50 protein-coding genes (2 of these 50 cut by a window edge) are annotated in these 57,671 nt (G+C 68.9%); 23 read left to right on the top strand and 27 right to left on the bottom strand.

What is annotated here, in order from left to right:
• The 3 genes in view from nirB to E0H92_RS22875 are tightly spaced (each overlapping or abutting the next) and all read right to left on the bottom strand, a layout consistent with a single transcriptional unit that may run on beyond the window.
• On the bottom strand, window positions 1-2,159 hold the 5' portion of the coding sequence (gene nirB, locus E0H92_RS22885) for a nitrite reductase large subunit NirB (protein ID WP_131497664.1). 1,747 nt of this gene lie to the left of the window's left edge; 2,159 of the gene's 3,906 nt are visible here — the first part of the coding sequence; its start codon is at window positions 2,157-2,159; its stop codon lies off the left edge, out of view.
• Entirely contained in the window at window positions 2,156-4,276 is a 2,121-nt protein-coding gene (locus E0H92_RS22880; RefSeq protein WP_131460249.1) for a molybdopterin oxidoreductase family protein, read from the bottom strand. Before E0H92_RS22880 ends, nirB begins: the two co-directional genes overlap by 4 nt.
• The gene (locus E0H92_RS22875; RefSeq protein WP_131497663.1) at window positions 4,273-5,640 is read right to left on the bottom strand and encodes an MFS transporter; all 1,368 of its coding nucleotides are present in this window, start codon (window positions 5,638-5,640) and stop codon (window positions 4,273-4,275) included. The genes E0H92_RS22880 and E0H92_RS22875 overlap by 4 nt, the downstream gene beginning before the upstream one ends.
• A 135-nt stretch (window positions 5,641-5,775) precedes the next feature.
• Between E0H92_RS22875 and E0H92_RS22870 the strand changes: the two genes are divergently transcribed.
• Together E0H92_RS22870 and E0H92_RS22865 are read left to right on the top strand one after the other, a co-directional pair.
• A complete protein-coding gene (locus E0H92_RS22870; protein ID WP_238152519.1) occupies window positions 5,776-8,121 on the top strand; it encodes an MMPL family transporter in 2,346 nt (781 codons plus the stop codon).
• Between the two features lie 10 nt (window positions 8,122-8,131).
• Window positions 8,132-8,572 carry a YdeI/OmpD-associated family protein gene (locus tag E0H92_RS22865; protein WP_131460251.1) on the top strand — a complete coding sequence of 147 codons (441 nt, stop codon included), beginning with the start codon at window positions 8,132-8,134 and terminating at the stop codon, window positions 8,570-8,572.
• Here the strand turns inward: E0H92_RS22865 and E0H92_RS45535 are convergent.
• Window positions 8,559-11,603 carry a helix-turn-helix transcriptional regulator gene (locus tag E0H92_RS45535; protein WP_131497662.1) on the bottom strand — a complete coding sequence of 1,015 codons (3,045 nt, stop codon included), beginning with the start codon at window positions 11,601-11,603 and terminating at the stop codon, window positions 8,559-8,561. The genes E0H92_RS22865 and E0H92_RS45535 overlap by 14 nt on opposite strands.
• Before the next feature lie 94 nt (window positions 11,604-11,697).
• Here E0H92_RS45535 and E0H92_RS22855 point away from each other — a divergent pair, with 94 nt between their 5' ends.
• Complete coding sequence (locus E0H92_RS22855; protein WP_131497661.1) at window positions 11,698-13,134, top strand: Nramp family divalent metal transporter; 1,437 nt, start codon at window positions 11,698-11,700, stop codon at window positions 13,132-13,134.
• A gap of 8 nt (window positions 13,135-13,142) precedes the next feature.
• Here the strand turns inward: E0H92_RS22855 and E0H92_RS22850 are convergent, their stop codons facing one another.
• The 4 genes from E0H92_RS22850 to E0H92_RS22835 form a co-directional block, all read right to left on the bottom strand.
• A complete protein-coding gene (locus E0H92_RS22850; protein WP_131497660.1) occupies window positions 13,143-13,913 on the bottom strand; it encodes a nucleotidyltransferase domain-containing protein in 771 nt (256 codons plus the stop codon).
• Window positions 13,914-13,982: 69 nt separating this feature from the next.
• Complete coding sequence (locus tag E0H92_RS22845; protein ID WP_131497659.1) at window positions 13,983-16,361, bottom strand: ATP-binding protein; 2,379 nt, start codon at window positions 16,359-16,361, stop codon at window positions 13,983-13,985.
• Window positions 16,354-17,283, bottom strand: a complete 930-nt coding sequence (locus E0H92_RS22840; RefSeq protein WP_131497658.1) for an SMP-30/gluconolactonase/LRE family protein — start codon at window positions 17,281-17,283, stop codon at window positions 16,354-16,356. Before E0H92_RS22840 ends, E0H92_RS22845 begins: the two co-directional genes overlap by 8 nt.
• 54 nt (window positions 17,284-17,337) lie before the next feature.
• Complete coding sequence (locus tag E0H92_RS22835) at window positions 17,338-18,240, bottom strand: SMP-30/gluconolactonase/LRE family protein (protein WP_131460257.1); 903 nt, start codon at window positions 18,238-18,240, stop codon at window positions 17,338-17,340.
• A gap of 61 nt (window positions 18,241-18,301) precedes the next feature.
• On the opposite strand from E0H92_RS22835, the gene E0H92_RS22830 reads away from it, so the two are divergent.
• The 4 genes from E0H92_RS22830 to E0H92_RS22815 all read left to right on the top strand — a co-directional run bounded on the left by E0H92_RS22830 (window position 18,302) and on the right by E0H92_RS22815 (window position 22,109).
• The gene (locus tag E0H92_RS22830) at window positions 18,302-18,751 is read left to right on the top strand and encodes an Lrp/AsnC family transcriptional regulator (RefSeq protein WP_131460258.1); all 450 of its coding nucleotides are present in this window, start codon (window positions 18,302-18,304) and stop codon (window positions 18,749-18,751) included.
• Between the two features lie 74 nt (window positions 18,752-18,825).
• Complete coding sequence (locus E0H92_RS22825) at window positions 18,826-20,601, top strand: acetyl/propionyl/methylcrotonyl-CoA carboxylase subunit alpha (protein ID WP_131497657.1); 1,776 nt, start codon at window positions 18,826-18,828, stop codon at window positions 20,599-20,601.
• Window positions 20,601-21,044 carry a VOC family protein gene (locus E0H92_RS44240; protein ID WP_165549918.1) on the top strand — a complete coding sequence of 148 codons (444 nt, stop codon included), beginning with the start codon at window positions 20,601-20,603 and terminating at the stop codon, window positions 21,042-21,044. Before E0H92_RS22825 ends, E0H92_RS44240 begins: the two co-directional genes overlap by 1 nt.
• A 216-nt stretch (window positions 21,045-21,260) precedes the next feature.
• The gene (locus tag E0H92_RS22815) at window positions 21,261-22,109 is read left to right on the top strand and encodes a peptidylprolyl isomerase (RefSeq protein WP_131497656.1); all 849 of its coding nucleotides are present in this window, start codon (window positions 21,261-21,263) and stop codon (window positions 22,107-22,109) included.
• Between the two features lie 61 nt (window positions 22,110-22,170).
• Here E0H92_RS22815 and E0H92_RS22810 read toward each other — a convergent pair whose 3' ends face one another.
• The 3 genes from E0H92_RS22810 to E0H92_RS22800 all read right to left on the bottom strand — a co-directional run bounded on the left by E0H92_RS22810 (window position 22,171) and on the right by E0H92_RS22800 (window position 26,078).
• Window positions 22,171-23,340: a glycoside hydrolase family 76 protein gene (locus E0H92_RS22810; RefSeq protein WP_131460261.1), complete on the bottom strand. Its 1,170-nt coding sequence runs from the start codon at window positions 23,338-23,340 to the stop codon at window positions 22,171-22,173.
• A 154-nt stretch (window positions 23,341-23,494) separates the two neighbouring features.
• Complete coding sequence (locus E0H92_RS22805; protein ID WP_131497655.1) at window positions 23,495-24,679, bottom strand: SpoIID/LytB domain-containing protein; 1,185 nt, start codon at window positions 24,677-24,679, stop codon at window positions 23,495-23,497.
• A 28-nt stretch (window positions 24,680-24,707) separates the two neighbouring features.
• Window positions 24,708-26,078: a peptidoglycan recognition protein family protein gene (locus tag E0H92_RS22800; protein ID WP_131497654.1), complete on the bottom strand. Its 1,371-nt coding sequence runs from the start codon at window positions 26,076-26,078 to the stop codon at window positions 24,708-24,710.
• A 161-nt stretch (window positions 26,079-26,239) separates the two neighbouring features.
• On the opposite strand from E0H92_RS22800, the gene E0H92_RS22795 reads away from it, so the two are divergent.
• Window positions 26,240-27,079 (top strand): hypothetical protein, encoded by an 840-nt coding sequence (locus E0H92_RS22795; RefSeq protein WP_131497653.1) that lies wholly within the window; start codon window positions 26,240-26,242, stop codon window positions 27,077-27,079.
• Window positions 27,080-27,144: 65 nt separating this feature from the next.
• Here E0H92_RS22795 and E0H92_RS22790 read toward each other — a convergent pair whose 3' ends face one another.
• The 4 genes from E0H92_RS22790 to E0H92_RS22775 are packed head-to-tail and all read right to left on the bottom strand — an operon-like array spanning window position 27,145 to window position 34,028.
• Window positions 27,145-28,035 carry a hypothetical protein gene (locus E0H92_RS22790; RefSeq protein WP_238152520.1) on the bottom strand — a complete coding sequence of 297 codons (891 nt, stop codon included), beginning with the start codon at window positions 28,033-28,035 and terminating at the stop codon, window positions 27,145-27,147.
• 30 nt (window positions 28,036-28,065) lie between these two features.
• Complete coding sequence (locus E0H92_RS22785) at window positions 28,066-28,959, bottom strand: hypothetical protein (protein WP_238173550.1); 894 nt, start codon at window positions 28,957-28,959, stop codon at window positions 28,066-28,068.
• Window positions 28,960-28,979: 20 nt separating this feature from the next.
• Window positions 28,980-29,885 carry a hypothetical protein gene (locus tag E0H92_RS22780; protein WP_238152522.1) on the bottom strand — a complete coding sequence of 302 codons (906 nt, stop codon included), beginning with the start codon at window positions 29,883-29,885 and terminating at the stop codon, window positions 28,980-28,982.
• A 36-nt stretch (window positions 29,886-29,921) separates the two neighbouring features.
• The gene (locus tag E0H92_RS22775; protein ID WP_131497652.1) at window positions 29,922-34,028 is read right to left on the bottom strand and encodes a S8 family serine peptidase; all 4,107 of its coding nucleotides are present in this window, start codon (window positions 34,026-34,028) and stop codon (window positions 29,922-29,924) included.
• Window positions 34,029-34,286: 258 nt separating this feature from the next.
• Between E0H92_RS22775 and E0H92_RS22770 the strand changes: the two genes are divergently transcribed.
• Together E0H92_RS22770 and hypB are read left to right on the top strand one after the other, a co-directional pair.
• Entirely contained in the window at window positions 34,287-34,616 is a 330-nt protein-coding gene (locus tag E0H92_RS22770) for a hydrogenase maturation nickel metallochaperone HypA/HybF (RefSeq protein ID WP_131460266.1), read from the top strand.
• Window position 34,617: 1 nt separating this feature from the next.
• Window positions 34,618-35,373, top strand: a complete 756-nt coding sequence (hypB, locus tag E0H92_RS22765; RefSeq protein WP_131497651.1) for a hydrogenase nickel incorporation protein HypB — start codon at window positions 34,618-34,620, stop codon at window positions 35,371-35,373.
• On the opposite strand, the gene hypE is transcribed toward hypB, so the two are convergent.
• From hypE to E0H92_RS22740, 5 genes are all read right to left on the bottom strand, one after another.
• Window positions 35,370-36,461 carry a hydrogenase expression/formation protein HypE gene (hypE, locus tag E0H92_RS22760; protein ID WP_238173549.1) on the bottom strand — a complete coding sequence of 364 codons (1,092 nt, stop codon included), beginning with the start codon at window positions 36,459-36,461 and terminating at the stop codon, window positions 35,370-35,372. The genes hypB and hypE overlap by 4 nt on opposite strands.
• Window positions 36,454-37,572 (bottom strand): hydrogenase formation protein HypD, encoded by a 1,119-nt coding sequence (hypD, locus tag E0H92_RS22755; RefSeq protein ID WP_131460268.1) that lies wholly within the window; start codon window positions 37,570-37,572, stop codon window positions 36,454-36,456. Before hypD ends, hypE begins: the two co-directional genes overlap by 8 nt.
• Window positions 37,569-37,886 carry a HypC/HybG/HupF family hydrogenase formation chaperone gene (locus tag E0H92_RS22750; protein WP_131460269.1) on the bottom strand — a complete coding sequence of 106 codons (318 nt, stop codon included), beginning with the start codon at window positions 37,884-37,886 and terminating at the stop codon, window positions 37,569-37,571. Before E0H92_RS22750 ends, hypD begins: the two co-directional genes overlap by 4 nt.
• Entirely contained in the window at window positions 37,877-40,174 is a 2,298-nt protein-coding gene (hypF, locus tag E0H92_RS22745; RefSeq protein ID WP_202873778.1) for a carbamoyltransferase HypF, read from the bottom strand. Before hypF ends, E0H92_RS22750 begins: the two co-directional genes overlap by 10 nt.
• 80 nt (window positions 40,175-40,254) lie before the next feature.
• On the bottom strand, window positions 40,255-40,719 hold the full coding sequence (locus E0H92_RS22740; RefSeq protein WP_165549916.1) for a helix-turn-helix domain-containing protein: 465 nt from the start codon (window positions 40,717-40,719) through the stop codon (window positions 40,255-40,257).
• Window positions 40,720-40,896: 177 nt separating this feature from the next.
• Here E0H92_RS22740 and E0H92_RS22735 point away from each other — a divergent pair, with 177 nt between their 5' ends.
• Genes E0H92_RS22735 through E0H92_RS22695 form a run of 9 tightly spaced genes read left to right on the top strand, consistent with a single transcriptional unit; the run spans window position 40,897 to window position 48,556 of the window.
• Window positions 40,897-41,970 (top strand): NADH-quinone oxidoreductase subunit B family protein, encoded by a 1,074-nt coding sequence (locus tag E0H92_RS22735; protein WP_202873777.1) that lies wholly within the window; start codon window positions 40,897-40,899, stop codon window positions 41,968-41,970.
• A 3-nt stretch (window positions 41,971-41,973) separates the two neighbouring features.
• Window positions 41,974-43,773 (top strand): nickel-dependent hydrogenase large subunit, encoded by a 1,800-nt coding sequence (locus E0H92_RS22730; protein ID WP_131460271.1) that lies wholly within the window; start codon window positions 41,974-41,976, stop codon window positions 43,771-43,773.
• A 12-nt stretch (window positions 43,774-43,785) separates the two neighbouring features.
• Window positions 43,786-44,616 carry a NifU family protein gene (locus E0H92_RS22725; RefSeq protein ID WP_131460272.1) on the top strand — a complete coding sequence of 277 codons (831 nt, stop codon included), beginning with the start codon at window positions 43,786-43,788 and terminating at the stop codon, window positions 44,614-44,616.
• Complete coding sequence (locus tag E0H92_RS22720) at window positions 44,613-45,281, top strand: DUF5947 family protein (protein WP_202873776.1); 669 nt, start codon at window positions 44,613-44,615, stop codon at window positions 45,279-45,281. The genes E0H92_RS22725 and E0H92_RS22720 overlap by 4 nt, the downstream gene beginning before the upstream one ends.
• Window positions 45,274-45,906: a DUF6084 family protein gene (locus E0H92_RS22715; protein ID WP_131497650.1), complete on the top strand. Its 633-nt coding sequence runs from the start codon at window positions 45,274-45,276 to the stop codon at window positions 45,904-45,906. The genes E0H92_RS22720 and E0H92_RS22715 overlap by 8 nt, the downstream gene beginning before the upstream one ends.
• Window positions 45,903-47,180 (top strand): hypothetical protein, encoded by a 1,278-nt coding sequence (locus tag E0H92_RS22710; RefSeq protein WP_131497649.1) that lies wholly within the window; start codon window positions 45,903-45,905, stop codon window positions 47,178-47,180. The genes E0H92_RS22715 and E0H92_RS22710 overlap by 4 nt, the downstream gene beginning before the upstream one ends.
• Window positions 47,177-47,680: a hydrogenase maturation protease gene (locus tag E0H92_RS22705; protein WP_131460275.1), complete on the top strand. Its 504-nt coding sequence runs from the start codon at window positions 47,177-47,179 to the stop codon at window positions 47,678-47,680. The genes E0H92_RS22710 and E0H92_RS22705 overlap by 4 nt, the downstream gene beginning before the upstream one ends.
• Complete coding sequence (locus tag E0H92_RS22700; protein WP_202873775.1) at window positions 47,673-47,867, top strand: HypC/HybG/HupF family hydrogenase formation chaperone; 195 nt, start codon at window positions 47,673-47,675, stop codon at window positions 47,865-47,867. The genes E0H92_RS22705 and E0H92_RS22700 overlap by 8 nt, the downstream gene beginning before the upstream one ends.
• Window positions 47,864-48,556 (top strand): DUF6390 family protein, encoded by a 693-nt coding sequence (locus E0H92_RS22695; RefSeq protein WP_131460277.1) that lies wholly within the window; start codon window positions 47,864-47,866, stop codon window positions 48,554-48,556. Before E0H92_RS22700 ends, E0H92_RS22695 begins: the two co-directional genes overlap by 4 nt.
• On the opposite strand, the gene E0H92_RS22690 is transcribed toward E0H92_RS22695, so the two are convergent.
• Genes E0H92_RS22690 through E0H92_RS22680 form a run of 3 tightly spaced genes read right to left on the bottom strand, consistent with a single transcriptional unit; the run spans window position 48,508 to window position 50,607 of the window.
• Complete coding sequence (locus E0H92_RS22690) at window positions 48,508-48,909, bottom strand: helix-turn-helix domain-containing protein (RefSeq protein ID WP_131460278.1); 402 nt, start codon at window positions 48,907-48,909, stop codon at window positions 48,508-48,510. The two genes, E0H92_RS22695 and E0H92_RS22690, sit on opposite strands and share 49 nt — an antisense overlap.
• A 43-nt stretch (window positions 48,910-48,952) precedes the next feature.
• Window positions 48,953-49,231, bottom strand: coding sequence for a muconolactone Delta-isomerase family protein (locus tag E0H92_RS22685; RefSeq protein WP_131460279.1), 279 nt, complete (start codon window positions 49,229-49,231; stop codon window positions 48,953-48,955).
• The gene (locus tag E0H92_RS22680; RefSeq protein ID WP_131460280.1) at window positions 49,228-50,607 is read right to left on the bottom strand and encodes an NAD(P)H-quinone dehydrogenase; all 1,380 of its coding nucleotides are present in this window, start codon (window positions 50,605-50,607) and stop codon (window positions 49,228-49,230) included. The genes E0H92_RS22685 and E0H92_RS22680 overlap by 4 nt, the downstream gene beginning before the upstream one ends.
• A gap of 31 nt (window positions 50,608-50,638) precedes the next feature.
• On the opposite strand from E0H92_RS22680, the gene E0H92_RS22675 reads away from it, so the two are divergent.
• Both E0H92_RS22675 and E0H92_RS22670 read left to right on the top strand, forming a co-directional pair.
• Window positions 50,639-51,100 (top strand): gamma-glutamylcyclotransferase, encoded by a 462-nt coding sequence (locus E0H92_RS22675; protein WP_130382731.1) that lies wholly within the window; start codon window positions 50,639-50,641, stop codon window positions 51,098-51,100.
• A gap of 9 nt (window positions 51,101-51,109) precedes the next feature.
• Entirely contained in the window at window positions 51,110-52,744 is a 1,635-nt protein-coding gene (locus E0H92_RS22670) for a phospho-sugar mutase (protein WP_131460281.1), read from the top strand.
• Between the two features lie 30 nt (window positions 52,745-52,774).
• Here E0H92_RS22670 and E0H92_RS22665 read toward each other — a convergent pair whose 3' ends face one another.
• From E0H92_RS22665 to E0H92_RS22650, 4 genes are all read right to left on the bottom strand, one after another.
• Window positions 52,775-53,224, bottom strand: coding sequence for a hypothetical protein (locus tag E0H92_RS22665; protein WP_130382735.1), 450 nt, complete (start codon window positions 53,222-53,224; stop codon window positions 52,775-52,777).
• A gap of 155 nt (window positions 53,225-53,379) precedes the next feature.
• Complete coding sequence (locus tag E0H92_RS22660) at window positions 53,380-54,339, bottom strand: neutral zinc metallopeptidase (protein ID WP_131460282.1); 960 nt, start codon at window positions 54,337-54,339, stop codon at window positions 53,380-53,382.
• Window positions 54,340-54,451: 112 nt separating this feature from the next.
• Complete coding sequence (locus E0H92_RS22655; protein ID WP_238173548.1) at window positions 54,452-55,318, bottom strand: alpha/beta hydrolase; 867 nt, start codon at window positions 55,316-55,318, stop codon at window positions 54,452-54,454.
• Between the two features lie 7 nt (window positions 55,319-55,325).
• Window positions 55,326-55,886 carry a PH domain-containing protein gene (locus E0H92_RS22650; protein WP_131497647.1) on the bottom strand — a complete coding sequence of 187 codons (561 nt, stop codon included), beginning with the start codon at window positions 55,884-55,886 and terminating at the stop codon, window positions 55,326-55,328.
• Between the two features lie 77 nt (window positions 55,887-55,963).
• Between E0H92_RS22650 and deoC the strand changes: the two genes are divergently transcribed.
• Together deoC and E0H92_RS22640 are read left to right on the top strand one after the other, a co-directional pair.
• A complete protein-coding gene (gene deoC, locus E0H92_RS22645; RefSeq protein ID WP_131285890.1) occupies window positions 55,964-56,920 on the top strand; it encodes a deoxyribose-phosphate aldolase in 957 nt (318 codons plus the stop codon).
• Window positions 56,921-56,925: 5 nt separating this feature from the next.
• Window positions 56,926-57,671, top strand: partial view of an aldehyde dehydrogenase family protein gene (locus E0H92_RS22640; protein ID WP_131497646.1) — the 5' portion only. The gene runs 691 nt beyond the window's last position; only the first 746 of its 1,437 coding nucleotides appear in the window; the start codon lies at window positions 56,926-56,928; its stop codon lies off the right edge, out of view.

Here is a 57,671-nt window from a genome sequence, read left to right as displayed (position 1 = left end):
TCGTCGACCACGACACCGCCGCGCTCGCCGATCTGCAGACCGGCCGCGCGGCCGAGCTCGTCACGCGGCCGGACGCCGGCCGCGAAGACCACCACGTCGGCCGGCAGATCGGGGCCGTCGGCAACGCCCATCGCACGCGCCGCACCTTGCGAGGTGAGCTTCACGCGCTGACACTGCGTGCCGGTCAGTACGTCGACGTCGAGGCCCTCGATCAACCGGGCCAGCGCGGAACCGCCGCCCTCGTCGACCTGCAGCGGCATCAGCCGCGGCGCGAACTCGACAACCTTCGTCGTAGCACCCAAAGCTGTTAGTGCGCCGGCAGCTTCGAGGCCGAGCAGACCGCCGCCGACGACGACACCGCTGACCTGCTTGCCTTCACCCTTGAGCCGCTCGACGTACACGCGCAGCGCGGCGACGTCGTCGATGGTCCGGTAGACGAAGCAGCCTTGCGCGTCGTTGTTCTTCACCGGCGGCACGAACGCCGCGGAGCCGGTCGCCAGAACGAGTTCGTCGTACCCGACCTGTTCGCCGCGGGCTGTCGTGACGGTCTTCGCCGCGGTGTCGACCGACGTGATCTGCACACCCTTGCGGAGGTTGACCGCTGGGTCGTCCCAGAGGTCCGGGTCGCCGAGCGACAGGTCCTGCGGGTCGCGGCCGGAGAAGTAGCTCGTCAGCGCGACCCGGTCGTACGGCAGCCGCGGCTCCTCGCCGAAGACCGTGATCCGGTAGCTGACCCCAGAATCCTTGCCATCGTCGCGCTGCCGCAGCGCCTCGACCAGGCGGTGCGCGACCATCCCTCCGCCGACCACCACCACGTGCTTGGCCTTGTTCAGCTCTGCCATCGTCGCCCTCCTGCTCGGGACTGGTTCGGTCTCGCCGCGCCGGAAGCGGTCGAGCAGTTCGCCGACGGCGCCGGTGCAGCTTCCGCACCCGGTCGTCGCCCGCGTCGTGGCGGCGATGCCGGCGACACTGTCGGCACCTCCACGCCAGGCCGCTTCGATCGCGACCCTGGTGACGCCGTTGCACCTGCACACGGTCGCCACCTTCTTGTTCTGCAGGGCGGGTACGTCGGGCTCGGTGAGCAACCCGTCCGCCACCACGGGTGTCCCGCGGTCCGCCAGCAACACCAGCTCGGCCGCGACCTCGGGCGCACCCACTGCGACCGCCGACCGCACCACGCCGTCCCGCAGGACGGCCCGCACATACCGCGTCTCGTCCTCGAGCCGGACCACTGCGCCGTCTTCGTCCTTGTCGCCAAGAACAAGCAGGTCGAGGCCGCCCGCGGTGAGCCGCACGACGTCGAAGTCGGGCACGGCGGGGCCGGGCTCGCCTTGCAACCTGTGCGCGAGCACCTCCGCGTGCGACCACGCCGACGACACGGTTCCAGTGACCCGGCCGTCGATCTCGGCGCAGTCGCCGATCGCGTGCACTCGTGGGTCGTCCGGGCTCGTCAGTGTGCTGTCCACGACAATTCCGCCGCGTACCGTCAGGCCGATCGCCAGGTCGGTTCGGGCCCGGACACCACACGCGACGACCAGCAGATCGCCGTACACCTGGTGACCGTTCCGCAGCCGGAGGGCGCGGAAACTGCCGTTCTTGATCTCCGTTCCGTGGATTTCCGTGTTGAGCAGGACCTCGACGCCGAGCCGCCGGACTGCGCGCGTGACGCGACGTCCGGCCGACGGGCGGATCGTCTTGTCCAGCAGGGTTTCACCGTCGTGCACCAAGGTCACCGCGACGCCGCGTTCACGCAGCGCACAAGCCGTCTCGACCCCGAGCACCCCGCCGCCGAGGACGACCGCACGCCGGGCCGCGCCGGTCGCCGCGACCACGGCCCGTGCGTCGTCCACGGACCGCAGCAGCTGCCCGCCCTCGACGCCCTCCGGAACCACGGGCACGGCGCCGGTCGCGAACACCAACCGGTCGTACTCGTACTCGCGACCGCGATCGTCGGTGACGACTCGCCGACCCCGATCCACCGCTACCACACGGGCCACCGACTCGTTGCCAACAGCAACCTCGGCCCGACCCGCGACGTACTCGGTCAGCCGACCCCTGTTGTACGACGGCTCGTCGCCCAGAACCGTGACGTCGTCGGACGGCAACAGCTCGGCCAGCCGTCGGCCGGCCATGCCGCCGCCGATGATCACCACTCTCATGCCGGTACTCCCGTCGCTGGCAGTGCAGCGGCGGTGACTTCGACGGCACACGCCTTGAACTCGGGCATCCTCGACACGGGGTCGAGCACGTCGTTGGTCAGCTCGTTGACGGCCTCGGCGCCACCGAAGTGGAACGGCACGAAAACGGTGTCCGGCCGGACATCGGCCGTCACCCGGGCCGGCAGCACCATCGAACCGCGCGCGGTCCGCAACCGCAGCGGACGCCCGTCGCCGATCCCCAGCTGCGCGGCGACCCGCGGATGAATCTCGGCGTACACCTCGGGCTCGGCCTCGGCCAGCTCCGGAACCCGCCGCGTCTGCGCGCCGCTCTGGTAGTGCTGCAGCAACCGCCCCGTCACCAGATAGAGCGGTGCGTCCGTGCTGAGATCGTCCGCGACCGGCCGATGGTCGACCGGTACGACGTGCGCGCGCCCGTCGGCCGTCGGGAACCCGTCGGCGAACAACCGCGGCGTCCCCGGATGCCCCTCGTGCGGCACCGGCCAGAACAGCGCCTCGTCCGCGTCCAGGCGCTCCCAGGTAATCCCGGAGTAGTCGGCCCGCCCACCCGAACTGGCGCGCCGCAACTCCTCGAACACCGCAGCCGGATCGGTCGAAAACCCTTCTACGCCGAGTCTTTCCGCGATCCCCGCGAAGACGGCGAGATCGCTCCGCACCTCACCCGGCGCGGCCACCGCGGCGCGCCGCCGCAGTACCCGGCCTTCGAGGGACGTCATCGTGCCGTCCTCCTCGGCCCACTGCGTGACCGGAAACACCACGTCCGCGAGCAGCGCCGTCTCGGACGGCACCACATCCGCGACCACCAGCAGGTCGAGGGCAGCGAGCCGTTCCCGGACCGAGGCCAGGTTCGGCGCCGACACCAGCAGGTTGCTCCCGTGCACGAACATCGCCTTCGGACCGTCCGCCGTACCGAGCGAGTCGATCAGCTCGACCGCGCTCTTCCCGGACCGCGGCAACACGTCCGGGTGCACGCCCCAGACCTGCGCGACGTACGAACGCGCGGCGGGATCTTCGATGCTCCGATAGCCGGGCAGCTGATCCGCCTTCTGCCCGTGCTCCCGACCGCCTTGCCCGTTCCCTTGCCCGGTGATGCAGCCGTACCCGCTGCCCAGCCGGCCCGGGAGGCCAAGCGCCAACGCGAGGTTGATGCAGGCCGTCACCGTGTCGGTGCCCTTGCTGTGCTGCTCAGCCCCGCGGCCCGTCAGGATGAACGCCCCGGCGCCACCGTGCACCGGAGCAGCAGCCGCCAGCACTCGAGCGGCTCGCCGGATCGTGGCTGCGGGCACCCCAGTGACCCGCTCGGCCCGCTCCGGCCACCAGGACGCCGTCGTCCGGACGAGCGCATCCGGATCATCGGTCCGCTCCTGCAAGTACGCCGTATCCGCCAGCCCCTCCTGCAGCACCACGTGGGTCAGCGAGAGCACCAGCGCGAGGTCGGTGCCAGGCGTCGCCTGCAGGTGAATTCCAGCGTTTTCCTCGGTCAGTCCGGCGGTCGCCGAGCGACGCGGGTCGACGACCAGAAGTCCACCCGTGTCGCGTGCGCCCTGCAGATGCGCCACGGCCGGCGGCATCGTTTCCGCGATGTTGCTGCCGACCAGCAGGACCGCTCCGGCGGTACCCAGATCGGCCAGCGGAAACGGCAGTCCGCGGTCGATTCCGAACGCCCGGTTCGTCGCCGCGGCCGCCGACGACATACAGAACCGGCCGTTGTAGTCCACATTCGCCGTCTTCAGCGCCACGCGGGCGAACTTGCCGAGCGCGTACGCCTTCTCGTTCGTCAGCCCGCCGCCGCCGAACACGGCGATCGAGTCCCGCCCGTGCGCGGCCTGCAACACCTTGATCCGATCGGCGACGAAGTCCAGCGCGCTGTCCCAACTCGTCTCCACCAGCTCGCCCGCGGCGTTGCGGACCAGCGGCATCGTGAGCCGGTCCGGCACCGTGAGGACCTCGGGAGCCGTCCAGCCCTTACGACAAAGCCCACCCCGGTTGGTAGGGAAGTCGCGTGGCCGCACCTCCACGGCACCCGGTCGCGCGACCGGGTGCAGCGTGGTGGCGCACTGCAGAGCGCAGTACGGGCAATGAGTCGAGACTGCGATCACACGCGCTCCTGGGTGAGCGGGCCACCCTTGCGCAGGTAGCAGAAGTACGTCACCGCGAGGCAGACCACGTAGAAGCCACAGAAGACGTACAGCGCCGGGATCAGCGAGCCGAAGTGGCTCGTCGACATCGCGAACCCGCGCGGGACCAGGAAACCGCCGTACGCGCCGACCGCGGACGCGATCCCGATACAGGCCGCCGCCTCCCGCCGGGCCAGGCCCAGGTCGCCCGGGGTCGTGAGCCGGAAAACTGCCGGAATCATCCGGTACGTCGATCCGTTGCCGGCACCGCTGGCGACGAACAGGACCAGGAAGCTGATCAGGAATGCAGGGAAGCTGCCCGCCTTCAGCGACACGATCGCCGACAGGATGCCGAGGCCCATCACCACGAACGCGCAGACCGTCACCCAGGCGCCGCCGAGCCGGTCGGCCAGCTTGCCGCCGAACGGCCGTGCGACCGACCCGACCAGCGCACCGAGGAAGGCGATGTGCGCGACCGTGATCTCCGGGAACGTGGACTTGATCAGCAACGGGAAGGCCGCGCCGAAGCCGATGAACGAGCCGAAGGTGCCGATGTACAGGAACGAGATGACCCAGGTGTGCGGTCGCTTCGCCGCCAGCACCGAAGCGCGGAACGAGGACGTCGCGGCGGACAGGTTGGCCATCGACTTCCAGGCCCAGAACGCGGCCAGGACGATCAGCGGCAGCCACATCAGTCCGGCCCGGTTCAGCGTGAGACCGGTGCCCATGACAATCACGATCGGAACCAGCAGCTGCACGACCGCGACCCCGAGGTTGCCGCCCGCGGCGTTGATGCCGAGCGCGGCGCCCTTCTCCTTCTCCGGGTAGAAGAACGAGATGTTCGTCATACTGCTGGCGAAGTTGCCACCGCCGACACCCGCGGTCGCCGCGATCAGCGCCATCGTCCAGAACGGCGTGTCCGGCCTGCTGATGAAGTAGGCGAGCCCGATGGTCGGGATCAGCAGCAGGGACGCGGAAACGATCGTCCAGTTCCGCCCGCCGAACCGCGGTACGGCGAACGTATACGGCAACCGCAGCGTCGCGCCGACCAGGCTCGGCAGCGCGACCAGCCAGAACAGCTGGTCGGTGCTGTAGGTGAAACCCGCCTTCGGCATCGACACCACGACGATGCTCCACAGCTGCCACACCGAGAAACCGAGGAACTCGGCGAAGATCGAGGGCCACAGGTTCCGCCGCGCGACCGCGCGGCCCTTCTCGGCCCAGAAACCGGCGTCCTCCGGATCCCAGACGTCGACCCAGCGCCCACGTCGCGGTGCCTCGACCGTTCCGACCGTACCGGTCCGGCCGTGGGGAGTGACGACCTCCGGTCCTGCCTCGAGCGTCATCGCGTGTCTCCGATCATCCGACCTGTTCGATTAGGCCAGGACGCTATGACCGGGGTGTTTCCACGTAGTCATCTTGTTGTTACGTCGCCGAAACGGCTCCCGCACACCTGCCAGCGGGTGGTGAGAGGTTCCGGCATGCCGCTGGGTACTGTTCGGGCTCAGGGCGGGACCAGACACCGAGGGGACGACGCCGTGCACGACGACGACCAGAACGCCGCCGACACCGCCGGAAAGCACCGCGCCGAGGGGACTCCGCACACCGGGGACGACGTGGTGCAGGGACGGCACGCCGACGACCAGCCTGGTGGCGAGACTGTTGGCCGGGTCACAGCCGAGGAGCAGCACAGCGACCGGGGACGCCCCCGCGGGCGCTGGGCGTGGCGCGGCGCGATCGCCGCCGTACTGATTCTGTGGCTCGTGCTGGGGTCGCTGGGCGGGCCCACGGTGGGGAAGCTGAGCGAGGTCCAGGAGAACGACAACGCCAATTTCCTTCCGAAACAGGCCGAATCCACGCTGGTCAGCAACGAGTCCGCGAAGTTCGTCGACTCCAAGGCGCTGCCGTACTTCGTCCTGATCGAACGTGACGCGGGTCTCACTCCGGCCGACCTGACGGCGGCGAACCAGTTCCTCGCCAAGGTGCCGACGCTGGACCTCGGCAACGGCAAGACCATCGGTGAGTACCTCGCGGCGCCGGCCAAGACCGTGATCCCGTCGGAGGACAAGAAGGCGCTACTGCTCACCGTCGAACTGGACGGCGACCGCGCCGACGAAGTGGTCAAGGAAGGCGAAACGGTGCTGTACGCCGTCGCCGAATCCCTGCGGACCGAGATCGGCCAAGACCTCACACCTACTGGTCTCAAGGTCTACGTGACCGGTCCGGGCGGCGTGTTCGCGGACTTCGTGGTCGCCTTCGGCGGCATCGACGGAATCCTTCTCGGAGTCGCCCTCGCGGTGGTGTTCGTCATCCTGCTGATCGTCTACCGCAGCCCGGTGCTGCCGATCGCGGTCCTGCTGACCGCGGTCTTCGGTCTCGCGCTGGCGGCGCTGGTGGTGTATCCGCTGGCCAAGAACGGCGTCCTGGAACTGAACGGACAGAGCCAGGGCATCCTGTTCATCCTGGTCGTCGGGGCCGCGACCGACTACTCACTGCTGCTCGTATCCCGTTACAAAGAGGAACTGCACGACTACACCAGCAAGTACGAGGCGATGCGGATCGCATGGCGGGCGTCGATCGAGCCGATCGCGGCCAGCGCGGCGACCGTCATCCTCGGTCTGCTCTGTCTGCTGCTGTCGCAGCTGGGCAGTACGAAGGGCCTCGGCCCGGTCGGAGCGATCGGCATCGCCGGAGCGCTGGTCGCCTCGATGAGCTTCCTGCCGGCGATCCTGCTCGCCTTCGGCCGGCGGATCTTCTGGCCGTCGATCCCCCGCGTCGACCACGTGCACGCCCGTGACCAGGTCGGCGGCCGCCGGCTGTGGGGCCGGGTGTCCGGGCTGGTCGGTCGCAGTCCGCGCAAGGTCTGGGTGGTCACCGCACTCGCGCTGCTGGGCTGTGCCGCGTTCCTGCCGACGTTCAAGGCGAGCGGGATCTCCCAGGAGGACCTGTTCCTTGACAAGCCCGAGTCGGTCGTCGGTCAGGCCGAGCTCGCCAAGCACTTCGACGCCGGCGCCGGTACGCCGGTCCAGATCCTGACCCCGAGCGCCCAGGCCGAGCAGGTGATCACGACCGCGTCAGCAGTCGACGGCGTCGGTACGGCGTCCGCGTCGGCGGCGCCCGGCGTACCGCCGAAGGTCGTCGACGGCAAGGTGCTGGTCCAGGCGACGCTGGAGGTGCCGGCCGATTCGCCGGCCGCGACCAAGGTGGTCGAGCACCTGCGCGCGGAACTCGACAAGGTCAGCCCGGACATCCTGGTCGGCGGCAACACCGCGATCAACCTCGACGTCCTGGACGCGAGTGAGCGCGACCTGCGGGTGATCATCCCAGCCATCCTGGCGGTGATCTTCGTCGTCCTGATGCTGTTGCTGCGCTCGATCGCCGCGGCCGTCCTGCTGGTGGTCGCGAACGTGATCTCGTTCGGCGCCACGGTCGGGGTGAGCGCGCTGGCGTTCAACCACGTGTTCGACTTCCCCGGTGCGGATCCGAGCATCCCGCTCTACGCATTCGTGTTCCTCGTTGCCCTGGGCATCGACTACTCGATCTTCCTGATGACCCGCGTCCGCGAGGAATCCCAGGAACACGGCACCAGACCCGGCATCCTGGTCGGACTCGCCGTCACCGGCGGCGTCATCACCTCCGCCGGCGTGGTCCTGGCCGCCACCTTCTCGGCCCTCGCCGTACTCCCCATCCTCTTCCTGGTCCAGATAGCCTTCATGGTCGCCTTCGGTGTCCTTCTCGACACCACCGTCGTCCGCTCCCTCCTGGTCCCCTCCATCGCCCACGACCTCGGCAAGAAGGTCTGGTGGCCCAGCAAGCTCGCGTCCTAGGGTGCGAGGTATGGAGACGTTCGAGGGCCGGGTTGTGGTGAACGACGGTGGCGGCGCCTGGGTGGAGGTGCCGGGCGCGGTGGTTGCTGCGTTGGGTGGGGGTGGGCGGATCCCGGTGCTGGCTACGTTTGACGGGGTGTCTTATCGCGGGTCGATCGCGTCGATGGGCGGCTGTATGGCGCTGGGGGTGCTGAAGAGCATTCGCAGTGACTTGGGGAAGGGGGATGGCGACGCGGTGACCGTGACGGTCGAGCGGGATACCGGCGAGCGGGTGGTGGAGGTGCCGGAGGATCTGGCGGCGGCGTTGGCGGACGCGGGAGTGCGGGAGGCGTTCGACGGGTTGAGCTACAGCCATCGGCGCGAGCACGTCAACGCGATCAATGACGCCAAGAAGCCGGAGACGCGAGCCCGGCGGATCGTGAAGGCTGTGGAGATGGTCAAGGCCTCTTGAGGGAGGCCAGTTCGGTGCGGTTGGAGACGTTGAGCTTGGCGTAGACATGGGCCAGGTGGGTCTTGACCGTGCCGCGGCTCATGAAGAGGCGCTCGGCGATCTCTGGGTTGCTGAGGCCTGCTACTGCGAGGGCGACGACCTGTTCCTCGGTTGGGGTGAGGCTGGCCCAGCCGGATGACGGGCGGCCGCGGGCACCTCGAGTACGCCGTGCATACGCGACGGCCTCGTCCAGCCCGAGCGGCGGGTCGTTCGAGGTTGTCAGTGGTGGAAGGTCGGGCGGTGTCGCGAGGCCGAGGTCTGCGCGGGCTGCGATTGCTGCGGTTGACAGGCGGGTGGCGTCGGGGGTGCGGTTGGTGTGGGTTGCCAGGAGCGCAAGGGATTCCAGGCTGTCGATGACGTACGTGCGCAGGCCGTGGTCGACGCGGATCGTGAGCGCCTGGTGCAGGAGGTCCGCGGCCTTGTCCGGGTGTTCGGTGATTGCGAGGCGGCCGAGTTGGTCCAGGGCGTCGGCGAGGATGCGCGGCAGGTTGTAGCGGCGCGCCAGGTCGACGGTTCGTTCCAGTAGTGCGGTCGCCTCCGCATGACGCCCGCGCGCGCGTTCGGCGGCGGCAACAGTCGGCAGGAGCATCGCCGGTACGAACGTGTTCGCGAGCGGACTGTCCGGCGCGGTCTCGCGGGCCAGCCAGTCGACCGTTGCGTCGTACTCGCCGCTCCAGAAGGAGATCAGCGCCATCACCTGACCGAGATTCGGTACGACGGCGCCGGCGGACTCGGCCAGGTCGAGCAGTGGTCGCATCAACTCGCGGGCTTCGTCGAGCCGTCCGGTGCGCACGAGCAGCGTCGCGAGTTGCCCGCGTGCGGTGCCGACGCGGTGGAAGTCGGCGAGCGGTTCGGCGGCGGCCAGGGCGCGTTCGGCGAGTTCGACGGCCTTCAAGGGTTCGCCGGTGGAGAGCAGGCTCTCGGACCAGACGGTCAGGACGGTCGAGGCGATCCCGCGTTCGCCGCTGCTGATCAGACCGTCGGCGGCGCGATCCAGGAGCGGGCGGAGGTCTTCGTGGCGATCCCACAGGGACAGCAGTACGCATTGCAGGGCGACGTTCGCGTTGCGGGCCGCTTCGTCGCCGATGCCGTCGGCCAGCCGTACGCCCTCCGCGGTCAGATCCCACGCTGTCTGGAAGTCGGTGAAGAACTCGCCGACCGCGACGAGTGCGAGGAAGAGAGAACGCAGGCGGTCGTCGTCCAGCTCGGTCGCGAGTTCGAGCCCGCGGCCCGCCGCGTCGTACCCGAACGGGTCGACCGTGTCGGCGACGGTCGCGTACCCGTAGAGCAAACGGGCCTGTAGCAACGTTCTGTCGTCCGGCGCGCGGTCGATCGCGCGGCGCAGGTAGCCGATGCCCTCGTTGCCGGTCGCCTGCAGGTTCCACAGCCAGCGGAGCGCAGCGGCCAGCCGGCGGCCGCGTTCGGGGTCGGCGGCGGAAAGTCCGGTTTCCAGGGCGGCGCGGTAGTTCTCGCGGTCCGGTTCGACGAGTGCGCGCCAGGCGTCGCGATCCTTGTCCAGCAAGGGTTCCGCGGCCTCGGCGACCTGGAGGTAGTGGTCGAGATGCCGGTCGCGTACGTCGTCGTCGGCCGTCACACGTGTTCCGGCGTACTCGCGGATCGTCTCGAGCAGGCGGTACCGGCCGTCCTCGGCGATGACGAGCGATTTGTCGACAAGGCGCGCCAGGGTGTCGAGTTCGGCTTCGCAGACGGCTGACGCGGCGTCCAGGGTGAATCCGCCGGCGAAGACCGACAGCCGGCGGAAGACCTGGCGCTCGGTGTCGTCGAGCAGGTCGTAGCTCCAGTCGATGGACGCGGCGAGTGTGCGCTGGCGCGCTGCGACTCCGCGAACGTTCTTCGTCAGCAGGCCGAATCGGTCGCTCAGACCTGCTTCGATCTGTTCGGGAGTCAAGGTCCGCGCCCAGGCGGCGGCCAGCTCCAGCGCAAGCGGGATGCCGTCGAGACGTGCGCAAATCGCCCGCACGGCACGATCCCCCGCCGCGGACGCTGGGGCGGGGGCGTTGGTGGTGGCGCGTTCGCGGAAGAGGGTTTCGGCTTCGGATGGGGAGAGGGGTGGGACGGGCCAGATTGCTTCGCCGGGGAGGGCGAGGGGCTCTCGGCTGGTGGCCAGCACGGTGATCTCGGGGCAGCCGGTTTGCAGTACGCCGACGAACTCGGCGGCTCCCTCGATGATCTGTTCGCAGTTGTCGAGGCAGATCAGCGCCCGCTTGCCGCGGAGCTGCCCGATGAGGAGACGGTCGCCGGGCTCGACCAGGAGACCGATCTCCACCGCGACCGTCTCCGGGATCTGCGCACTGTCGGTGACCGCGGAGAGGTCGACCCACCAGACGCCGTCGGGCCAGCGTTCGGCCAGCTCCGCAGCGGTTTGCGCGGCCAGGCGGGTCTTTCCGCTCCCTCCCGGTCCCGTGAGGGTGACGAGCCGGCTGCCGGACAGCTGTGTACGGAGCGCAGCGACCTGGGTCTCGCGGCCGACGAAGCTGGTGAACATCACCGGGAGGTTGTTCGGCACCAGGTCGAGGGAACGCAACGGCTCGGTCGTGGACGTCAGCTCGAAGATCCGCTCGGGCGACCCGAGATCCCGCAGCCGATGGACGCCGAGATCGCGCAACTGGCCGACCCAGGTGTCGGCGGCCGACTGGAGGGCGGCCGTGGTTGTTGTGGTTAGCAACGTCTGGCCTGGATTCGCCAGCGCCAGCAGGTGTTCGGCGTGGCGAACGGCCGGAGCGGTGGTCGGCGCGGTGTGCAGCGCGATACGGAGGAGTTCACCCGCGGGCACCCGGGAGGCCGCGTCACGCAGCGCCCCTGCCGCGGCGATCGCATCAGCCGCGTCGTCGTACAGCAGGACGGGCCACCCGGCGTCACGTCGTACCAACCGCTCCCCCGGCAGCTCGGCGGCAAGGCCCGCCAGGCGGGCGTAGGCGGGCGCGCTGGCGGCACCGGCGTACGACGCGATCAGGACTGTCACCCCACCCATGGGCGCCAGTCTGCCATTCGGGTTGCTAGGGGTCGCCGTTGTCGACAGTATTCGCTACCCTCCCGAATGGGGGGTCGAAGAAGTGAGGAGCCTGATGGCAGACACCACGTCGACTGACCACGGACGATTCGCGCTACCGACCAAGAACCTGCCCGCACCGCAGGTTCGCGACCTTCCCGAACCGCCCACCAAGACCTGGAAGATCATCGGCCCCGGCATGGTCGGCGCCGGGGTGGGACTGGCGTCGGGAGAGTTCATCCTCTGGCCCTACATCTCCAGCCAGGTCGGCCTGGTGTTCCTCTGGGGCGCCGTCGTCGGCGTGGTGGTCCAGTGGTTCCTCAACATGGAGATCGAGCGGTACACGCTGGCAACTGGTGAGACAGCGTTGACCGGCTTCAACCGGTACGGGAAGCACTGGGGCCTGTTCTTCGCGATCATGACGTACTTCGCGAACCTCTGGCCCGGCTGGGCGACCAGCTCGGCGAGCATGCTCACGTACCTGTTCGGCGCCGGCAACCCGCGCTGGATCGCGATCGGCATGCTGGTACTGATCGGCGCGATCCTGACCCTCGCACCGGTCGTCTACGTGATGCTCGAGCGGCTGATCGCGGTGAAGATCGCGGCCGTCGCGCTGCTGGTGATCCTCGCGCTCGCGTTCGCGATCCGCGGGAAGACGTACAGCGCGCTCGGGGACGCGGTCACGCAGCCGCAGTTCCCGGCCGAGCAGCTCGGGTTCGCGCTGGTGATGGGCGCGATCGCGTACGCCGGTGCCGGCGGCGGACAGAACCTCGTGCAGAGCAACTGGATCCGCGACAAGGGCTTCGGGATGGGCGTGCACGTACCGCGGCTGACGTCACCGGTGACCGGTGAGACCGAGGCCGACCCGACCGCCAACGGGTACACGTTCCCGCCGAACGACGAGAACCTGGCCCGCTGGAAGCGCTGGTGGAAGTTCGCGAACATCGAGCAGGCCGCGACCTTCGTGGCGATCACCGTGGTGACGATCATCTTCACCTCGATGCTCGCGCACTCCACGCTGTTCGGCGACAGCGCGGTGAAGAACAACATCGGCTTCCTGAAGATCGAGGGTACGACGCTGCAGACCCTGGTAGGTGGCTGGTTCGGCTACCTGTTCTGGGCGATCGGCGCCTTCTCGCTGTTCGCCGCGGCGGCCGGCATCGTCGACTACACGTCCCGGCTGTCGGCCGACATGGTCAAGGCCCGCTATCTTCGCGAATCGAAGATCTCCGAGTCCAAGCTGTACTTCTGGCTGGTCTGGGGACTGGTTGCCTTCGGCATCATCGTGCTGCTGGCGGGTCTCACCCAGCCGCTGGTGCTCCTGGTGATCTCCGCCTGCACCGCCGGCACCATGATGTTCATCTACTCCGGCCTGCTCTGGTGGATGAACTCGAGGGCCCTGCCCCGCGCCATCCGGATCACCACCTGGCGCTCCGCGGTCCTCTGGTTCTCCTTCCTGGCCTTCGGCTTCCTGGCCGTCTTCACCATCATCGACCAGGCAAAGAAGCTGTAGCGCCAGCCTCATCCCCAGCCGAGGAAGTCGATGACGGCTTCCTCGGCTGCGGTACGTCGTTCCAGCTCGACGCCCTCCCGGACCTTGCGGTAAAGGTCGACAGCTGCCCTCAGCGCGCGGAGGCATTCGTCGGCGTCCACGGTCGCAACCGTCGCACTCAGCTCCGGCACGAGCTCGGGCGCCAGCGTCTCCAAGCGTCGTACGCCGGCCGGTCTCGCCGTACGGCCGAGCGTGGCCAGCGGCGCGATCGCCACCGACCGCACTGCGCCGAGCGCTTCGATCGCCTCGAACAGCTCACCGCGCGCGACCTTCACCGCGGTGTAGTGCACCCAGACCCAGATCCGGTCCTCGATCCACTGCGGATCGGGCTGCGGCCAGGCCGGCGTGCTCTCCTGCCGCACCCGGTCGACGGTGTCGTCGCGCTGCCACAGCACCACGCCGTCCTCGACGCGCGTCCGCAGCCCGTCCGGCGTCACGAACTTGAGGTCCACGTGAACGAGCGGCGGTCCGTAGAGGGCGATCAACAGCCGCGGCTCGCCCACGTGCTCGCCGGTGAAACTCGACAGCAACGGCCCGACCCGGCCCGCGAACTCCTTCGCCTCGGCGAGGCAGGCCGGCTGGTCTTCGTCCCTACACACCAGCACGAGGTCGAGATCCGAGTACTCGTCACTGGTGCCGGTGGCAACCGATCCTCCTGCCAGCACCGCCAACACCCGCGGATCGCGCTCCGCCTCGGCCACCACGTTGTCCGCCACCACCCGGAGATGTTCCGGAATCATGCTCACCAATCCTCCCTGGATCAGGTCAGCAGACCATCATCACACGCCCCCAACCAGCACGCGAACGGATTACCCACGCAAGCTCCCGCCGTGCGGTGAAGAAGCTGTGAGGAGACTCCGAACCTCCTCCGCCTGCGGCAGGCCGTACCGGCTGTAGAGCTCCAACGCGAGCCGCCACTGCACCTGAGCGGGCTCGGCCTCCCCGAGCCCGCTCAGCGCGTCACCCAGCGAATGCCTGGTCCGCGCCTCCTGCTCACCACTGTTGCCCCCGATCAACACCAGCGCCTCTTCGAGATAACCCTGCGCAGCTTCGTACGACGCCAACTCGACCTCGACCGCACCGAGCGCCTGGAGGCATTCGGCCACCCCGAACGGGCTTTCGGACTCTTTGACCTCAGCCAATTGCGTACGCAGGCAGCTGCGCGCGTTCTCGGGCCGGCCGCAGCGTCGATAGGCGTCGGCGATGAAGTGCACAATCCACTGGTAAGAACCTGGGTAACGTCTGCGGGTCAGGTTCGCAGCCAGCTCGAACTCGCGGTCCTGCTCCGCGAACCGGCCGAGCCGGCCGGCGATGACTCCGAGGGTGAATCGCGCCTCCCCTTCGGTGGTCTCTTCACCGGTGCTGAGTGCGAGCGCCAGCCCGGCCTGGGCCTGCGCCATGGCCTCGTCCAGCCTGTCCAGTCGCTCCAGGGATTGGGCAAGGCCGAGCATGCAGTAGATCAGCATCCACTGATAGCCCTGCGCTGCGGCCGCCTCGCGCGCAACTGTCATGTGAACCGCCGCCGTCTCGAAATCCGACAGGGCCCAGTAATGCCGCGCCAAGTAGTGTTCGATCGTGGCGTGCGCCCGAGGCGAGGCGCAGCTCGGATCGCGCCGCAGCGCCATCGCCGCCGCGTCGGTCAGCTGTGCACCCTCGGCATGGCGACCACGGTCAGCCCAGAACAACGCCATGCCGACCGCGAGTCTGACGACGGTCGCGAGGTCGGAGTGCGATCCCGCCATCAGTCGTCGGGCAGCAGCGAGGATCTCCGTCGCCTCCGCGTCCAGCCAGGTCAGGATCTCCTCGTACTCGAGGTCATCGGTTCCAGCGAGCCACAGCTCGTCGAGCCATTCCCGTGAGAACGGGTCCCCGATGCCGCGCCTCGTCCGGGCCCGCCAGGCCATCGCCACGTACAAGGCCATGACACGATCCCTGGCAGCAAGGCGGTCTGCTTCGGTGGTTGGGAGTTCCCCGGCGTACGCGCGGACCAGGTCGTGGAACTGGTAGCGCCGTGGCGCGGGCGACTCCAGTAGATGTAGGTCGACCAGGTGCTCCAGCAGCGGCTCGAGCTCTGCCTCCGGTCGATCTGCCAGGCGCGCGGCGACCTTGAGATCGAACCCGGAGCCCTCGTGCACTCCGAGCAGCCCGAAGACCTCCTTGGCAGCGGCGTCCTGCTCGGTTGCCGCAGTCAACGACAACTCGATGCTCGTTCGTACGTCGAGATCGCCGAGCGCCAGCTCGTCGAGGCGTCGGCGGTTCGTCTCCAACCGTTGGGCGAAGTACTCCACGCTCCACGACGGTTGTGCGGCGAGCCGGGCTCCCGCGATCCGGAGCGCCAGGGGGAGACCGCCGCACAGTCGTACGACGGCCCGCGCGTTGACAGGATCCGACGCCGTGCGCTCGTCGCCAACGACCTGCGCCAGCAGCGAGAGTGCTTCGGATTCGGGGAGCGCGTCCAGCGCGAGGTGCGCCGCACCGGGCAGGTTCGTCAGCGCACGGCGACCGGTGATGAGCACTGCGCAGGTCGAGGTCCCAGGGAGCAGCGGCAAGACCTGCGACGCCGTCGCCGCGTTGTCCAGGAAGACGAGCATCCGCCGGCCGGCCAGCACCGAGCGGTATCTGGCCGCGATCTCGTCGACGCTCGACGGACTGTCGCCCACCTGGACTCCGAGGCTGCCCAGTAGCCGGCCGAGCGCCTCCGCGGCGGTCATCGGCTCACCGGGACCGAAGCCACGCAGGTTCAGGTACAGCTGGCCGTCCGGAAACTGATCGGCGACCCGATGCGCGACATGGACGCCGAGCGCCGTTTTGCCGATCCCGCCCATGCCGGCGAGCGCGGAGATCACGACGACGCCCTGCCGAGACTCACCGGACAGGAACAGCTTCTCGACGTTGTCGACCTGTTGGTCGCGGCCCGAGAAGTCCTGCAGGTCGTCCGGCAGCTGCTCGGGTACCTGCCGGGTCGTGCGCGATCGGGTGGCCGCGGCAACGAGTTCCGCGCGCTCGTCCTCCGTCAGTCCGAGGCCGTCGCTCAGGAGCTTCACTGTCTGCGGACGCGGGTGCCGGCGCCGGCCGGCCTCCAAGGTCTTGACGGCCTCGACGCTGACGGCGGAGAGCTCGGCCAGCTTCTCCTGGGAGAAGCCGGCTGCTTTGCGGAACCTCCGGAGTACCGCGCCGAACTCAGACACGGGGGCCGTAGGCCTCCGGGGCGCCGTTGGCGGTGGTGAAGAGGGAGTAGACGGAGGTGGTCGCGGTGAGGAACAGGCGGTTGCGCTTGGGGCCGCCCCAGGTGAGGTTGCTGACGGTTTCGGGGACCAGGAGTTTGCCGAGCAGCGTGCCGTCGGGGTGGTAGACGTGCACGCCGTCCGCGGCCGACGCCCAGACGCGGCCCTGGGTGTCGAGGCGGATGCCGTCGAAGATGCCGTTGCCGCATTCGGCGAACAGTTCGCCGCCGCTCAGTGTGCCGCCGTCGACGCTGAAGACGCGGATCGTCGCCTCCTCCGAATCGGTGATGTAGAGCAACGACTCGTCGAGCGAGAACGCGAGCCCGTTCGGGCGGTTGAAGTCGTCGGCGACGCGGGTCAGCGCACCGTCCGGCGCGACCCGGTACACATGGCAGCCGCCGGTCTCGATCTCGCCCTTGTACCCCTCGTAGTCGCTGTCGATCCCGTACGCCGGATCCGTGAACCAGACCGATCCGTCCCGCTTCACCACCACGTCGTTCGGGCTGTTCAAACGTTTTCCGTCGTACTCGTGGGCAAGCACGGTGATGCCGCCGTGGTGCTCGGTCCGCGTCACCCGTCGGTTGCCGTGCTCGCAGCTGACCAGCCGGCCCTCGGTGTCGCGGGTGTGGCCGTTGGTGTTTCCGGCTGGATTCCGGAAAACGGAAACCTGGTACGACGTCTCGTCCCAGCGCAGGATCCGGTCGTTCGGGATGTCGCTCCAGAGCAGGTAGCGGCCCGCGGCGGAGTACACCGGACCCTCGACCCAGCGGCCGCCGGTCCACAGCCGTTCGAGCCGGCTGTCACCGCGGATCCCCGCGAACCGGTCGTCCAGCTTCTCCCAGACAGCCGGCGCGGTTCCGGCCAACGGCTCGAGAATTCCCGTCATCACGACTCCTCCTGATTTGGATCTCTCGCACCGAAGGATATGCGGGGCTACGCCTTACCGCTGAGCGGTGGACAGCCAGGACCAGACCGAGGTGGTCGCGGTGATGAACAGGCGGTTGCCCTTCGGACCGCCGAAGGTCAGGTTGGACACCACGTCCGGCAGCAGCAGTTTGCCGATCAGCGTGCCGTCCGGGTCGAAGCAGTGCACACCCTCGTGCGTCGCCGCCCAGACCCGGCCGGTGCTGTCCAGCCGGATACCGTCGAACATCCCGCCCTCGCACGGCGCGAACACCTCGCCGCCGAGGAGCTTGTCGCCGTCGACGTCTAACCGGCGGATGTGCTTGCCCGGGGTGTCGACGACGTACAACTGGGTCTCGTCGTTGGAGAACGCGAGGCCGTTCGGCCGGATGAAGTCGTCCGCGACGACGGTCAGCGCGCCGTCCGGGGCGATCCGGTAGACGTGGCAGCCGTCGATCTCCTGCTCGGCGGCATGCCCTTCGTAGCTCGAGGTGATGCCGTACGGCGGGTCGGTGAACCAGATCGATCCGTCGCTACGCTCGACCACGTCGTTCGGGCTGTTCAACCGTTTTCCGTCGAGATGCGACGCGAGGACCGTGCGAGTGCCGTCGTACTCAGTTCTGATGACCTGGCGGTCGCCCTGCGAGCAGCTGATCAGGCGGCCGGCGCGGTCGATCGTGTTGCCGTTGACGTAGCCGGACGGCGCGCGGAAAACGCTGACCTGGCCGGACAACTCGTCCCAGCGGAGCAGCCGGTCGTTCGGGATGTCGCTGAAGACGAGGCAGCGCCACGCCGGGGAGTACGCCGGTCCTTCGAGCCAGCGGCCGCCGTCGTACAGGCATTCGAGGTACTCGTCGCCCGCGATCTTGGTGAAGCGCTCGTCGAGGACCACGAGCTCGGCCCGGAGCCGCGGCGGTGCGGCATTGAGTGTGATCGTCATGCGCGGAACGCTATCCTGTTGCTGACAGTTCAGACAGAACGAGATTTGGTTTGTGATCGATATGACAGTAGATGATGTGGATCGCGGGTTGCTGGCCGCGTTGCGGGAGGACGCCGGGCAGTCGTACGCCGCGCTCGGGCAGGCGGTCGGGCTCTCGGCCGGATCCGCCCACGAACGGGTCCGGAAACTGAAGGCGGCCGGCGTGATCCGGCGTACGACGATCGACGTCGACCCGGCCGCGGTCGGGCTCGGCGTACTGGCGTTCGTCCTGCTCGAGTCGGGGGCCTGGATGGGCGACGAGCCGACCCTGAAGGCGCTGCGGAAGATCCCTGCGGTCGAGGAAGCGCACATCATCGCCGGGCCGGCCTCGGTGCTGGTGAAGGTCCGCACGGCGACCACCGAGGACCTGCAGTCGACCCTGCGCGCGCTCCACCAGGTGGACGGGGTGACCAGCACTCAGACAGTCGTGGTTCTGGAGACGTTCTTCGAGGGACAACCCACCGTGCTGTGATCGTGGTGTGAGCAACACCCTGCCCGCAGGACGGCCCCTTGACCCTAGACTCGGGCCAGCCGAAGGGAGCCGCTGTGTCCGACAGCTTGCAGATCACCAAGGTGCTGGTCGCCAACCGGGGCGAGATCGCCGTCCGGGTCGTCCGGGCCGCCGCCGACGCGGGGCTGGGCAGCGTCGCCATGTACGCCGACCAGGACCGGGACGCGCTGTTCGTGCGGCTCGCCGACGAGGCCTACGCGCTGGACGGGTCGACACCGGCCGACTCCTACCTGAACATCGCCAAGATCCTGGACATCGCGGCCCGCTCCGGCGCGAACGCCGTACATCCGGGCTACGGGTTCCTGGCCGAGAACGCCGAGTTCGCCCAGGCGGTGATCGACGCCGGGCTGATCTGGATCGGGCCGCCGCCGTCGGCGATCGACTCGCTGGGCGACAAGGTCAAGGCGCGGCACATCGCGGAGAAGGTCGGCGCACCGCAGGTCCCCGGCACGCCGGACCCGGTGGCCGGCGCCGACGAGGTCGTTGCCTTCGCGCAGGAGTACGGGCTGCCGATCGCGATCAAGGCGGCGTACGGCGGTGGCGGGCGCGGGATGAAGGTCGCGCGCACGCTGGAGGAAGTACCGGAGCTGTTCGAGTCCGCGACCCGGGAAGCCGTCAGCGCGTTCGGCCGCGGTGAGTGCTTCGTCGAGCGGTACCTGGACAAGCCGCGGCACGTCGAGACCCAGTGCCTGGCCGATGCCCACGGCAACGTTGTCGTCGTGTCCACGCGGGACTGCTCGCTGCAGCGCCGGTACCAGAAGCTCGTCGAGGAGGCGCCGGCGCCGTTCCTGTCGGCCGAGCAGCTCTCGCTCCTGTACGACTCGTCGAAGAAGATCCTCCGCGAGGCCGGGTACGTCGGCGCCGGGACGTGCGAGTTCCTGGTCGGCCAGGACGGGCTGATCTCGTTCCTCGAGGTGAACACCCGCCTGCAGGTCGAGCACCCGGTCTCCGAAGAGGTCACCGGTCTGGATCTGGTGCGGGAGATGTTCCGGATCGCCCAGGGCGAGGAACTCGGGTACGACGACCCTGTGGTCTCCGGTCACTCGATCGAGTTCCGGATCAACGCCGAGGACGGCGGGCGCGGGTTCCTGCCCGCTCCGGGGACGCTGACGCGCTGGCACGCGCCGTCGGGTCCGGGGATCCGTCTCGACGGCGGGTACGACCAGGGCGAGACCGTGCCGGGCGCGTTCGACTCGCTGGTCGCGAAGCTGATCGTGACCGGGCGGGACCGGCAGCAGGCGCTCGAGCGGTCGCGGCGGGCGCTTCGTGAATTCGTGGTCGAGGGGATGCCGACGGTTATTCCGTTCCACGCCGCGGTCGTGTCCGACCCCGCGTTCGTCGGGACGGACGGGTTCAAGGTCCACACCCGCTGGATCGAGACCGAGTACGACAACCAGCTCACGCCGTACGACGGTCCGACGGCCGAGGCAACGTCCGACGACGAGCGCGAGAAGGTCACCGTCGAGGTCGGTGGTAAGCGGCTCGAGGTCGTCCTGCCCGCCGGGCTCGGTGCGGTCGGTGCCGCTCCGGCCGCCGGGTCGTCGAAGAAGAAGCCGTCGCGGCGGGCGGGCGGTACGAAGAGCTCGGCCGCGTCCGGTGATTCGCTGACGTCGCCGATGCAGGGCACGATCGTCAAGATCGCCGTCGAGGAAGGCGCGACGGTGGCCGAGGGCGACCTAATCGTGGTCCTCGAGGCGATGAAGATGGAGCAGCCCCTGAACGCCCACAAATCCGGCACCGTCACCGGCCTCACCGCCGAGGTCGGCGCCACCGTCTCAGCCGGCGCCGCCATCTGCGAAATCAAGGACTAATGCCCGCAGACGCCGGGGACGGCCCGGCGCAGGACGCCGCCGACGATCCGGCGTACTCGCGTGCCGGCGACGACGCGGTGGATCTGCCGTTGCCGGTCGTCGACGCGGTTGCGTTTGATTGTGTGGATCAGGACGCGCTGAGCCGGTTCTGGCAGGCGCTGGTCGGCGGCGAACTCCGCCCCGACCAGCACGGCGTCACCGAACTCCACGGCGGCGCGGTCCGCCTGGACTTCGCCCAGGTCCCCGAAGGCAAGCAGGTCCGCAAGAACCGCGTCCACCTGGACCTCTACGTCCCCCCGGAAACCAAGGACCGCTCCATCACCCGAGCCCTCACCCTCGGCGCCACCCGAGCCGACGACATCTACGACGGCCCCCTCTGGCAATGCCTGCGAGACCCCGAAGGCAACGAGTTCTGCCTCATCTGGGGCGCCGACCACCCCTGAACCTCCCTCGGCCCTCTCCCGCCTTTGGTGGGTAGGCGTCCGAGATGCTGGGTTTAAGTCCCGGATCTCGTGCGCCAACCCAGCATCTCGGACGTCAACCCACGAGAGGTGGGGCAGGCGGGTGGGCGGGAGTTCACGATTCGGGTGGATTGACAGACAGTTCTCAGGTTTTCGCTGTAGGTTCCCTGCAGGTGTCTCGGTGAGGAGGGTTACTGCATGTCCAAGAAGACCCATCAGCAGCAGTTGGCGGCGCGGAAGGCGAAGCGGCAGGCTGAGCGGGAGAGCGAGCGGCGGCGGCAGCGGCGGAATCTGGGGATCACCGTGACTGCGGTCGCGGCGGTGGTCGTGGTTCTCGTGGGGGTCTTCGTGGTGTTCGGGGTGGGTGGCGACGACAAGCCGGCCGCGTTGGCGTCGGCGCCGGCGGAGAACAAGCCGGCCAGTATCCCGACCGCGATGGCGGCGGCCCCGAAGCGGGCGACGCCGCTCGCGTCCGAGGTGAACTGCACGTACAAGAAGTCCGCCGAACCGGCCGCGAAGAAAGTCGATCCGCCGGCCGACGGGAAGACCAAGGCGTCGGGTACGTCGAAGGTCAGCCTGAACACGTCCATCGGCGATCTGCAGCTCACGCTGGACAGCGCGCTGGCGCCGTGCACGGTGAAGAACTTCTTGAGCCTGGTCGGGCAGAAGTACTTCGACAACACCAAGTGTCACCGGCTGACGGTCGGTGAGGGCCTGCAGGTGCTGCAGTGCGGCGACCCGAGTGGGACCGGCTCCGGTGGGCCGGGGTACAGCTTCGCGGACGAGGTGTACCCGACGCTGAAGTACGGCCGCGGCATCCTCGCGATGGCGAACTCGGGCGCTAACACGAACGGCAGTCAGTTCTTCATCGTGTACGGCGATGCGTCCGGCCTGACCCCGCAGTACACGGCGTTCGGGACGATCGACGAGCCGAGCGTGAAGCTGATCGACAAGGTCGCGGAGGCCGGCGTCACCCCGCAGAACGGCCCGCAGGACGGTAGCCCGATCATCCCGGTGGACATCAAGTCCGCCACCGCAGCAGCCTGAAACAAGAACAACCGCGCCGCCCGTCCCCTGCGGGACCGGGCGGCGCGGTGTTTGTATCGGGTCAGGCGAGTAGGTGGTACTGGGAGCGGGGCCAGGCCAGGAGTGCGTGGATTTGGGTGATGCCGGACTGCTGGAGGAGTTCTACCGAGCCTTCGCGGAACTTGTAGAGGTTGGTGGCGGGGTCTCGGGTGGTGTTCCAGTTGTAGTCGGCGTAGGACTGCATCGCCTTGCGGTAGCGGGGATCGGGGGCGACCGAGTCCAGGATCAGCAGGTTCTTGAACCAGATCGAGTTGAAGGCCGCGCCGTTCTTCGCGAGGATCTCGGGGGTGTTGTAGAACGCCAGCGAGGCGTTCGCGACCGACTTCGCCTCACGCAGGTAGCGGAGGTTACCCGTTGCCTTGAACAACAACACACCGGCGCCGAGCATCACGCCCTGGTTGTAGCTCCACTGCGTTTTCTCGATGTTGCCGGCGAGATCGATGTGGTCCCAGTACAGCCCGTTCGGCGCGAGCATGCAGTCCTGCGCCCACTGGTACATCCGCTGGGCCCACGTCAGGTACGACTTGTCCCGCGTCAGCAGGTACAGGTGCGCCCCGAGCTCGGCGCCCGGACCGTTCGACACCGTGTTCCGGTCCTGGCTCCACGGCGCCTGCGTCCAGTACACGCCGCCGGCGCACGGGTGCGTCGGGTCCGTGTCCCAGCCGTGGACGACGAGCGCGAAGATCTCCTTGGCACGAGCGAGTGCAGCGCGGTCACCAGTCCGCTTGAACCGCTGGATCAGGTTCAGCCCGATCCACTCGTTGTCGTCGTAGAACTTGTCGCCGCCTTGACCGTTCGGCGGCCGCACGTACGAGTCGTACCCGGTCGGCGTCGTCCCGGAGTTCCAATAGAACTCGTACGCCGCAAGTCGTCGGTCGGCTTCGGCCGAGCCCTTCCGGCCCGCACCCGGTACGCCGGCCAGGTTCTCCGCCGCGATCGCCGCCTGCGAGTACGGCCAGACGTACGAGTACGGGTTGCTCTGGTGGTTCGGGTACTCCTCCAGCAGCAGCCCCTTGCCGGCGTCGAAGTACTTGTTGATCGCGTCGTACGACGCTCGCGCCCGGGCGGCCGCGGTCGGGTCGGTGCCCGCCGCCTCACCGGCACTGGCCGTGGTCATGTTCAGCGAGCCGAGGACGGCGACCGCGAGCACTCCGGCGGCCAGCCGAGTTGATATACCAATCTTTCTGCGCATCGACCTGCTCCTCCTGGGCGGTGGTTGACAGCGATGTCATGTTCTAACCGGCGCAACGACACCCCGTCAATGGCTCAAACGAGAAGAACCCCATCACCCCTCGCTTCACTCGGGGGTTGAGGGAGAGGCCGGCGGCGGATGGGCAGTTGGTATATCAAGAAGTTCGGGCCGGGAAACTGATCCAGGCGGACCGCAGGTGCAGCCGGATCCGCACCTGATCGGCGGTCAGCACACGTTTTCCGCGCGATCCGACCGCCTCGACGGTGAGCGCCCGGCCGCCGCCCGGCCCGACGCCGGTCCGCTTCAGAACGCGGACGTAGCGGATCGAGCCGACATCGAAGACCGCCTGCATCTGCGCGGCCGTCCGGGTCACCGTCCAGGTCACGTTCGGGTTCCCGTTCTTCGGGTACGCGTCCCACGCATCCGCCTTCGTGAGCTGGTACGGCACATCCCCCGCCGCCGTCGCCCCGCCGTTCGACGAGGAGAACTCGGCGATGATCGGCTTGCCGTTGTACAGCCGGACCTGGCCCGCGGTCGCCGCGATCGCGTTGTTCGTCGACGTTTCCTCCGAGTCGTACCCGCCGTACACCTGGCAGGACGTGGTGTCGCACAAGTCATACGCTCTCCGCGCCGCGCGGGACCGGTGGAACACCGAATAGGTGCGGGCGGCAACGGCCTGCGCCTGCAACGCGGCCGGCCGCCAACTCGACACCGACTCCCGCGGTACGACGCCACGCAGGTAGTACTCGAGCGGCAGCACGTTCACCGTGTCCAGATGCGTCCCGGACACGTCGATCGCCCGCAGCGCACCGCGATACCGGCGTACGGCGCCACTCGGCAGCACAAGCCCGATCACCGCCGCGCCTTCGAACTGCGCCATCCCCGTGAATGTCTTGTAGAGCGTCCATCTCCGGGTCTTGGCGTCGTACGAGCTGACCTTCGTGCCGTGCTCGCCGTTCGGGTCGATCGACCATTGACTCCGGGTCGATGCTCTGGGCAACGGGTAGACCTTGCCGGTAGCCAGCGAGCGGATCGCGAGCCCGCTCACGGCGCCGACCCGCACACCGTCGGTGGTGTCGGCACTGACCCGGACCCGGATGCTGCCGGTCGCCTTCCCGGTGGTCGTACCCGGGTAGTAGAAGTCGAGGATCTGCTTCGCCGGCTTTCCGGCCAGCGCCGCACCCTGCGCGCCGTACTGCGACAGGCCGCGGCCGTGCCCGAATCCGCGCCCGTTGATCGTCGTGTCCGGCGCCGCGGCCGGTACGACGTCGCGGGCCTGGGCGGTCGCGCTGATCACTGTGCACGACAGAACGACGACCGCAATGGCACGTTTCCTCATAATGAGCTCCCCTCATAATGAGCCCAACTCAAAATGACCTCCCGTAGACAAGATGGACCTGGCGGTCACGCCGGTCCCAGACCAGCCAGCCGCGCTGGAACTTCTGCCGTGCTCCGCCCGCGACCTCGTAGGCGTCGGTGATCGGCAGCCCGAGCCGCGCGCTGCCGGCCCCGAGCCGCCGGTACCGGGTCCGGAAAGCGCCGGACGTGGAATGCGGGCCGGTGGCAACGGAGTAGAAGACGTCCCGGGTGCCGAAGTACGTCGCCCAGCCGGTCCGGGTTCGATGCTCGCCCCAGAACGGCTGACCGATATTCCGGAAACCGAGTTTCCGTGCGTACGCGTAGATCGGGGTCGAGAAACTGCCGCTCATCAAGGTGTTCACGCGCTGCTTCAGCCAGCCGAGCTTGTTGTACAGCTGGGTTCCCGGGCACGCTGTCGCCTTGGTGTCGCGGTGTCCGGACACCGTGTGCAGCCGGCTTCCGTCGAGCACGATCGTGGCCAGCGGCGAGCGGTAGTTGGCGTCCAGTTTCCAAGCGATGACACGCGCCGTGGACTCCAGCATCGCCGGCGGCGGTGCGGTCTGCTCGAAGTTGCCGATCACCGCGACGCCGAACGAGTTCGCGTTGAACGACGACGTGTGCGCGCCGAGCACCGGCAGCTGCGCACCGCCGTACCGGCCCTCGAAGACGCGGCCGAAGCGGTCGACGAGGAAGTTGTACCCGAGGTCGCACCAGCCGCGACTCTTCACGTGGTACGCGTACATCGCCCGCACCATCGCCGGAACCTGCGTGCGGGTGTAGTCGTTCCGATCGGCGGTGTGGTGGACGAACGCCGCCAGCACGGTCTTCGTGTACTTCGGCTGCACACACGAGGCGCCGTTGTGCGCGCGGAGCCGTTCGTCCGCACCCCAGCGTTTCCGGCTCACCATCAACGGCATCGGGTACGGCGCCCTGCTCGACGCCGCCTCGACTGTGCCGCCCGGCTCCTCGGAGTCGGAGCTCAGCACACCGGGCTGAATCAGAACCACCTTGGCGTCGCGCACCGCACCCGCAGCATTCACCGCACTGGCCTGCACACCCGTTGCATTACCAACCCACAACGGCTCGGTGCCGGCCCGCTCAATTCCTTCGGAATCCGATGGATCGGGGCCGTGTTCGTCCTCGACCTGCATCGGTTGCCACTCGGTCCATTGCCCGTCGCGCTGGACGCGGACCTTCGCCGTCACCCCCTGTACACCGAGCGGCCAGGTGATACCGACCATGCCGAACGGTGCGGTCTCGGCCCGAACGGACGGCCCGTCGAGCGGAATCTCCCGGTACGAGGGATCAGCGGAGGGAGGTAGCGGGACCAGGGCCGCCGCCGTCAGTACGAGCGGCAGGAGTCGCGCAGTCTTGCCCATGGACAGCCTTCCGGCGCGGGGACGGACAGTCGCTGGGCGGCGCGCTCCTCGATTATGCGCCGACGGTGACCGCTTTCCCGGGATTACGTCACCCTGCGTGGCGTCCACTGTCTTGAGGGATTGGATAGGCTCTCCCTAAAGCCCCCGAGAGAGGCCCGACAATGGAATTCATCCTGATCATCGCCGTGGCGGTGATCGCGGTCCTGGCGTACCGCTCGTACCGTCGGACCCAGCTGCAGACCAAGCAGCAGCACGAGATCACGGCCGCCGAGCTCGAGTCGGTGAAGCGGACCGCCGACGAGGACATCACCCGGTTCGGCGAGGAGCTGCAGGACCTCGACCTGGAAATGGTCGGCAAGGACCTCGGCGACGGCGCACGGCAGGACTACCAGCGCGCGCTGGACTCCTACGAGTCCGCGAAGCAGGCGGTCGGTCAGGTCACCGAGGCCGACCAGATCAAGCACGTGATCGAGATCCTCGAGGACGGCCGGTACGCCGCCGCGTGTGTGCGGGCCCGGGTGGCCGGCGAGCCGCTGCCGCAGCGGCGCCCGTCCTGTTTCTTCAACCCGCAGCACGGTCCCTCCGTGGTCGACGTGATGTGGGCGCCGCCAGGTGGCGCCCAGCGCGAGGTGCCGGCCTGTGCGGCCGACGCCGAGCGGGTCCGCGCCGGCGCGGAGCCGGACGTCCGCAAGGTCATGGTCGGCCCGCAGCGGGTGCCGTACTGGGAGGCCGGCCCGGCCTACTCGCCGTACGCGCAGGGCATGTTCGGTGCGCTCGGCGGTGTGATGACCGGCATGTTCCTCGGCACGATGCTCGGCGGCATGTTCGCCGGCGGCGGGTACGGCGACTACGCGGGCGGCTACGACGGCGGTGGTGAAGGCGGCGACGGCGGCGGTGACGGAGGCGGCGACGGCGGGGGCGACTACAACCCGTTCGACGGCGGCGACGGTGGCGACGGCGGCGGCTTCGACTTCGGCGGAGACTTCGGCGGCGACTTCTAGCCCCGCGCACACCAGAGCCCCGGCGGCCTGCAAGGCGGTCGCCGGGGCTCTGGCGTTGACTGAGGTCAGTCGCCGTTCAGGGGCGGCTGGCCCTCCGCGGTGCTGTTGAAGTAGACGGGGTCCTTGTAAGTGCCCGGCACCTTGCCGAGGCCCTTGATGACAGTGGCGGTGCCGTTGATGTGGCTGACCGCGTACAGGTACGCCGAGCCGCTGTCCTTGTCGATCGCGGTCAGGATCGTGCTCTGGGTCCCGCACTGGTCCGCGACCAGGGCCTCGAAGCTCCCCCAGGTGGACGCGCGGACCTTCGTGACGATCGGCTTCAGCGGCGAGGTGCGCGGGATCCGAATCGTGTAGAGGGCACCGCCGCGGGTGTTCGCGAGGAACGTGTCGTAGTTCTTCGTCTCACTGATCAGGGCCATCGCCTTGATCGAGGCGAACCCGCTCGCGGTCTCCCTGCGCGAGTTGATCCAGCGGTAGAGCACACCGGTGCCACCAAGCAGGCCGTATCGGGCACTCGCCATCACCGGGGAGCCGGGTGCCTGCTGCCAGAAGGAGTTCTCCACCATGGTGAAGTTGCCCCAGCCGGACCCGACCTTCTTGAGTTCGAACGGCTGGTTGGGGTCGCTGTGATCTGCTGCGTCGTACAGGGTGTCGTTCAGGATGACCGAACCGTAGTAGGTGCTGTTGCCGTCCGGCCCGGATCCGGTGTTGGTCCAGGTCGAGCTCGCCTTGGTGATGCCCGCCGTGAAGACGTGCGCACCGGTGCTCGGCTCGGCGGTCGGCGGCGTGGTGGCCGTGACCGAGGCGCCGCCGAAGTTGCCGGCCGCGGTGATCGATCCGACTTCGATCGTGCAGGCAGCGGTCGCGGACTTGGTCGCCGCGCTCGCCGGAAGAGTTGCCAAGGCCCCCAGCAGCACGGCGGATGCCGCCGCCGCGGAGGCTCTCTTCAAGCTCATCAGAAGAAGTTCCCTTCGTTGGTCATCGGGTCACTCGCCGAACAGCGGGGCGTTCCCCTCGGCGGTGTTCAGGAAGTAGATCGGGTCCTTGAAGTCACCGGGCACCTTGCCCAGGCCCTTGATCACGGTCGCCGCACCGTTGGCGTGACCAACGGCGTACAGGTACGCCGAACCGGTGTCCTTGTCGATCCCGGCGAGCAGCGTGCTCTGCGAACCGCACTTCTCCGCGACCAGGTACTCGAAGCCCTGCCAGGTCGACGTACGGACCTTCTTGACGACCGGCGCACCGGTCACCGGGATGTGGATCGTGTACAGCGCGCCGCCGTTCGTCGTGGCCAGGAAGGTGTCGTACGTCGCGGTCTCGCTGATCAGCGCCATCGTCTTCACCGACGAGTACCCCGGCCAGCGCATCACCTTCGCGACACTGCCCGAATAGACGTACCGGTACAGCACCCCGTCGCCGCGCAGCCGGTACTCGGCGCTGCGGCTGGTCTTGCCCCAGTAGTACGACGACTCGATCGCCTTGTAGCCGATGTACCCGACACCGCGGGACTTCAGCGAGGTGAACGGCTTGCCGGTGGAGTCCACACCGTACGAGCCGCCGTACAAGGTGCCGCTGACGATGACGTTGCCGTACACCGTGTAGTCCGCCCCGACACCCAGCGAGTTGGTCCACGTCGACGCGAGTTTCGCCAGTCCCGGCGAGAACATGTGCGGGCCGGTCGACCGCTTGACGGTGGCCGGTGAGCCGGCGGTGACCTGGGCGTTGGCCATGTCACCGCCGGCCGTGATCGAGCCGAGGTTGATCGCGCAGGCGGCGGCGGTGGCGGTCGGGGCGGCGGTCGCCGTGACGGCCGGCGCCGCCGCGAGTCCGCCGAGCAGGACGGTGGAGGCCGCGACTACGGAAGCCCGGTTCAGTTTCATCGATTTGCCTTTCAAGACGTTCACTCGCCGAAGAGCGGAGGGATGGTTTCGTCGGTCCGGAGGTGGTCGACCGGGTCGGTGAAGGTGCCGGGCACCTTGCCGAGGCCCTTGATCACGGTCGACGCACCGTTGGCGTGGCCAACGGCGTACAGGTAGGCCGAACCGGTCTCCTTGTCGATCGCGGTGAGCAGCGTGCTCTGCGTGCCGCACTTCTGGGCGACCAGGCCCTCGAAGGTCTGCCAGGTCGACGTACGGACCTTCTTCACGACCGGCAGCACCTTGGGATCGCGCGCGACCCGGATCGTGTACAGGGCACCGCCGCGGGTGTTCGCGAGGAAGGTGTCGTACGTCTTGGTCTGGCTGATCAGCGTCATCGTCTTCACCGAGGCGAAGCCGGTGTAGCGGGCCAGGTCGCCGTACTCACCGCTCCAGCGGTACATCACGCCGTCGTTGCGCAGGCCGTATGTGGCCGTCCAGTAGGGAGCGCCCGGGACGGAGTATTTCGAGGTCTGGACGACGTGGTACCCCTGCCAGCCCTTGCTGCCGTTGCTGATCCCGTTCTCCGGCGTCCCGTCGGCCTTGGTGCCGTACCAGGCCGAGTACAGCGCCGAGTTCAGCACCAGCTGACCGCTGGTGAACTTGCCGGACGGCGGGTCGAGGCGCGTGGTCCAGGTCGCGCTGAACTTGGCGACACCGGGGGTGAACAGGTGCGGGCCGGCCGTCCGCTGGGCGGTGATCGGCGCCGTCGCGGTGATATCGGTGTTGGCGATGTCACCGCCGCTCGTGATCGATCCGACGGTCATCGTGCAGGCCGCCGTGGCATTCGCGGCGGCCGGAAGAGTAGAAGTCGCGGCTGTGGCCAGTCCACCGAGCAGTACGGCGGCCGCGGTCGCGGCGGAGGCTCGTTTCGAGGTCAGGATCTTCATACCTGCCACGATGCGGCCTCCGCCGCGGAAGTTGCGTTATCTGGTGATCTTGATCGGGACGGACAGCGCGGACGGAGCCGACGCCGGGCCGAGGAGCAGCTCGCCGTTGTAGCTCTGACCGGGTGTCATCGCCTTGTTGTAGTCGACGTGCAGGGTGACCGGCGTGCCGGCCGCGACCGGTCCGCTGGGCAGGCCGCTGACGGTCAGGTCGTTGCCCTGGACCGCGTCCACGGTCAGCGGGAACGTCGGCGTACCGGTCACCGAGAACCCGTGCACCCAGATCTGGTAGTTGCCGTCCGGCGGGTTGATCAGGTCGACTGCCTCGTCTCCGGTGCCGCCGGCCGAGGAGGCGACGATCTCCGACGGCGCGAACACACCGTCGTTGTTGGCGTCCCGCACCACGAACAGGTCCACGTCGTTCGACGCGAGCGCCGTACTCACGTGCAACCGGGATGCGTGCGCCAGCGTGACGTTCTTCTTCACGCTCGCCGTCGACGGGTCGTCCGGGTTGTCCTGGTGCGCCGTCTCGGTCGTCGTACTCGGCTGGCTGAGGCCGAAGGCGTCCGCCTTCAGACCGTCCAGCGGCACGCTCGACTCGAACGTCACATCGAACCCGCCGGTGTCACCGGTCGCCGTCTGGGTGACCGACGACGGGCTGACCGACGCGCTCCCCAGCTGCACCTTGAACGGGGTGTTGAACTTGTCGCCCTGCCAGCTGACCTGGTGCAGCGCGACCGCCTGCAGCCCCTCCTGCGCCGGTGCCGTGACCACGTCGGCCGGTCCACCGGTCGCGGTGTTGAACCGCCAGGCACCCGCCCGGACGTTGGTGTTCGGACTCTTCCCGACCGTGTCGATCGTGTACGGCGCGCCGTACACGGAGTCCGGTTCGAGCTGGAAGTGATTCACCGAGCGTCCCATGATGAGCGTGTCCAGGTCGGTGTACGGACCGGAGTCCTGCCAGGTCGTGTTGGCCAGGAACTTCGTCCCCTCCGCCGGTGTCTTCGGTACGTCGAGATAGAAGAACCGCCAGTCACCGGACTCGGCCCGCCAGGTCCAGTCGTTCGCACCGAACACCGACCCGTTGTTGTAGGTCAGGTTCCGCTGCGCCTGTGCCACGTCGTCACCGCCGAACGTGATCGCCCCGGTGATCTTCCCGCTCGCGTCCTGGGCCGCCTTGGCCGCGACCGCCACGGACACCGGCACCACCATCTCGTCCGACCCGCGGCGCAGCACGACCGCACCGGAGTACATGCCGTACGGCGCGTTGCCCGGCACCTTGATCGACGCCGTGAACGACCCGTTGGCGTACCGCGGCGTACTGACCCACTTCCAGTCGGTGTTCTGGTACCAGTCGATCGAGACCTTGAAGTCCGTGACCGGGATCTTCGCGTTCTTCGCCGAGTGCTGCAGGCCGAGGAACAGGCCGTCGGCCATCCGCTGCGCCGGGTCCCGCACGTACGACTGCAACGCGTTGGCGCCGGCCCGGTGGTACATGAACCGGCTGTACTCGCCCTGCTCCATCTCCGACTTCGCGAAGTCCAGGTCGAGGAAGCCGTCGATGTTCGAGCTGGTCGTCTTGTCGGTGTGGTTGACGACGCCGTTGTGGTTCTTGTCCGTCCACAGCTTGCCGTCGTGGTTGACGTCGGTCCAGTTGTAGGTGAGCAGCCGCCACCCCTGGTCCTCGGTCAGGTTGTCGTCGCCGTCGAACTGCGACCGCGGGTACTCGAGCTTGACCACCATCAGGTCCGCGTTGCGATGCTGCTTGACCTGTTTCGTGAGGTCCATCAGATAGTCGGGCGCGTTGAAGTTGCCCGTACTCTCCTGGCTCAGATCCTTGCTGCTGAAGGAGATCGTGCTGGAGTCGGTCCGCACGAGCTGCCGGTCGCTGACCTGCCAGACGCCGTTGCCCTGCAGGTTGAACTTCTGCGTGTCGGTCCCGCCGGGCGAGATGACGTTGGCGAACACCGGGTACTCCGTACCGCGGTAGTCACCCACGCGCCATTCGGTCGGCGACACGCTCGCGCGCTTGCCCAGTGCGCTCGCGACCGCCTTGCCCGCGTCGATCGAGCCGGAGCCCTGCACGTTGGCGTCGTACCCGAGGTCCTTCGCCGAGGACTTCAGCAGATCCTGCGCGGTCGAGTAGAAGCCGGCCGGTACGGCGCCGTGGTGTGCCTTCTCGTACGCCTGGTAGACCAGTGCGGTCGCTCCCACGGCGACCGGGGTCGAGCGGCTGGTACCGCCCCAGGTCGCCCAGGCGTTCCGGCCGTCGAGGACGGTGTTCAGCGTCGCGTCACCCGGTGCGTAGGCGCCGTCGGCAACGACATCGACGCCGTTCGTGGCGTTCGCGCCGAAGCCGCGGTTCGACCAGACCATCACGTCGTTGTCGGTGATCTGGCTGGTCCGGAGCAGCGAGTCCCAGCCGGTGCCGCCGAACTGCGTCGACGCGCCGACCTCGATCCCGGTCGAGGGCGCCGCCGCCGTCGCCGTACCGAATCCTGGTGCGCCGTTGCCGGTGGAGAACAGTGCGGTGGTCTTGAAGCCGTCGTGGATCACGTCGGCTTCCTGGCTCGCGGCGTCCCAGCCGTCGTTGTCGCTGGTCGACGAGCCGTACGAGTTCGAGGTGACGTCGACGCCGCCGCGGGTGGACAGGAAGTACCCGAACTGGGTGGAGAAGTCGAAGCCCATGTAGATGTCGCCGAACGGCGCCAGCTTGGCGTTCGGGGCGCCGCCGAGCACCGCGCCGGCGTACTTGCCGCCGGGGATGTCCTTGAACGCCGGCGCCTTCCCGTTGATCACCGCCTGGCCGACGATGTTCGACGCCGTCAGCGTGCCGTGACCCTCGATCGCCGGGTCGAAGTCACCGGTCCACGCCAGCAGAGCACCGGAGCCGTACGACGTGTCCTGGACGCCGAACGCGTCGAGGCCGCCGGGGATCGGGGTCTTGCCGTCGGAGACGTAGTACAGCAGGCCGCCGGACAGGTCGGTGTAGCCGTCGCCGTTCATGTCGCGGTACGCCGCGGGCGAGGACTTGGTCACCGGCTTCTCGTCGGCGAACGAGTAGTCGTCGTCGAGGTCGACGTACACGGTGTCGTAGACGCCGGCGGTGTGCGGGTCCGTGACCAGGAAGCCCGGACGCTCGCCGTACAGCTGGAGAAGGTGGTCGTCCGGGTGGCTGCCGAGCATGACCTTGCCGGACTTGCTCCACTTCGCCGGGAAGCTGTACGTGTGCTGCTTGGTGCCGGTCGGGGCGTTGAAGTTCCGGGACGGGCCGGTCTTGGTGGCGAAGTCGACGGAGCAGGTCGTGCCGCTGACAGCGCAGGTCGCCGCGGTGGTCTTCGTGTACCAGGACAGGCCCTGGTCGACCTGGTCCGGTGCGGCCAGCCACTGCAGGGTGCCGTACGGGTCGAAGGCCTTCGGCCAGCCGTTCCAGCCGGCCTTCGCGCCGGTCTGACCGGTCCACGTCTGCCAGGTGTTCAGCAGGTCGGGGTGGCCGAAGTCGGTACCACCGTCGAGGACGCCGACGGTCACACCCTGACCGGTGAACCCGGCCTTCCAGGCGCCGGTGAAGTTGTGCGACTTGGCGTCCAGCAGGTTCTGGTTGCGGAGCTTGTCGAAGTTGGACCGGCGCAGCGGCGGCGCCTCGTCGTACGGCACGTCGTCGGACTTCACCTTGGCGAGCGCGGCCTGCTGCTCGGCCGCGGTCGGCGCCTGGTGCAGCTCCGGATCCGGGTCGGACAGCGGCTGCCCGGTGCGGGCCAGCTCGATCGGCCGGACCGCGACGACTCCGGGCGCGGCGGCCAGCTTGGGCAGCGCCTGCACCGGGATCGAGCCCATCACGAGCGCGGCGTCACCGGACTTCGCGACATGCGCGTCGTCCAGCGCCCGCTGTGCCGTGGAGGTGTCGCCCTGAACGGTCGCGAACACCGCGACGGCCGCGGTGTCACCCTTCTTGACCCGCGCCTCGAGCTTCGGGTCGAGTTTCGCCAGCGCCGCGTCGGTCGCCGACTGCACCTGCAGCGCGCCGGGCCTCGGCCCCGGCGGCGAGTGCTCACTGGTCGCGGCCTGAACGGGCATCGACATCGACGCGACGATCAGACTGCCCAGACCAACCAGGCCGGCGACGTACTTCAGGCGTCGTCTCATACTTCCCCTCCGGACGTGGAGCGGCTCCCCCGAGCCAACCGCGGGCTCAACAACCGGAGAGTAAGGCGCTGGTCACGGTTCCGGTAGCGATTGGCGGCGACGTCTTCTTTGGTTGCCGTCCACAACGGTAACTATTCGTGCCCAATACATTTCGCGGACCGGTTTCTGCCCGGAATCCCGCCCTGGAGGCCGGTTACGCTGCGTACACGTAGCACGTGCAGGTTTTCCCGCAACTTTCCGGCGGCTACCGTCGGGAGGGTGCATGAGCTCGCCATCACGGAGAGCATCGTCGAGGCGATCGTCGAGAAGATCGGCGACGGGCCGGTGGCCGTCGTCCGGCTGGAGATCGGGCGACTGTCCGGGGTGGTGACCGACTCGATCCGGTTCTGCTTCGGGATCGTGGCCGCCGGGACCGGGCTGGACGGCGCCCGGCTGGACATCGACGAGCCGTCCGGGCGGGCGTACTGTCGGGACTGCCGACGGGAGTTCGGGCTCGACGACCCGATCATGCTGTGCGCTTGCGGCAGTGCCGATCTCGACATTCTGGCCGGTCAGGAACTGCGGATCGTCTCGGTGGAGGTGCGGTGACATGTGCAGCACCTGCGGCTGCGGCGGCGAGGACGCGAGCACCAGAGTCACCCTCGTCGACGGCCCGCACCCCCACGAGCACCCTCACCCCCACGACCACACGCATGACCATGCGACCCGGTCCGTGCTGCTCGAGCAGGACATCCTCGCCAAGAACGACCTGCTCGCCGCGGCCAACCGGCACCGCCTGGCCGAGCGCGGCATCATCGCGATCAACCTGATGAGCTCCCCCGGCTCCGGCAAGACCACCCTGCTCGAGCGCACCGTCACCGACCTCGGCGACCGCCGCGAAACCCTCGTGATCGAAGGCGATCAGGAGACCTGGCTGGACGCCGAGCGGATCCGGGCGACCGGCCGCAAGGTCGTGCAGATCAACACCGGCGCCGGCTGCCACCTGGACGCGGAAATGTTCGGCCGCGGCCTGACCGAGCTCGCCCCGCCCGACGGCTCACTGGTCTTCGTCGAGAACGTCGGCAACCTGGTCTGCCCGGCCCTGTTCGACCTCGGCGAGTCGGCGCGGGTGGTGATCATCTCGGTCACCGAAGGCGCGGACAAACCGGCGAAGTACCCGTACATGTTCCGCACCGCCGACCTCGTCCTGCTGAACAAGGTCGACCTGCTCCCGTACGTCGACTTCGACGTCGACCTGTGCCTGGACCTGATCCGTCGCCTCAAGCCGGACGTCGAGCTGCTGCCCGTCTCCGCGACCCGCGGCGATGGGCTCGACGCCTGGCAGTCCTGGCTCGCGGACCGCTAACAGATCCGGGGCAGCTGCTCTCCGATCGGCGTGTCCACCACCCGAGTAGCCCCGAACGCTGTCCGCGTCACGACCATCCCCGGATGCGCCTCGACGCACTCGCCGATGATCGCCGCGTCCGCACCGAGCGGATGCGCCCGCATCGCCGCGAGGACGGTGTCCGCGTCGTCACGACCCACGATCGCGAGCAGTTTGCCCTCGTTCGCGACGTACAGCGGATCGAGTCCGAGGAACGCGCAGGCGTTGGCGACCGCCTCCGGCACCGGCAATGCGGTCTCGGTCAGCTCGACGCCGACCCCGGCCGCCTTGGCGATCTCGTTCAGCGAGGTCGCGACGCCGCCCCGCGTCGGGTCGCGCAGGGTGTGCAGGTCGAGGCAGACGGCCAGCATCGCCGCGACCAGGCCGTTCAGCGGCGCGCAGTCGCTGACCACCTCGGTGCCGAACGAGATGCCCTCCCGCACGCTCATGATCGCGATCCCGTGCACCCCGATCTGGCCGCTGACGATGACGACATCCCCTGGAACCGCCCGCTGCGGACGGATGTCGACCCCAGCCGGAACCAGCCCGACGCCGGCCGTGTTGACGTACACGCCGTCCCCGTGACCAGCGTCGACGACCTTGGTGTCACCGGTCGCGATCGTCACGCCGGCCTGCCGCGCTGCCTCGCCCAGGTCCGCCGCGATCCGGGCGACCACGGACAGATCGACGCCTTCCTCGAGGATGAAACCGCAGGACAGGTACGCCGCCTGCGCGCCGCTCATCGCGAGGTCGTTGACCGTGCCGTTCACGGCCAGGTGCCCGATGCTGCCGCCCGGGAAGAACAGCGGCTGCACCACGAACGAGTCGGTCGAGAACGCCAGCCGGGCCTCGCCGAGCGTGAACACCGCCGAGTCCGTCAGCCCGCCGAGCACCGGGTTCGCGAACGCGGGCACGAACAGATGCTCGATCAACTCACCCGACATCTGTCCGCCGCCCCCGTGGCCCATCACGACCTTCGGGTGATCGCGCAACGGCAGCGGACAGACCCATCCGTCGAAGTTCGGCGGATCGGGTAGGGAGGGATCCGGCAGCATGACGTGCTCAGCCACCGGTCGTCACCGCCTCGGCCGGCGTCTCCAGCCGGCGGTACAGGTAGTACGCGGCACAAGCGCCCTCGCTGGACACCATCGTCGCGCCGAGCGGGTTCCGCGGCGTACAGACCGTCCCGAACGCCGAGCACTCGTGCGGTTTGATCAGGCCCTGCAGGACCTCGCCGCTGCGGCACACCGTGGACTCCTCGGCGACGATGTCGCGCACCTGGAAGCGGTACTCCGCGTCGTACTCGCGGTACCGCTCGGACAGCCGCCAGCCGCTCCGCGGGATCATCCCGATCCCCCGCCAGGCCCGGTCGGTCGTCTCGAACACATCGGCCAGCATCGCCTTCGCGGCCGGGTTGCCCTCGTCCCGGACGGCGCGCTGGTAGGCGTTCTCGACCACGTGCTCGCCCTTCTCGAGCTGGCTGACCGTCCGCAGGATCCCGGCCAGGATGTCGAGCGGTTCGAACCCGGTGACGACGATCGGTACGCCGTACCTCTCGGCCAGCTCGGGATACTCCGACGTCCCCATCACGCTGCAGACGTGGCCGGCGGCGAGGAAGCCCTGAACCCGGCAGCTCGGGGACTGCATGATCGCCTCGATCGCGGGCGGGACCCGGACGTGCGAGACGAGCAGGCTGAAGTTCGGGATGCCGAGCTTCTTGGCCTGGTAGACGGTCATCGCGTTCGGCGGGGCGGTGGTCTCGAAGCCGATCCCGAAGAAGACGACCTCCTTGTCCGGGTTCTGCTGCGCGACCCGGAGCGCGTCGAGCGGCGAGTAGACGACCCGGACGTCACCGCCTTCGCTCTTGATCCGGAACAGGTCGCGGCCGCTGCCGGGCACCCGCAGCATGTCGCCGAACGAGCAGAAGATCACGCCGGGCTGGGCGGCGATCTCGAGCGCCTTGTCGATGATCTCCAGCGGCGTGACGCAGACCGGGCAGCCCGGGCCGTGGATCATCTCGACACCGTCCGGCAGCAACTGGTCGATCCCGTGCCGGACGATCGTGTGCGTCTGGCCGCCGCAGACCTCCATCATCGCCCAGGGTTTCGTCACCGTGGCGTGGATCTGCTCGACCAGCTTGCCGGCCAGCACCGGATCGCTGAACTCCTCGAGGTACTTCATTGCGAGGCCTCCCCCCACTCGGTCCCGGGCGGGCGGCGTTCGCCGGCCTGCCGCGCGGCGAGTCCCCACTGGTCGCCGAACTCCTCCTCGAGCGCCCCGAGTTTGCGGTAGAGCGCGAGCGACTGCATCGCGGACTCCTCGTCGAGGCGCTGCAACGCGAACCCGACGTGCACGATGGTGTACTCACCGACCTCCAGGTCCGGCAGGTACTCCAGGCAGACGTCCTTCAGGACGCCGCCGAAGTCCACCTGGCCCATCCGGGTCCCGTCCTCCTCGCGGATCTCCACGACCTTGCCCGGTACGGCTAGACACATGATGTTTCCCTCCCTGGGCGACGCGCCGCGACGGCCAGCTGGCCGAGGGCGAGTCCGGCATCCGTCGGCGGCACCCGGCGATGCCGCAGCACCGTGAACCCGGCCCCGGCCAATGCTCTGGTAGTTGCCGACAGCAACACTCGGTTGACGAACACGCCGCCGGACAGGGCGACCGTGGTCAGTCCGCGCGCGGCGCGGACCCGCACGGCCAGCGTCACCATCAGTTCGGCCAGGCTCTGGTGGAACCGGGCGCTCACGACGCCCGGATCCACGCCGGCCAGTACGTCGTACACCACCCCGGCCAGCACCGGGGCCGGATCGATCTCCTCCCCTGTGACCGCGAACTCGTACCCGCCGAGCTCGCGATCCGACGAGACCAGTCCTTCCAACTCGATCGCGGCCTGCGCCTCGTACCCGGCGCGATGACAGACCCCGGCCAGCGACGAGACCGCGTCGAACAACCTGCCCATACTCGACGTCGGAGCACAGGCGATGTCCTTGTCCAGTTGGGTTCTGAGCAGTTCCAGCTCCGGCCCGGCGCACGCGCGTACCGACGGCAGTCGCGGGTCCCACGGCAGGCCGGCGGCGAGCAGGTGCGACAACGCCATCCGGCAGGGGTTGCGGACACCTGCATCGCCGCCGGGGAGCGGAACGTACTTGAGGTGCGCGTAGCGCTCGAACCCGTCGTACGTGGCGAGCAGTACCTCACCACCCCACACGGCACCGTCCTCGCCGTACCCGGTCCCGTCGAACGCGAACCCGATGACGCGACCTTGATACCGGTGCTCGGCCATCACCGAGGCTAGGTGTGCATGGTGATGCTGTACGCCGACCACCGGCCGCCCGGCCGCGTGCAGTTGAGCCCATTGGCGCGACCGGTACGACGGATGCTTGTCCGTCACCAGTACCTCGGGCCGAACTCCGGTCAACTGCTCGAGGTGCTGCTCGGCCCGCTCGAACGCCTGCAGTGTCGCGAGGTCGTCCATGTCGCCGACATGCCCCGAGAGCCACGCGTATTGGCCATCGCCGAGACAGAAGGTGTTCTTCAGGTCCCCGCCGACCGCCAGCGCCGGCCGGACCGGGATCGGCAAGTCGATCGGGAACGGCGCGTACCCACGGGACCGCCGGACCGGCAACTCGCTGTCGTCGACGATCCGTACGACGGAATCGTCGCAGGGCACGTGGATCGGGCGATCGTGGCCGAGCCACGCGTCGGCCAGACCGGCCAGCCGCGTCAGTGCCTCGTCGTCGGAGGTGACGATCGGCTCACCGGACAGGTTGCCGCTCGTCATCACCAGCACACACGGACCGGGCTGGTCGAACAGCAACTCGTGCAGCGGCGTGTACGGCAGCATCACCCCGAGATCGGGGTTGCCGGGGGCAACGGCTTCGGCGACGGCCGCACCGGGCCGGCGCCGGAGCAGCACGATCGGATGCCTGCTGCCGGTGAGCAGTTGCTCCTCCGCGACGTCGACCACGGCGATCCGGCGGGCCGTGTCCAGATCGGCGGCCATCACGGCGAACGGTTTGTCCCCGCGATCTTTGCGTTTCCGCAAGGTGCTCACCACAGCCTGGTCACCGGCATCACAGACGAGATGAAAGCCGCCGAGCCCTTTCACCGCGAGGATCGCGCCGTCGATCAGCAGCGCGTGCGCGGCCGCGAGCGCGTCCTCGCCGTACGCCGTCTCGAGGCCGGGCTGGATCAGCCGCAGCCGAGGTCCGCAGGCGGGACAGGCGATCGGCTGCGCGTGGAACCTGCGGTCGACCGGATCGGCGTACTCGCGGGCGCAGTCCGGGCAGAGCGGGAAGCCGGCCATCGTGGTGGCCGGCCGGTCGTAGGGCAGGCCGGTGATGATCGTGAAGCGCGGCCCGCAGTTGGTACAGCTGATGAACGGATGCCGGTAGCGCCGGTCGGACGGATCGGCGAACTCGGCCAGGCAGTCGGCACAGGTCGCCACATCCGGCGACACCAGCGTCCGGCCCGCACCCGCCGTCGAGTCCGAGATGGCGAACTCGGTCCCGCCCACCACCGGCAGCGACTCGAGCGTCACGGACGCGACCACGGCCAGCGGCGGGGCGTCGGTCAGCACACGGTCGCCGAACGCGGCCACCGCGGCAGCCGGGCCCTCGACCTCGGCGACGACACCGCCCGCGGTGTTGCCGACCTGGCCGGACAGCCCCAGCTCGCGCGCCAGTGCGTACACGAAGGGTCGGAACCCGACGCCCTGGACCACCCCGGTGACCAGCGCCCGGCTGCGCACCCGTTCCAATTCGTTCGTGATGGTCACCCCGCCGGGCGAAGAATGGCGAATTCCGCGATCAACGGACAATTCGCACACTAAACCCGGACCCGGACCCACGCCAGACATCACGGACCGAAGATCTCGTGCACTCTGCGCAGGTCCCGCAGTCGCGGTTCGGTGTCGCCGCGCAACCACCGGCTGATGGTCCGCACCGAGACCCCGATCCGCTGCGCGGCCGCCTGCTGGGACAACCCCTGACCCCGCAGGACGCCGTTCAGCCAATCGGCGAACGGCTCCGCGGCCGGCTGCACCCGCCGGACGCCCGCACCGTGCAGTACCTCGACCTCGACACCGTCGGGAAAGATCCGCACGGTCACGTCGAACACCCCGTCCTTCGGCCCGGCCGCGGCCAGCAGGGCGGAGGTGATCGCCTGGTACAGCGCCTGACGCTCCTCCACCTCGAGCGTGATCGGCTCGAGCGCCTCCCGGACGAACTGCTCCGCGTCCGGCAGCGAACCCGGCCTGGCCGGGAAGCTCTGCGACGCCACGACCACGGGCGAGACGAACACCTCGCGATCGGGATCGTCCATTGCACGAGAATACGGTGCGACGTGTCCGAAAAGACCCTCCCGGAATGTCCTGGAATCCAGGATTCGCGGATTTCCGGATACCGCCATTAATAGCTGACACATGTGTCTGTCGGACCGGCGAGTACCGAAGTACGGTTCGAAAGGGCCGGGTGATTTCCGGACGAGGGAGGGCGGGTCGTGTCCACGACGCTGGAGCCGGAGCAGGCACGCGACGACACCGACGAGGGTGTCGTCCACATCCTCTGGATGAACGGCGGACTCAGCTGCGACGGCGATTCGGTCGCCCTCACGGCGGCCACCCAGCCCAGCATCGAGGAGATCGTCCTCGGCGCCCTGCCCGGGCTGCCGAAGATCGCGGTGCACTGGCCGTTGATCGACTTCGAGTGCGGACCGGAGACCGGCGCGGACAACTTCATCGCCTGGTGGCACAAGGCCGACCGCGGCGAGCTGGAACCGTTCGTGCTGGTGGTCGAGGGCTCGATCCCGAACGAGGCGGTGCACGGCACCGACGGCTACTGGGCCGGCTTCGGCAACAACCCGGCCACCGGGCAGCCGATGAAGACGTCCGAGTGGCTGGACCGGCTGGCGCCGAAGGCCACCGCGGTGGTTGCCGTCGGCACCTGTGCGACGTACGGCGGGATCCACGCCATGGCGGGCAACCCCACCGGTGCGATGGGGGTTCCCGACTACCTGGGCTGGAGCTGGAAGTCGAAGGCGGGCCTGCCGATCGTCTGCGTGCCCGGATGCCCGATCCACCCGGACAACCTGTCCGAGACCCTCGTCTACCTGCTCTACCAGGTCGCGGGCCAGGCCCCGATGATCCCGCTGGACGCCGAGCTGCGACCGCAGTGGCTGTTCGGCCGGACCGTGCATGAGGGCTGTGACCGGGCCGGCTACTACGAGCAGGGCGACTTCGCCAAGGAGTACGGCTCCCCCAAGTGCCTGGTGAAGCTGGGCTGCTGGGGTCCGGTCGTCAACTGCAACGTGCCCAAGCGCGGCTGGATCAACGGGGTCGGCGGCTGCCCGAACGTCGGCGGCATCTGTATCGCCTGCACGATGCCCGGCTTCCCGGACAAGTTCATGCCGTTCATGGACGCACCGCCCGGCAGCAGGGTGTCCACCACCGCGAGCATGGTGTACGGCACCGTGATCCGGCGGCTGCGCAAGTACACCCAGAACGCGAGCAACAAGGAACCCGGCTGGCGGCAGAAGAGTTCCGAGCTCACCACCGGCTACCAGAAGGTGTGGTAGGTCATGACCACCACCGAGTCCAAACCCGCCGCGACCGACGCGAAGAGCACCGACGTCGTCGAGATGGCGTGGGACCCGATCACCCGGATCGTCGGCAGCCTGGGCATCTACGCGAACGTGAACTTCAAGTCCAAGACCGTCGAGGAGTGCCACAGCACGTCGTCGATCTTCCGCGGTTACAGCATCTTCATGAAGGGCAAGGACCCGCGCGACGCGCACTTCATCACCAGCCGGATCTGCGGGATCTGCGGTGACAACCACGCCACCTGCTCGGTCTACGCGCAGAACATGGCGTACGGCGTCGCGCCGCCGCATCTCGGCGAGTGGATCGTGAACCTCGGCGAGGCCGCGGAGTACATGTTCGACCACAACATCTTCCAGGAGAACCTGGTCGGCGTGGACTACTGCGAGCGGATGGTCAAGGAGACCAACCCGGGTGTCCTCGAACTCGCGAACCGGACCGAGGCGCCGCACGCCGGCGACCACGGCTACCGGACCATCGGCGACATCATGCGCTCGCTGAACCCGCTCGAGGGCGAGTTCTACCGCGAGGCCCTGCACGTCAGCCGCTACACCCGCGAGATGTTCTGCCTGATGGAGGGCCGGCACGTCCACCCGTCGACGCTCTACCCCGGCGGGGTCGGCACAGTCGCGACGATCCAGCTCTTCACCGACTACCTCACCCGGCTGATGCGCTACATCGAGTTCATGAAGAAGGTCCTGCCGCTGCACGACGACCTGTTCGACTTCTTCTACGAGGCGCTGCCCGGCTACGAACACGTCGGTGAACGGCGCATCCTGCTCGGCTGCTGGGGCAGTCTGCAAGACCCGGCGTACTGCGACTTCACCTACCGCAACATGGAGTCCTGGGGCCGGAAGATGTTCGTCACCCCGGGCGTCGTGGTCGACGGCAAGCTCGTCACGAACAGCCTGCTGGACATCAACCTCGGCCTGCGGATCCTGCTCGGCAGTTCGTACTACGACGACTGGGCCGACGGCGCGCACGAGAAGTTCGTCGACGTCGACCCGCTCGGCAACCCGATCGACGTCCGGCACCCGTGGAACCAGCACACGTTGCCGAAACCGCAGAAACGCGACTTCTCCAACGCGTACAGCTGGACCATGTCGCCGCGCTGGTTCGACGGCACGGACCATCTGGCCCTCGACACCGGCGGCGGCCCGATCGCGCGACTCTGGTCGACGGCGCTGTCCGGCCTGGTCAGCACCGACTACATCCAGGCCACCGGGCACAGCGTGAAGATCCAGCTCCCGCGGACGGCGCTCAAACCGGCCACGGAGTACGAGTGGAAGATCCCGCGCTGGAGCAACGCGCTCGAGCGGAACCGTGCCCGGACGTACTTCCAGGCGTACGCCGCCGCGCTCGCGCTGCACTTCTGCGAGAAGGCGATGGCCGAGGTCAGGGCCGGCCGGACCGACACCTGGACGCCGTTCAAGGTGCCGGACGAGGGAATCTCGTGCGGGTTCACCGAGGCCGTGCGCGGCGTGCTCTCGCATCACATGGTGATCCGGGACGGCAAGATCGCGAACTACCACCCGTACCCGCCGACGCCGTGGAACGGCAGCGTCCGGGACAGCTACGGAACACCGGGCCCGTACGAGGACGCCGTCCAGAACACCCCGATCTTCGAGGAGAACCCGCCGGACCGGTTCAAAGGCATCGACATCATGCGCGCGGTGCGCAGCTTCGACCCGTGCCTGCCCTGCGGCGTGCACATGTACGTCGGCAACGGACGGGAGAAGACGCACCTGCACTCCCCGTCCATCGCCGTCAAGCCCTACTGACCCGGGGGACGAATGGATCGGCACGACGTCCACGCGCTGAGCGAGCGGATCGACGTACTGCTGGACGAGGTCCAGCGCAGCGCCGATCCCGCGCTCACGCGCAAGGTGGAGGAACTGATCCGCGCCGTGCTGACCCTGCACGGCGCAGGCCTCGAGCAGCTGCTGAACCTGCTCGGCGAGCCGCAGGTTCGGCAGCTGGTCGAGGACGACCTGGTCGCCGGAATGCTGCTGCTCCACGATCTCCACCCCGACGACATCGCGACCCGCGTCCAGCAGGCGCTCGACTCGGTCCGCCCGTACCTCGGTTCGCACGCGGGCGGGATCGACTACCTCGGCATCGACGCCGACGGTGTCGTCCACCTGCGCCTGCAGGGCAGCTGCGACGGCTGCCCCGGCTCGACCGCGACGGTCCGGCTGACCGTCGAGAACGCCGTCCTGGACGCCGCGCCGGAGGCGATCGCGGTCGACGTCGAGGGGATGGTGAAGGAGAAGGAGAGTCTGTTGACCATCCAGCCGTTCCGCCCCCATCGGGACAGCTGGCATCGGCTGGATCTGGTCCCACCCCCGGACCAGATCCAGCATCTCCCTGTCGCCGGCCTCGACCTGCTCGTCGCGAACCTGGACGGCACGTTCTTCGCTTACCGCAACACCTGCCCGAGGTGCTCGTCCGGCCTGCACCACGGCCGGCTAAAAGGGGATCGGCTGACCTGTCCACGCTGCACGGCCGAGTACGACGTACGTCTCGCTGGGCGGGCGCAGGACGGCCCGCCGCTCGAAGCAATCCCCTTGCTGCCGGACGGTTCCGGCTGGAAGGTCGCTGTCCCGGGGGTGCAGCCGGCGTGAGGCAGCGGTCGACTCTGCGTTCGCTGGCGCGATCCAAACCCCTGCCGGCCGTCGATCCGGTGGCGGTTCTTCGCGAGTACACCGGTGGGGTTCGCGAGCAGTTGGCACCGGGTGAGCAGTGCGAGATGTGCGCCGTACCGATCGGTCCCGAGCACTCGCATCTGGCCGACATCCAGGATCACCGGCTGCTGTGCGCCTGCCGGGCCTGCTACCTGCTGTTCACCGACGGCGGCGCGTCGCGCGGCCACTACCGCGTGGTCCCCGAGAACTACCGGTTCAACGCGGACTTCACCCTGTCACCGGCGCAGTGGGACGCGATGGGGATCCCGGTCAACCTCGCGTTCCTCTTCTACCAGTCCGATCAGGGCCGGTACGTCGCTTTCTACCCGAGCCCGGGTGGCGCCACCGAGTCGCTGCTCGACCTGGCCGGCTGGAACGAGGTCATCGCCGGCGATCCCCAGCTGCAGGAGCTGCTCCCGGACGTGGAGGCCGTGCTGCTGCGCCGGCTGGACGACACGTTCGAGTGCCATCTGGTCCCCATCGACGCGTGCTACGAGCTGGTCGGGATCGTGCGCCAGTACTGGGAAGGCTTCGCCGGCGGCGAGGACGTCTGGCGGCGAATCGACGCGTTCTTCGCCGGCGTCCAGGAGCGCAGCCGTGGTTGACCTGGACTTCACCTGCACCGCCGCCGAGGCCGATCGGTACGCCGCGACCCCGTCGATCCGGCTGCGCCTGCGGATCGACGAGACGACCGGTACGCCGGTACACGCGCTCGCGCTGCGCTGCCAGATCAGGATCGAGCCGATCCGGCGCCGGTACAACGACGAGGAGGCCGAAGGACTGGCCGACCTGTTCGGTGACCGGTCCCGCTGGGGCGAGACGCTGAAACCGCTGCAACTGGCGTTCGTCACCCAGATGGTCCCCGGCTTCACCGAAGCCACGGAGGTCGACCTCAACCTCCCGTGCAGCTACGACTTCGACGTCGCCGCTCACAAGTACCTGTACGCCGTCCGGGAGCACGGCGTACCGCTGTTGCTGCTGTTCAACGGGACCATCTTCACCGGCAGCCCCGGCACCCTCTCGGTCACACCGGTCGCCTGGCAGAAGGAGACGACGTACTCGCTGCCGGTGTCCGTGTGGCGGGAGGCGATGGACCAGCACTTCCCGGGTGCCGCGTGGCTGCGGCTGCGCCAGGACACCTTCGACCTGCTGTACCGCTACCGCACGCGGGAAGCGTTGCCCGGCTGGGACGACGCGATCGAGCGACTCCTGAAGGAACAGCTGGAATGAACAGGTACGACGCCGTCCAGGACCTCGCGGACGCGCTGTTGTTCGAAGGTTATGTGCTGTACCCGTACCGGGCGTCGGACGGAAAGAACCGGGTCCGCTGGCAGTTCGGCGTACTGATGCCGCCGGACTACTCGCTGCTGGATCCGACCGAGCGGTCCTGGTCGCAGACCGAGTGCCTGCTCGACGGCGACAAGGCCCTGATCCGGGTGCGGCTGCGCTTCCTGCAGGCGCAGAGCCGTGAGGTCCTCGACGCCGATCATGTTCTGGTCACGTCGCTCGAGACCGAGGACGCGACGTACCGGCCGTGGGACGAGGCCGTGGTGCGCACCGTCGACCTCGCCACGAACGTGTACCGGTTTCCCCGGCAGGTAACGTTCAGCCTGCCCGGCGGCACCGATGTCGAGGCGGTCGGCACCGCCGGGTTCCTCCGCCGGACCAGGCTGCCGATCACCGGGACCGTGACGCTGACCGTCCACGAGCTCCCGGGCCCGTACACCGTGAGCCGCATCCGGGTGCGGGTCGAGAACACCACCCCGGACGGCAGCTCGGAGCGCGTCGGAGCCCTCCGGCAGGCGCTGATCGCGCACCACGTCATCGTCGCCGCCGACGGCGCCCGTTTTATCTCGCAGCTGGATCCGCCCGAGTGGGCCAGAGCGTTCGCGGGCGAGTCCGAGAACGTCGGCCTGTACCCGGTGCTGGCCGGCGACCTGCTGCTGTCCTCGCCGATCATCCTGTACGACCACCCGACGATCGCGCCGGAGAGCCAGGGCAACCTGTACGACGCCACCGAGATCGACGAGATCCTCAGCCTGCGCACGATGACGCTGACCGACGAGGAGAAGCGCGAGGTCCGCGGTACCGACCAGCGGGCGGCCGAACTGCTGGACCGGGTCGACACCATGCCGCCGGAATTCCTCGACCGGCTGCACGGCACCATCCGCTACCTACGCAAGGTGACCGAGCCGCCGCCGGCCGACCAGCCGTGGTGGGATCCGGGCAACGACAGCACGGTCTCGCCGGAGACGGACACGGTCACGATCGGCAATGTTGCTGTGGGCAACGGCACCCGGGTCCGGCTGCGGCCCGGGATCCGGCGGGCGGACGCGCAGGACATGTTCCTGACCGGCCTCCTCGGCACCGTGGTCGCCGTACTGACCGACGTCGACGGCGAGACCCATGTCGCGGTCGCGCTGGACGGCGAGGAAGGCGAAGTGCAGCGATCCCACGGGCGCTACCTGTACTTCGGCCCGGACGAACTGGAGCCGGTCGAATGACTGTCCTGGTGGCCGGACTGGGCAACATCTTCAGCTCCGACGACGGCTTCGGTGTCGCGGTCGTCGACGAGCTCTCCCGACGGCCGCTGCCGGCCGGGGTCGAGGTGCGGGACTTCGGGATCCGCGGCATCCACCTGGCCTATCAGCTGCTCGAGCCGTACGACCTCGTCGTACTGGTCGACGCGGTCCAGCGGGGCGGCCCGCCTGGCACGGTCTACCTGATCGAGGCCGAGCCGGGCGCCGACCCCAGCGAAGAGGTGACGATGGACGCCCACGACCTCGGACCGGACGCTGTGCTCTCGCTTGTGCCGCGGCTTGGTGGCACCGTGGGACCCGTGGTGGTGATCGGGTGCGAACCGGCGGGTATCGACGCCGGGATCGGACTCTCACCGGCCGTGCAGGACGCGGTCGGGACCGCCGTACAGCTGGTGATCGACGTGGTCACCGGCGCGATGGAGGGTAGAGCGGATGTGCCTGGGTATTCCCGGCCGGGTGGTTGACTGCCCGGAGGGCGCGGACCTCGGCCGGGTCGAGGTGGCGGGCGTCGTCCGGGACATCAACGTGTCCCTGCTCGACGGCCCCTTCGTTCCCGGTGAGTACGTGCTGATCCACAGCGGCTTCGCGATCGATCGGATCTCGACGCAGCGGGCCGCCGACGCGCTCGTGTTCTTCGGGGCCGAGCTGTGAACGGCTCGGCGCTGTTCCTCCGGTACGCGTACGCGCCCAACCTGCTCGGGTACTGCGGGCCCGCCGACACCAGCGCCCTGCTCGAGTTCGGCGCTCCGGGTCGCGCCGGCACCGGCTTCCGCGCGCTGGCCAAGCAGTTCGAGGGCGCCTGGCCGCAACTGCGGACGATCGCCGCGGCCACCGGTACGGCGGACCCGCTCGACGGCGAGGTGGTCGAGGCCTACTGGATCGGCAACCGCCTGCTGGACCGGGCCGGCGACGCCGAGGGCGGACTGCCCCATCACAGCTTCCAGGTGTTCTGCCTGTATCCGTGGGCCAACCTGCTGCTCGACGAACGCCGTACCGAGCACGCGCTCCAGGTGCTCGACCAGTGCCGGATCCGGTGGGGCCGGGTGATCACGGTCAACGCCGACCAGGTCGTGGTGGAGTCGCGGCCGCTGGTGTGGAACGGCGCCCGCCTCACGCTCGGCGTGCCCTGCCGGGAGACGGTGAACCGGGGGTTCGACGGCGTCAGCCTGATCGGACCGCTGCATCCGGGCGACTGGGTGTCGATGCACTGGAACTGGGTCTGCGACCGGTTGACCACCGCCCAACTGGTTGCCTTACGCCACTATTCGGCGCACCACCTGGCGCTGGTCAATCAGCGCCTGGGCGGCCGGGCCGGGATGTCCGGGCCGAGGATCCAATGAGCGTCCGGCTGGCTGACGAGCCCCGGTGAGTTCAGCACCGCGGGCCGCGCCACCGGGCGGTTGTCCGGGACCGCGGAACGATCGGGCTCCCAGCGCGCCGGGTCCTCGGTCAGGCCGAGCAGGTACGTGACGGTGCAGTCGAGCGCACCCGCCAGCTCCGGCAGGCGTACGACGTCGACGCCGGTGCCGTGCTCGAAACTCGACAGTGTCTTGTTGGTGGTCCTGATCCCTCGCCGCGCCAGCCGGCTGACCAACTGCTTCTGCGTCAGCCCGAGCTGCAACCGCCGCGCGCGCAACCTACCGCTGACGACCAGATGCCGGTCGACGGCAAGGTCGCTGCGATCCTCGAACATGGGCTACCCCCTGCAGCCACGATCCCAATCGGCCGCGAGCGCGTCAATCGCCAGGACGCGGGGATTCCATCTCTGCCAGGGCATGCACCGTGTAGCGCGCGAAGTTGAACACCGGCGCCCGGCCCAGCAAACGTTCGAACTCCTCGTGCGAGTCGACGTCATAGATCCACGCCCCGCCGTGCGAGCCCACCACGTGGTACCGCGACAGCACCTTCCCCTCCCGCTGCAGCCGCTCGCCGTACTCCGGCATCGCCCCCACAGCCCGGGCCATCTCCGGAGAGAGCAGGCTCAACTCCATCTGCCACAGCACCAGGAACTTCATGAGCGCAGGTGCAGCCGGCGGGCCGCTTCGGCTACGGAGCCGGAGACGGACGGGTAGACGGTGAAGGCCTGGGCGACCTGGTCGACCGTCAGGCGGGCGCCGACGGCCAGGGAGATCGGATGGATGAGTTCGCTGGCGCGCGGGGCCACGACCACGCCGCCGACGACGATGCCGGTGTTGGGGAGGCAGAAGAGCTTCACGAAACCGTCGCGGACGCCCTGCATCTTGGCGCGGGCGTTGTCGGCCAGCGGCACCTTCACGACCATCGCCGTACTGCCGCCGGCGTCGAGCACCGCCTGGGTCAGGCCGACCGTCGCGATCTCGGGGGCGGTGAAGACGTTCGCGGAGACCGTTGACTGGTCCAACGGAGTGACGGCGTCGCCGAGCGCGTGCGCCATCGCGATCCGGCCCTGCATGGCGGCCACCGAGGCCAGCATCAGTACGCCGGTGCAGTCGCCGGCCGCGTAGACGCCGCGGGCCGTGGTCCGGGAGACCCGGTCGACCTGGACGAACCCGCCGTCGGTCAGCGACACGCCCGACTCGACCAAGTTCATGTCATCGGTGTTCGGCAGGGAGCCGACCGCGAGCAGGGCGTGCGACCCCTCGACCTTGCGGCCGTCGGTCAGCGTCACCACGACGCCGTCGCCCTGCCGCTTGACCGACTCGGCCCGGGACTTGCCCAGGACCGTGAGTCCGCGCCGCTTGAACACGTCCTCCAGGACCGCTGCCGCGTCAGCGTCCTCACCGGGCAGCACCCGGTCCCGCGACGACACCAGGACGACGTCGCTGCCGAGCGCGTCGTACGCGCTGGCGAACTCCGCGCCGGTGACGCCGGAGCCGACCACGATCAGCCGCTCGGGCAGTTCGTCGAGCTCGTAGACCTGCTCCCAGGTCAGGATCCGCTCGCCGTCCGGCTCGGAGCCCTGGAGGATGCGGGGCCTTGCACCGGTGGCGATCAGGATCACATCGGCGTCCAGGCGCTCGTCGCCGACCACCACGGTCTCCGGCCCGTCCAGGCGGCCGCGGCCCTTGACGATCCGGACCTTGTCGCGGTCCAGCCGGCGCTCGATGCCCTCGGACTGGGCGGTGGCCAGCGCCTTCACCCGTTGGTTGACGACGGAGAGATCGACACGCACGGAGTTCGCCGGGTCGTCGTCGCCGTCGTCCAGCCGGACGCCCAGCTCCCCGGCCTCCTCCACCTCGGTCATCACCTCCGCGGTGGCGATCAGGGTTTTGCTCGGTACGCAGTCGGTGAGCACGGCGGAACCGCCGATCCCGTCGGAATCGACGACCGTCACCTCCCCGCCCAGCTGGGCGGCCGCACTGGCCGCTTCGTACCCGCCTGGACCGCCTCCGATGATCACAACTCGCGCCACGGGAGGTCATTCTTCCGTATCCTCTGTTTCCGTGACCCTGTACGCCGCGTTTGCGTCGAATCTGGACCCGAACCTGATGTCCGAGCGGTGCCCGTACTCGCCACTGCGCGGGACCGGCTGGATCACCGGCTGGCGCCTCACCTTCGGCGGCGAGGAGCTCGGGTGGGAGGGCGCGATGGCCACCGTGGTCGAGGACCCGGCCGACCCCGCCAACCAGGTCTTCGTGGCGCTCTACGACATCCACCCCAAGGACGTCGAGCGCCTCGACGAGTGGGAGTGGATCGACCAGGGCGTCTACCGCAAGATCCAGGTCCGGGTGCAGACCCTGGACGGCGAGCAGCTGGCCTGGATGTACGTGCTGAACGCCTACGAGGGCGGTCTGCCCTCGGCCCGCTACCTGGGCATCCTGGCCGAGGCGGCCGAGGCGGCCGGCGCCCCCGACGACTACGTGGCGGACATCCGCTCACGGCCGTGTCAGTCGTCGGGTCATTAGAGTGCCCATGTGACCGATGATCTGAAGGCCGCGGCCGAGGCCTGGCTGCGCGAGGACCCTGACCCTGACACCCGCCTCGAGCTGACCAAGCTCCTGGACGCCGCGGACTACGACGAGCTGTCCGACCGGTTCGACGGCACCCTGGAGTTCGGTACGGCGGGTCTGCGCGGCGCCGTCGGCGCCGGACCGAACCGGATGAACCGGGTCGTCGTGATCCGCGCCGCCGCCGGACTCGCGGCGTACCTGAAGGCGAAGGGACTCACCGACGGACCGGTCCTGATCGGGTACGACGCCCGGCACAAGTCGGACGTGTTCGCGCAGGACACCGCGGCCGTGATGCGCGGCGCCGGCCTGGACGCCGTACTGCTCGACCGGCCGGCCCCGACGCCGGTCGTCGCCTTCGGGATCGGGCACCTGCACGCGGTCGCCGGCGTGGTCGTGACCGCGTCGCACAACCCGCCGCAGGACAACGGTTACAAGGTCTACCTGGGCGACGGTTCGCAGATCGTGCCGCCGGCCGACGCCGAGATCGCGGCCGCCATCGCCGCGGTCGGATCGCTCGCGGACGTACCCCGCGGCGACGACTGGCAGACGACCGGTGACGACCTGCTGAACGCCTACCTGGACCGGATCGCCCAGCTGGTGCCGGCCGACGCGCCGCGGGACCTCACCGTCGCCTACACGCCGCTGCACGGGGTCGGCCGGACCCTCGTCGAGGCAGCGGTCGCCCGGGCCGGGTTCGCCGTACCGCAGGTGGTTGCCACCCAGGCCGACCCGGACCCGGACTTCCCGACCGTCTCGTTCCCGAACCCGGAGGAGCCGGGCGCGATCGACGCCGCGCTGGACCTGGCCCGGTCGATGAACGCAGATATCGCGGTGGCGAACGACCCGGACGCGGACCGGTGCGCGGTCGCCGTCCCGGACGCCTCGGCGGCGGGTGGCTGGCGGATGCTGCGCGGCGACGAGCTCGGCGCGCTGCTCGGAGAGTTCCTGCTGTCGCCAGGGCCTGACGGCGTGGCGGCGTGCTCGATCGTGTCGTCGTCGCTGCTCGGCAAGATCGCGGCGTCGTACGGCGTCCGGTACGTCGAGACGCTGACCGGGTTCAAGTGGATCGGCCGGGTGCCGGAGCTGGTCTTCGGTTACGAGGAGGCGCTCGGGTACTGCGTGGATCCGGCGGCGGTGAAGGACAAGGACGGCGTGTCGACGCTGGTCCGGGTGCTGCAGCTGGCCGCGCAGGCGAAGGCGGCGGGACGCACCCTGCTCGACCTCCTGGACGATCTCGCGGTCAAGCACGGGCTGCACGCGACTGACCAGTTGTCGGCGCGCGTCGAGGATCTGTCCCTGATCGCTCAGGCGATGGACCGGCTGCGCGCGGAACCGCCCACGACCCTCGGGTCGTACACAGTCGAGCGGATCGACGACCTGAGCAAGGGGTCGGAGTCGCTGCCCCCGACGGACGGGCTGCGGTACACGCTGTCCGACGGCGCACGCGTGGTCGTGCGCCCGTCGGGAACGGAGCCCAAGCTGAAGTGCTACCTCGAGGTGGTCGTCCCGGTCACGGCGGACGTCACCGCGGCACGCGCTCAGGCAGCCACCGCGTTGGCAGCCGTCAAAACCGATCTGGCTGCCGCGGCAGGTATCTAGCTACAGAACACCTGGCGGGGGTTCTGGAGCTCAGCGGGCGGCTGCGGCCGCTTCGGCTTCCTCGGCGTGCAGAGAGCTCTGCAGCGACGAGTGCAGGATGCGGAGCGTGCTGGTGGACTGCATCAGCGCGTCCCGCTCGTCCGGGTTCCGGTTGGCCAGCGCGGCGATGTCGCTGATGGCCGCGTCGATCCGGGCGATCCGGTCGGCGACCGAACCCTCCTGGCTGCTGGCCCGGCGGATCGCCTCGGACGTGACCGTCCAGACGTCCTCCTTGTCGTTGGTGCGCCGGGACATGTCCACCATCTGGCTCAGCGCGGCGAGGTCGTGGTCGACCTGGGTGCGCTCCACCGGCACGGTGATCCCCGCGGTCGCCTGCCGCAGCCGGGTGACGTGCCCGGACAGCTCCGACCAGGTGCTCCGGCCGCTCTTGATCTTGTCCAGCACCTTCGCGTACTCGGTGTTGAACTCGTCGTAGTTCACTGTGACTCCTGCCGTTCGAGGCTCGACTCAGAAACTCTAGGGCGTCCGCAGCCGAAACAAGTAACCACACGATCGCAGATCGTGCAGGTGTCGCCAAAACGCAACAGCCGCCCGGTACGCCAACGCGTACCGGGCGGCTGAGTTACGTACCGACGTCAGGCGACGTAGGTGGAATTCGCGTTCCAGGTGTTGCAGTTGCCCGCGACGGTGTAGCTGCGCGACGCGTTGAAGCCGGCCTTCGACCAGAAGCCGTGGTTCTTCAGCGAGCCGTGGTCACGCGGGTAGCCCGGCTGGTCGCCGGAGTTGTTGACGACGTACAGCCACTGCGTGTACAGGCCGCCGCTCATCGGGTAGTAGCGCTTGTTCGCGCCGATGCTGGCGCCGCCGAGGCAGGACGCCTGCAGCTCACGACGACGGCTCTCCTCCATCTGCGCGGCGTACGTGCTGAACGCACGCTGACGCGCCCAGGAAGCACCCAGGATGCCGGTCAGCCACTGGACGTGGTGACCGTACTCGTGCGCCGTCACCTGGGTCGCGTAGGCACGCGCCAGGGTCGGGCTCGAGCCCCAGAAGCTCATGATCTCCGGCGCGTAGATGTAGATCCACGCCTTGCCGTTGTAACCACAGAAGAACGAGGTCCGGGTGACCGCACCGCAGTAGGAGTTCGCGGTGGCGGCGGTGTAGAAGACCAGCTTCGGGGCGACCTTGTACGCCGCGCCGGCCTGCTTCAGCGGCAGCGCCCACTCGGCGTAGGTGCAGCGGAAGTGCTGGGAGACGTAGGCCTGGACGCCCGCGAGCGTGCGCATCGAGACGTTGACCTCCTTGCACTTCGACGGGGTCACCGGCCCCGTCTTGTACAGGCGGTTGTAGCGCACGAGGTTCAGCGTCGACGACTTCGTGGTGACCGCGTCGCCCTGCGGCACGCTGCCGATCGAGAAGGCAGGGCCGCCGACCGGCAGCGGGTCGGCAGTCGTCGCGGTAGCAGCCGTGGCCGCCGTCTGGGTCGTGCTGGAGGTCTGCGCGGCTTGGGCGTTCGGCAGCGCCATCGTGGCCAGGCCGGCCAGGGCAGCAGCGGCGGCCACGCCACGCAGGGTGTAACGGGAGAGGTTGACCATGAGCTCCACTCTCGATGTGTCTAGGGACCTGTCGGGCTAATCCTGAGTGCACAGGGGTTCACTCAAGGGGTGAACACGGGCTCTGACGCCGCGATTCACGCCACAGTTCCGCTCAACGGCCAACTTTCTGGCCCAGAAATCGCAACTGGTCAGGAAGCATGCGCCGCCAGTAGCCGGGGGTGTGGACCCCGGCCTGCTGGCCGCCGGACGCCTGCAACTGCTCGCGGAGCTCGCGCGCGGCGCCGGCGAACGGGTCGTCGCGGCCGCAATCGATGCGGACGGCAACGTCTCGGAATCCGCTCGGCCGGTCGAACACCTGGCTGCGCTCGAAATCCGCGGCGTCGTCGAACGCTCCCGGCTGGACGTCGGCGTAGCTGCGCCACAACGCCGGGCTGAGCGCGCCGACCGCGACCGCTCGCGCGGACGGTCCCAGCAGCAGAGCGCCGTACCCGCCCATCGACCAGCCCAGGACTCCGAACCGGCTGGTCAGCAGACCCCTACGGGCCAGTAGGGGAAGGAATTCCTGGTCGAGCATGAACCCCGGGTCGTTGCCGTCGGCCCTTCGGTGCCAGTAGCTGTCCCGGCCGCCGTCCACGGTCGCCAGTGCGAACGGCGGCGTACCTGCCCGGACCGCGGCGGTCAGGTACCGGTCGATGCCGAGGTCGTTGACGGCCGACGTGTGGTCGCCGCCGCGACCGTGCAGGACGAGGACGACGGGCAGCTCGGCCGATGCGGCGTACCCGTCCGGGTAGATGACGCTGTAGCCGACCTTCGTACGCCGGCCGGACGAGTCGAAGCTCCCGGACACCACCGGACCCGCGGGTACGTCGGGTACGACGCCGTCCGGACCGGTGAGGCCGAGAACCTCGTGCACCCGGGGACGGCCGGGGATGACGCCCGTTTCCAGGGCGGCAACCGCGGCGACACCCGTCACCGCGGCCGCGGCGCCGGTGCGGACGAGGGCGCGCCGGGTCAGCACGCGCCGGTCAGCGGACCACGGCCGCGACGACCGCGATCACGGCCAGGACGCCGGCGACGATCAGCTCGGGCCGCGCCCACCCGCTCACCACGTCGCCTTCGGACTTCGCGGCGTACTGCTCCTGGTGGTGCTCGATCCGGTTGACGACGAAATCGGCCTTGGAGATCGAGCTGTCGGCGGCGAGCTTGCGGCCGCCGACCCGCTGCTTGCGCAGGTCCCGCATGACCAGCTGGACGCCGGGGGCGCGGAACCGGTCGCCGTCGGTGTGCACCCGGAGAATGTCCGTCACGTCGACGCCGGTCACCTTCGACCACGGGATCTGGTGGTCGCGCAGGTGATTACGCAGCAGCAGGTTCTCGGGGCTGAGGGTGACCGACGGCCGGATCAGGCCGACATACGCCAGCACCATGAAGATCCCGATGATGCTGCCGACCATCAGCCCGGTGGCGGTCCGCCACTCCAGCAGGATGTCGACCAGGCCGAGCGCCCCGATCACGATCACGATGGACCCGGTGATCCGGTTCGAGGCGGACAGGTACTGCTCGCTCTCCGGCGATTTCGACTTCACCCGCACAAAGTAACCGGCCCCCAGAATCAGCACTAGCCGTGGGCGGTGGGCCGCCGTCCACGGCTAGACTGCCGTGGGTGACCACACTCGACAGCGGCGTCGACAGCTTGGCCGACGTGACCTCGTCCGAGGACCGGCTGCGCCGGTTCCTGCTCGGGCTGCCGGGCGTCGACCAGGTCGGCGCGGAGGCCCGCGCCGCCACCCTGAGCACCCGGTCGATCAAGACCACCGCGAAGCAGTACGCGCTGGACCTGGCGATCCAGATGATCGACCTGACCACGCTGGAAGGACAGGACACCCCGGGCAAGGTGCGGGCCCTGTGCGCGAAGGCGAAACGGCCCGACCCGGCCGACCCGACGGCTCCGCAGGTCGCCGCGGTCTGTGTGTACCCGGACCTGGTCGCGACCGCGAAGCGTGAGCTGCAGGGCTCCGGTATCAACGTGGCGAGTGTCGCAACCGCCTTTCCCAGCGGGCGTTCCAGCCTCGCGATCAAGGTCCAGGACACCAAGGACGCGGTCGCGTCCGGCGCCGACGAGGTCGACATGGTGATCGACCGCGGCGCCTTCCTGTCCGGGCGGTACGCGATGGTCTTCGACGAGATCGCCGCGATCCGCGAGGCGGCCGGCGACGCGCACCTGAAGGTGATCCTGGAGACCGGCGAGCTGGTCACCTACGACAACGTCCGGCGGGCCTCCTGGCTGGCGATGCTGGCCGGCGCGGACTTCATCAAGACCTCCACCGGCAAGGTGTCCCCCGCGGCCACGCTGCCGGTCACGCTGGTGATGCTGGAGGCGGTCCGCGACTACCACGAGGCGACCGGGCTGCACATCGGCGTCAAGCCGGCCGGCGGCATCCGGACCGCGAAGGACGCGATCAAGTACCTGGTCACCGTCAACGAGACGGCCGGACCGGACTGGCTGGACCCGGAGCTGTTCCGCTTCGGTGCGTCCAGCCTGCTGAACGACCTGCTGATGCAACGCACCAAGCTGGCCACCGGGCACTACCCGGGCCCCGACTACTTCACCTTGGACTGACAGGCATGAGCAGATTCGAGTACGCACCGGCCCCCGAGTCGCGGGCGATCGTCGACATCAAGTCGTCGTACGGGCTCTTCGTCAACGGCCAGTTCGTCGAGGCGACGGACGGGAAGCCCTTCAAGACCGTGTCCCCGGCGTCCGAGGAGGTGCTCGCGGAGGTCAGCGAGGCCGGACCGGCCGACGTCGACAAGGCCGTTCGCGCGGCCCGCAAGGCGTACGACAAGGTCTGGGGCCCGATGAGCGGCAAGGACCGGGCGAAGTACCTGTTCCGGATCGCGCGGCTGATCCAGGAGCGCGCCCGCGAGCTCGCGGTGCTGGAGTCGCTGGACAACGGCAAGCCGATCCGCGAGTCCCGCGACGTCGACATCCCGTTGGTGGCCGCGCACTTCTTCTACTACGCGGGCTGGGCCGACAAGCTCGAGTACGCCGGGGTCGGCGACGACCCGCAGCCGTGGGGCGTCGCGGGCCAGGTGATCCCGTGGAACTTCCCGATGCTGATGCTGGCGTGGAAGATCGCGCCGGCACTGGCCGCCGGCAACACCGTCGTACTCAAGCCGGCCGAGACCACGCCGCTGACCGCGCTGGCGTTCGCGGAGATCTGCCAGCAGGCCGATCTGCCGCCGGGCGTGGTGAACATCGTCACCGGCGCCGGCCGCACCGGTCAGGCCCTGGTCGAGCACCCGGACGTGAACAAGGTCGCGTTCACAGGCTCCACCGCCGTCGGCCGCGCGATCGCGAAGTCGGTCGC

The organism is Kribbella speibonae, assembly GCF_004331375.1.
Lineage (GTDB): Bacteria > Actinomycetota > Actinomycetes > Propionibacteriales > Kribbellaceae > Kribbella > Kribbella sindirgiensis.
Note: the sequence above shows the minus strand (reverse complement) of the source record. Positions and strands in the feature narration are given on the sequence as shown.

Bases quoted from the DNA above. Each gene is read 5' to 3' on its own strand.
- E0H92_RS22730 (WP_131460271.1), top strand. From the start codon at position 41,974: ATGACCACCACCGAGTCCAAACCCGCCGCGACCGACGCGAAGAGCACC.
- E0H92_RS22835 (WP_131460257.1), bottom strand. From the start codon at position 18,240: ATGACGATCACACTCAATGCCGCACCGCCGCGGCTCCGGGCCGAGCTC.
- E0H92_RS22725 (WP_131460272.1), top strand. From the start codon at position 43,786: ATGGATCGGCACGACGTCCACGCGCTGAGCGAGCGGATCGACGTACTG.
- E0H92_RS22785 (WP_238173550.1), bottom strand. From the start codon at position 28,959: ATGAAACTGAACCGGGCTTCCGTAGTCGCGGCCTCCACCGTCCTGCTC.
- E0H92_RS22685 (WP_131460279.1), bottom strand. From the start codon at position 49,231: ATGAAGTTCCTGGTGCTGTGGCAGATGGAGTTGAGCCTGCTCTCTCCG.
- E0H92_RS22855 (WP_131497661.1), top strand. From the start codon at position 11,698: ATGGCAGACACCACGTCGACTGACCACGGACGATTCGCGCTACCGACC.
- E0H92_RS22875 (WP_131497663.1), bottom strand. From the start codon at position 5,640: ATGACGCTCGAGGCAGGACCGGAGGTCGTCACTCCCCACGGCCGGACC.
- E0H92_RS22795 (WP_131497653.1), top strand. From the start codon at position 26,240: ATGGAATTCATCCTGATCATCGCCGTGGCGGTGATCGCGGTCCTGGCG.
- E0H92_RS22865 (WP_131460251.1), top strand. From the start codon at position 8,132: ATGGAGACGTTCGAGGGCCGGGTTGTGGTGAACGACGGTGGCGGCGCC.
- E0H92_RS22850 (WP_131497660.1), bottom strand. From the start codon at position 13,913: ATGATTCCGGAACATCTCCGGGTGGTGGCGGACAACGTGGTGGCCGAG.
- E0H92_RS44240 (WP_165549918.1), top strand. From the start codon at position 20,601: ATGCCCGCAGACGCCGGGGACGGCCCGGCGCAGGACGCCGCCGACGAT.
- E0H92_RS22815 (WP_131497656.1), top strand. From the start codon at position 21,261: ATGTCCAAGAAGACCCATCAGCAGCAGTTGGCGGCGCGGAAGGCGAAG.
- E0H92_RS22750 (WP_131460269.1), bottom strand. From the start codon at position 37,886: ATGTGTCTAGCCGTACCGGGCAAGGTCGTGGAGATCCGCGAGGAGGAC.
- E0H92_RS22740 (WP_165549916.1), bottom strand. From the start codon at position 40,719: ATGGACGATCCCGATCGCGAGGTGTTCGTCTCGCCCGTGGTCGTGGCG.
- E0H92_RS45535 (WP_131497662.1), bottom strand. From the start codon at position 11,603: ATGGGTGGGGTGACAGTCCTGATCGCGTCGTACGCCGGTGCCGCCAGC.
- E0H92_RS22705 (WP_131460275.1), top strand. From the start codon at position 47,177: ATGACTGTCCTGGTGGCCGGACTGGGCAACATCTTCAGCTCCGACGAC.
- E0H92_RS22660 (WP_131460282.1), bottom strand. From the start codon at position 54,339: ATGGTCAACCTCTCCCGTTACACCCTGCGTGGCGTGGCCGCCGCTGCT.
- E0H92_RS22805 (WP_131497655.1), bottom strand. From the start codon at position 24,679: ATGAGGAAACGTGCCATTGCGGTCGTCGTTCTGTCGTGCACAGTGATC.
- E0H92_RS22800 (WP_131497654.1), bottom strand. From the start codon at position 26,078: ATGGGCAAGACTGCGCGACTCCTGCCGCTCGTACTGACGGCGGCGGCC.
- E0H92_RS22840 (WP_131497658.1), bottom strand. From the start codon at position 17,283: ATGACGGGAATTCTCGAGCCGTTGGCCGGAACCGCGCCGGCTGTCTGG.
- hypD (WP_131460268.1), bottom strand. From the start codon at position 37,572: ATGAAGTACCTCGAGGAGTTCAGCGATCCGGTGCTGGCCGGCAAGCTG.
- E0H92_RS22780 (WP_238152522.1), bottom strand. From the start codon at position 29,885: ATGAAGATCCTGACCTCGAAACGAGCCTCCGCCGCGACCGCGGCCGCC.
- E0H92_RS22690 (WP_131460278.1), bottom strand. From the start codon at position 48,909: ATGTTCGAGGATCGCAGCGACCTTGCCGTCGACCGGCATCTGGTCGTC.
- E0H92_RS22830 (WP_131460258.1), top strand. From the start codon at position 18,302: ATGACAGTAGATGATGTGGATCGCGGGTTGCTGGCCGCGTTGCGGGAG.
- E0H92_RS22710 (WP_131497649.1), top strand. From the start codon at position 45,903: ATGAACAGGTACGACGCCGTCCAGGACCTCGCGGACGCGCTGTTGTTC.
- E0H92_RS22810 (WP_131460261.1), bottom strand. From the start codon at position 23,340: ATGCGCAGAAAGATTGGTATATCAACTCGGCTGGCCGCCGGAGTGCTC.
- E0H92_RS22775 (WP_131497652.1), bottom strand. From the start codon at position 34,028: ATGAGACGACGCCTGAAGTACGTCGCCGGCCTGGTTGGTCTGGGCAGT.
- E0H92_RS22870 (WP_238152519.1), top strand. From the start codon at position 5,776: ATGCCGCTGGGTACTGTTCGGGCTCAGGGCGGGACCAGACACCGAGGG.
- E0H92_RS22790 (WP_238152520.1), bottom strand. From the start codon at position 28,035: ATGAGCTTGAAGAGAGCCTCCGCGGCGGCGGCATCCGCCGTGCTGCTG.
- hypB (WP_131497651.1), top strand. From the start codon at position 34,618: ATGTGCAGCACCTGCGGCTGCGGCGGCGAGGACGCGAGCACCAGAGTC.